We start from the raw sequence: 57671 nt of genomic DNA on the forward strand, positions 1-57671 counted from the left end.
AGTTTTTAAAAACTTAGGAGGAATTTTTTATGCCAGTAGTATCAGGAGCAGAATTCTTAAAAGCAGCACGTAAAGGCGGGTATGCAGTAGGTGGCTATAACACAAATAACTTAGAATGGACACAAGCGATTTTAGAAGCAGCAGAAGCTAAAAAAGCACCAGTTCTAATCCAAACATCAATGGGCGCTGCTAAATACATGGGCGGCTACAAAGTAGCTAAAGACATGATTACTAATTTAGTAGACTCAATGAATATCACAGTTCCAGTAGCAATTCACTTAGACCACGGTGACTACGAAGCTGCTTTAGAATGTATCGAAGTTGGCTATACTTCAATCATGTTTGATGGTTCTCACTTACCATTCGAAGAAAACTTAAAATTAGCGAAAGATGTAGTTGAAAAAGCGCACGCTAAAGGTATTTCTGTCGAATGTGAAGTTGGTTCAATCGGTGGTGAAGAAGACGGAATCATCGGTACTGGCGAATTAGCTGATATCGAAGAATGTAAACAAATGGTTGCTACAGGTATTGACTACTTAGCATGTGGTATCGGTAACATCCATGGTCAATATCCAGAAAACTGGAAAGGTTTAGCATTTGATCACTTACAAGCGATTGCTGAAGCTGTCGGTTCTGATGTACCTCTAGTATTACACGGAGGTTCTGGTATTCCTCAAGAACAAATTGAAAAAGCAATTTCAATGGGTATCTCAAAAGTTAACGTAAATACAGAATTCCAATTATCATTCGCTAAAGCAACGCGCGAATATATTGAAGCTGGTAAAGATTTAGAAGGTAAAGGATTTGACCCTCGTAAATTATTAGCACCAGGTAAAGCTGCAATCATCAAAGATGCAGAAGAACACATTGATTGGTTCGGTTCAGCTAACAAAGCTTAATCAACTAGTTACGTTAAAGACAGCCACAGCACGTGGCTGTCTTTTTTATTTTTTGTTATTTTTTCATTCTATTAAAATACCTGAGAAGTTTTCTTTTTTCTTAAGCTTGATTATGATAGAATGATTGGGTAGTTTATTTAGAAAACGTATATTACAGATAGGTGAGAATATAAATGAAAAAAATTGTAATCAATGGGAATCGTCCATTAAAAGGCGAAGTAACCATTAGCGGCGCTAAAAATAGTGTGGTCGCTTTAATTCCAGCTGCTATTTTAGCAGATTCGCCCGTGACTTTAGATGGCGTTCCTGACATTCAGGATGTTCACTCATTAATTGAAATTTTAGAAATTATGGGTGCTAAAATTACTTTTGAAAATAATACATTAATTATTGACCCAACAGAAGTTGTTTCTGTGCCAATGCCAAAAGGAAAAATCAATAGCTTACGTGCGTCCTATTATTTTATGGGCTCACTTCTTGGTCGATTTGGGGAAGGCGTTGTCGGCTTACCTGGCGGTTGTTACTTAGGCCCTCGTCCAATTGATTTACATATCAAAGGATTTGAAGCATTAGGCGCTCATGTAACCAACGAACATGGGGCGATGTACTTGAGAACAGACGAAGCTGGCTTACAAGGAACACGAATTTTTATGGATATGGTATCTATTGGCGCTACAATCAATGTCATGTTAGCCGCAGTTAAAGCCAAAGGCAAAACGATTATTGAAAATGCTGCGCGTGAGCCAGAAATTATTGATATTGCTACATTATTAAATAACATGGGTGCAAAAGTTCGAGGAGCTGGAACGGATGTTATTCGGATTGAAGGAGTCGAAGAATTACATGGCTGTCGTCACTCGATTATTCCAGATCGAATTGAAGCTGGGACTTATTTAGCTATGGCAGCAGCTATGGGTGAAGGAATCAAGGTTCGAAATGTTATTTATGAGCATTTAGAAAGCTTCATTGCGAAATTGCAAGAAATGGGCGTTAAGATGACAATTGAAGAAGACATGATTGAAGTTCATCCGTCACATGATCTGAAAATGACGACGGTGAAAACCTATCCGTATCCTGGTTTTGCCACAGACTTGCAACAACCGTTAACGCCATTACTTTTAAAAGCGCAAGGAACTGGTGAAATTATTGATACGATATATGCTCAACGAAATAAGCATATCCCTGAGTTAGTGCGGATGGGGGCTGATGCTTCGGTTGAAGGCAATATGATTATCTTAAATGGCCCAAATCAATTGCACGGTGCAGAAGTAGTCGCCTCTGATTTACGGGCAGGCGCTTGCCTAGTCACTGCCGGCTTGATGGCTGAAGGTACGACCACGATTTATAATGTAGAATATATTTTACGTGGGTACGACCACATTATCGAAAAGTTAACTGCTTTGGGTGCTGATATTCAAATGCTAGAAACCGAAGAACAAGAAGGTCCGTTTGAGGTGGATCAATGAGCGACTATTTAACAATGGCTGAATTGGAAAACAGTACGTTAAAAGATATTTATGCGTACGCGAAAGAGTTTAAAATTCCTTATTATAGCCAAATGAACAAAAAAGAATTGTCTTTAGCTGTGATTCGTGCACAAGCTGAGAAGCAAGGGTTTTTCTTCATGGAAGGAATTTTAGATATTGTTTCTCAGGATGGTTATGGCTTTTTGCGGCCAATTAATTATGGACCAAGTGCAGAAGACATTTATATTTCTTCTTCTCAAATTCGTCGTTTCGGATTGAGAAATGGGGACAAAGTAGCTGGCAAGGCGCGTCCGCCAAAGGAATCAGAACGTTACTATGGACTCATGCATGTTGAAAGTGTCAATGGGAAAGATCCTGAAGAAGCGAAAGAGCGGCCACATTTTCCAGCGCTAACACCGTTGTATCCTGAAAAACAATTAACGTTAGAAACAACGGCTGGCAGATTATCAACACGAATGATTGATGTATTTGCCCCAATTGGTTTTGGGCAACGTGGTTTAATTGTAGCGCCGCCAAAAGCGGGGAAAACAAGTGTTTTAAAGGAAATTGCTAATGGGATTACAGAAAATCATCCTGATGTGGAATTGATTCTGTTGTTAATTGACGAGCGTCCTGAAGAAGTGACTGATTTAGAGCGAAGCGTTAAAGGCGATGTAGTTTCTTCAACTTTTGATCAACAACCACAAAATCATACGCGAGTTGCTGAATTGGTTCTGGATCGAGCAATGCGCTTAGTTGAAGACAAACGGGACGTAGTTATTTTAATGGACAGCATCACTCGTTTAGCAAGGGCCTATAATTTAGTGGTCCCGCCTAGTGGTCGAACCTTAAGTGGCGGAATAGATCCAGCTGCGTTTTTCAAACCTAAACGATTTTTTGGTGCTGCCAGAAATATCGAAGAAGGGGGCAGTCTGACTATTTTAGCCACGGCATTGGTGGATACAGGTAGCCGAATGGATGATGTCATCTATGAAGAATTCAAAGGCACAGGCAACATGGAGCTCCATTTATCTCGTGAATTAGCAGAGCGCCGTATTTTCCCAGCAATTGATATTAAAAAATCAAGTACACGAAAAGAAGAGTTGCTAATGACACCAGAACAACTAGAAGAAACGTGGAAATTGAGAAATAATATGTCAGGAGACTCGCTGGAATATACGGATCAATTCATAAAAATGTTGAAACGGACCCAAAATAATCAACAATTATTTGAAGTTTTCCATGATGTTTCGTTTGGCAAACAAATTAAAAGAAATCCAAAAAGATAATTGCATACCAACTGAAAACATGGTAAGATAGCATTGTTGTATACCGACAAAATAACTCTGATACAGCAAATGGATCAGGGCAAAGGAGCGAAAAAACGTATGAAACAAGATATCCATCCAAATTACCAACCAGTAGTATTCATGGATTCAACAACAGGTTTCAAATTCCTTTCAGGTTCAACTAAAGGATCTTCAGAAACTGTTGAATGGGAAGATGGCAACACTTATCCATTATTACGTGTTGAGGTTACTTCAGACTCACACCCATTCTACACTGGTCGTCAAAAATTCACACAAGCCGACGGACGTGTGGACCGTTTCAACAAAAAATACGGTCTCAAAGACGAAAACGCAAATCCAGACGCATAGTCTTTCAAAACATTGTTATGACAAGGTTTATAGAGGTTTTCCACTGTGGTGGGAAACCTCTTTTTTTTGCGTTAAATATGTAGTTTTAATTCAGAGAAAAGAAATAAAGCAACTTACCAATCTTTTCCTCTTTCTTTTCAAGATTATCCTTCCCAAAAGTCAAAGATTGATCAGCTTTGTTTCGCTGATTTGTTAGACTAGTAGGTACATTCAGCTTTATAAAGGAGATCTTGAAGAAATGAGTAGAAAAAAAGTCGGTGTTTTCTGTCTATTTCTGTTTTTCACATTTTTTATTATTGTTCCAAAAGTAGAAGCTACAGAAGAAATGAAGACTAAATTTACAGTAACGCCTGTTTTACCAGAAAATCAAGTGTCAGGAACATCTAGTTATTATGATTTAATTCTGGCACCAAAGCAATCTTCCACTATTGTCTTAGACATAAAAAATAAGACAGACGAAAAATTGTCCATCGTATTGACTCTAGCAAATGCATCAACAAATGATAATGGGTTGATTGTGTACAATGATTTTGATAAACCACTTGATTCATCGTTAAAGGTTCCGCTGACAGACTTGGTTACTTTAGAAAATGAGGAAGTGAGTGTGCCGCCTCATCAAACAGTATCAGCAAAGATGAAGGTGAAGGGACTTGATCAGCCTATCAAAGGAGTTGTGTTAGGCGGGGTTTATGCGCATCTCAAAGATGAAAAAACAGAGGAAGAGAACCAAACAACGGGATTAACCAGTCGCTACGGGTTTAATGTTGCGATTGCCATGAGGAGTGCTGAGAATGCTCCTTTAACAGAGGTGAACCAACTGAAATTAGCGAAAGTAACACCTACAATTGCTTTAGGGGCCAAATCACTAAAGGCGGTCATTCAAAATCCATATGCTGCTATTTTTCCAGAAGTTCGTTTAGAAGGTCAAGTGATAAAAAAAGGATCCTCTAAAAAAATTGCACAACGGACACTAAAAAATGTTCGCTTTGCCCCAAATAGTTCCATGAATTTTCATCTTGATTTGGGCAAACAACCGCTAGATGCTGGGACTTATATATTTACAGGACGTGCTATTTTACAACAAGATGAACAACAGTCTTGGCCTTTTCAACAAGAATTTACGATTAACACTCGTGAAGCAAAAAAATTGAATCAAGAAGCTACGGTCAAATGGGTCCTACCCACATGGTGGTTACCGACTTTCTACACGTTGTTAGTAATCACAATTGGGGCAATTTATAGTGTCATTTGGCGCAATAATTATCAAAAAACAAGCGAAAAGGAGAGTGAGAATAATGGCTAGTTGGTTTTGGTTGTCTGGCGGTTTAGCGGTCATTTGTTTTATGTTTTTCCTCTTTTCTTTGCTGACTAGTATGAGTTTTATTCAGCATGCAAAAGAACCCAGAAGTATTCTAAAAGAAACGCTTTTAAGTTGGTTAATGCTTTTACTTAGTGGTGGATGGATTACAATCGGACTATTGTTATATTTTTCGCTAAAGAATCAATAAACAAAAAACGAGCATTCATTGTTAGATAACCATGAATGCTCGTTTTTTTGTTTTAGAAAAATGCTCTTTAGCAACTTGCCAGATTTCATTGGGCAACCTGACTGAAATTGTTAAATTGTTCTGTCGAAACGACAAAAAAGTGGTAAACTAAACGTGTATGTTAGTTATTTAATCAAAAGTAATGTATCCGCTTACTTATAAAATGGAAACGAAGGAGCATATTGCAATGACAGAAAAACTTTTAGGAAGTATCGAAGCCGGTGGCACAAAATTTGTATGTGGCGTTGGGACAGATGATTTGACCATTGTGGAACGTGTCAGTTTTCCCACAACAACCCCAGAAGAAACAATGAAAAAAGTAATAGAATTTTTCCAACAATATCCTTTAAAAGCGATTGGGATTGGTTCGTTTGGTCCGATTGATATTCACGTTGATTCTCCTACGTATGGTTATATCACTTCTACACCAAAATTAGCTTGGCGTAACTTTGACTTGTTAGGGACTATGAAACAACATTTTGATGTGCCAATGGCTTGGACAACGGATGTGAATGCTGCGGCATATGGTGAGTATGTTGCTGGAAATGGGCAACATACATCTAGTTGTGTATATTATACAATTGGAACTGGTGTTGGCGCTGGAGCGATTCAAAACGGTGAGTTTATTGAAGGCTTTAGCCACCCAGAAATGGGGCATGCGTTAGTCCGTCGTCATCCTGAAGATACGTATGCAGGAAATTGTCCTTATCATGGAGATTGTTTAGAAGGGATTGCAGCAGGACCAGCAGTTGAAGGTCGTTCTGGTAAAAAAGGACATTTATTGGAAGAGGATCATAAAACTTGGGAACTAGAAGCTTATTATTTAGCGCAAGCGGCGTACAATACGACTTTATTATTAGCGCCAGAAGTGATCATTTTAGGCGGCGGCGTCATGAAACAACGTCATTTGATGCCGAAAGTTCGTGAAAAATTTGCTGAATTAGTCAATGGATATGTGGAAACACCGCCTTTAGAAAAATACTTGGTGACGCCTCTTTTAGAAGATAATCCAGGAACAATTGGTTGCTTTGCCTTGGCAAAAAAAGCTTTAATAGCTCAAAAATAACCGTTTATTCGTAGTTCATGCATTATATTTGAAGGAAATGGCTAAGAATGATACTCTTATTATGTAATTAATTATTTAGGAGGGATTAGCATGGCAGATTTAAAAGGACGTTTTGACGATGCAAAAGATAAAGTAGAAGGTACTGCAAAAGAAGCGCAAGGCAAAGTTACGGATGATAAAGGCAAAGAACTTGAAGGAAAAGCTCAATCAACCTTTGCTGACGTAAAAGACAAAGCACGTGATGCCGGCGACGACCTTAAAGAAGGCGCTGAAAAATTAACTGATAAAGTTAAAGAAGGCTTTGAAGACTTAAAAGACAAATTTAGTAAAGATAAATAAAAATTAACAAAAGAGCGTGGGCTTACGTTATTTCAACGTAGGCCCACGCTCTTTTGTTTAGACATCAAATCCTTGTTTTTGCAAGAAAATTTTTACTTCTGGGCGACGATTATAAGAAAAATAGGACAAAGATTTCTGTGACCAATCCGCTGTTTGGGCGTTACTTGAGCGGCTGGCATAATAATCTTTTAATAATTCATCATACGCGTGCATATCTGTCAATTTGTCTGGTTGATAGTGATTTTCGCTTAAAATATTTTCAAAAGGCATCCGTGGTTTTACACCATTTAACGTTTCTGGTACACCGATTGTTAATCCAAAAAGTGGTACAGTTAATTCAGGCAAAGATAAGCGTTTGGCTACTGTGTCTAAGTCATTTCGAATGCCGCCAATATAACAAATCCCTAAATCCATAGATTCAGCCGCAATGGCCATGTTTTGCGCAGCAATCGTTGTATCAACGGCAGCTACTAATAATGATTCTGGTGTTTTTAAGGGTTCCAATGATTGCCCCTCTTTTGACAAAATCGTTGCATGACGATACAAATCAGCAACAAAAACATAGAACACACCAGTGTTAACGACATAGTCTTCACAATTCGCTAAACGTCCCAATTCTCTGCGTAGCTCAGGATCTTTGATTTCTATAATTGTATAAGCTTGTAAAAAATTGGAGCTTGATCCTGCTTGAGCTGCAGTAATTAACTGTTGTTTCTGCTTGTCCGTTAACGCTTGCTTTTTAAAATGACGAACGGAACGGTGACTTAGTAATTGTTCGATTGTTTGATTCATAAAAAACCTCCGTTTAAATTAAGAAAGAGAACAGAAAAACCCACAGCTTAATAGTGGGTTTCTCTGTCGTTAATTGCTAAAGATTACAGAATACGTTCAAATGGATCTAAACTAATTCCTTGGTCTAAGACGATTTTTGCGTATTCTTTCGCTGCAAATAAAGAATGATCTTTGTAGTTTCCGCACTCTTTTGCAGAGACTGCTGGAACAACTTCTGTATTGATTACTTTGTTTAAAACGTTGACTAATGCATCACGGATTTCTTGTGGTGAATGTTGATCCCACATAATCATATAAAAACCAGTGCGGCAACCCATTGGCGAAATGTCAATGATTCCTTTTAATTCATCACGCATGTTAACTGCTAACAAATGTTCCAACGTGTGTAATGCGCCTGTTGGTAGGGCATCTTTGTTTGGTTGTAAGAAACGTAAGTCATATTTTTCGACTAACGCATCACCATTTTGTTCTGTGCCAGCAAGGCGAACATATGGTGCTTTTACTGTGTTGTGATCTAATTCAAAACTTTCTACGCGTGCCATGAAATTTCGCTCCCTTTATAATTAAATTCGTTTTAACTATAACAAATTTAAGTCAAAAGTCAATGGATAGTCCTTTGATGGGTAATAGTTTTAAAATATCATGGGAAAATAAAAAAATCATTTTTTTGACTATGTAGGTTTTTTCAATACTATGGTAAAATAGGACAAGTAGCTTTTACAAGAAGGTAAGAGGGGAGTATGAAAATATGGGAAAAGAATATCATGTTGCCGTGGTAGGAGCAACAGGTGCTGTCGGGACAAGAATGATTGAATTGTTAGCAGAGACAAGTTTGCCAATTGCCAGTGTGAGGTTATTGGCGTCTAAGCGTTCTGCTGGACAAGAGATTCAGTTTAAAGGACAACCTCTTATCGTGGAAGAATTAGTCCCGGAATCATTTGAAGGAATCGATTTAGCATTATTTAGTGCTGGTGGGAGTATTTCCGAAAAGTTTGCACCAGAAGCAGTTAAGCGCGGAGCTGTCGTTGTTGACAACACTAGCCATTTTAGAATGGCAAAAGATGTTCCTTTAGTTGTTCCAGAAGTGAACCCGGAAGCCTTGAAAAATCATCAGGGAATCATCGCAAATCCCAATTGTTCTACGATTCAAATGATGGTGGCCTTAGAACCAATTCGGCAAGCGTTTGGCTTAGAACGAATCATCGTTTCAACGTATCAAGCTGTGAGTGGCGCAGGTATCCGTGCAATTAATGAGCTAAAAGAACAAGCCGAAGATTTTTTAGAGGGAAAATCTGTCAGTGAATGGTCAGCTGAAATTTTACCAGCTGGCAGTGACGAAAAACATTATCCAATTGCTTTTAATGCGTTGCCTCAAATTGATGTTTTTTCAGAAGCAGGGTATACCTACGAAGAATGGAAAATGATGAATGAAACAAAAAAAATCATGGGAGACAACAAGCTAAAAGTTGTTGCCACCTGTGTCCGTATTCCGGTAATTTCAGGACATTCTGAATCTGTTTATATAGAAGTGAAACAAGCAGATGCATCGGTCTCAGCCATCCAAGAATTAATGGCGCAAGCTCCAGGTGTAATTTTGCAAGATGAGCCAAGTGAACAACTATATCCACAAGCGCTAAATAGCGTCAACCAGAAAGAAACATTTGTCGGCCGTATTCGTCAAGACGTTGACGTGAAGAACGGTTTCCATTTATGGATTGTGTCAGACAACCTATTAAAAGGAGCTGCTTGGAACTCGGTCCAAATTGCTGAAACGCTACACGAAATGAATTTGCTTCGTGTACCTGAAAACGACTAGAAGGTTTGTATTGTATACTCGGGAGGGAATAGGATGGATTTAACGAATGCAAAAATTATTACGGCAATGGTTACGCCGTTTCAAGAATCGGGAGAAATAGATTTTGATAAACTACCGCAATTGGTAGACTATTTATTGGCCAATCATACAGAAGGCGTTATTTTAGCAGGAACAACTGGTGAATCACCCACGTTAACTCATGAAGAAGAATTACAATTATTCCAGCGAATGATTGAACTGATTGATGGACGTATTCCGATTATTTGTGGTGTGGGTACGAATGATACACGTGACTCAGTCGCTTTTGTGAAAGAGTTAGCGACAATCGCTGGTATCGATGCTGTTTTGGCGGTTGTTCCTTATTATAATAAACCAAATCAAGAAGGTATGTATCAACATTTTAAAACCATCGCAGAAGCAAGTGAACTACCAATTATTTTGTACAATGTTCCTGGTAGAACGGCTGCATGTCTAGAAGTGGAAACTACTTTGCGCTTAGCACAATTGGAAAAAATTGTGGCGATTAAAGAATGTGCAGGGTTAGATGCAATTACTGAGTTGATTGAAAGAGCGCCAAAAGACTTTCTAGTGTATACTGGAGAAGACGGGTTGGCTTTTGCCACCAAGGCACTTGGCGGACAAGGGGTTATTTCGGTAGCCAGTCATGTCTTCGGTTCGTCAATGTATGAGATGTATCAAGCGCTGGAGCAGGGGAACTTGCCGGAAGCGGCTAAAATTCAACGACAGTTATTACCAAAAATGAACGCATTGTTTTCAGTGCCTTCGCCGGCACCCGTGAAAGCGGCCTTAAATCATTTAGGTATTCCTGTTGGAAATTTACGTTTACCTCTAGTTGCTTGTACACCAGAAGAAGAGCAAAGAATTATTCGCGCGTTAGAGATTTAAAGAACGTGTAATCATAGAGAGGTGAAAAGAGTGAGTACAATAAAAATCGTTCCATTAGGCGGCGTTCGTGAAAATGGAAAAAATATGTACGTTGCTGAAGTGGAAGATGAAATTTTTGTACTGGATTGTGGATTACAATATCCAGAGAACGAACTTTTAGGAATTGACGTTGTCATTCCGGATTTTACGTATTTAGAAGAAAATAGTGAACGAATTGCAGGGGTCTTTTTGACACATGGCCATGCAGATGCAATTGGGGCCTTACCGTATTTGCTTTCAAAAATTCAAGTGCCTGTTTTTGGGACAGAATTAACGATTGAACTAGCAAAACTAAGTGTCAACAGTCATGCGGAAACGAAGAAATTTAAAGATTTCCATGTGATTGACCCGCATACAGAAATTGATTTTGGTCAAGCAACGGTGAGCTTCTTTAAAACAACGCACACCATTCCAGATTCGATTGGCGTTAGCATCAAAACAAAAGAAGGTAACATTGTTTATACTGGTGATTTTAAATTTGATCAAAGTGCGATTGAGATGTATCAGACCGATTATGGCCGCTTGGCTGAAATTGGGAAAGAAGGCGTCTTGGCGTTACTTAGTGATTCATCAAATGCTGAAAACCCAGTCCAAGTTGCTTCCGAAGCCCAAATCGCTGATGAAGTGTTCGACACGATTCGCTATTGGGAAGGACGAATCATCGTGGCATGTGTGGCAAGTAATTTGCAACGGGTCCAACAAGTATTGAATGCAGCGGATCGTTCTGGTCGTAAAGTCGTTTTGACAGGCCAAGATTTTGAACGGATTATTCGGACGGCGATGAAATTGGAAAAATTACAATTGCCAAGCGAAGATCTATTAGTGAAACCAAAAGAAATGAAAAAATATGCACCCGAACAGTTATTAATTTTAGAAACAGGCCGGATGGGAGAACCGATTAAGTCACTTCAAAAAATGGCTAATAATACACATGGTGTCGTTCGAATTGAAGAAGGCGATTTAGTTTATATTACGACAACGCCGACAACGGCCATGGAAACAACGGTTGCCAAAACAGAGGATATTGTCTATCGGGCCGGTGCTACGGTGAAGCAAATTTCCGACAATTTACGTGTGTCTGGTCACGCTAATCCGAATGACTTGCAATTGATGCTGAACTTAATGAAACCAAAATATTTCATTCCTGTCCAAGGTGAATACCGCCAGTTAGCTGCGCATGCGGACTTAGCACACGAAATTGGCATGCCTTATAAAGATATCTTTATTACAGGTCGTGGGGACATTCTAGAGTATACAAAAGGTAGAATGTCGGTAGCTGGCAGCACAACGGCCGAAAATATTATGATTGACGGGATTGGTGTCGGTGATATTGGTAATATCGTTTTACGGGATCGTCGTATTCTTTCCGAAGATGGTATTTTTGTGGCTGTTGTGACAATTAATCGTCGAGAAAAACGAATTGTTTCACCAGCTAAAATTACTTCTAGAGGTTTTGTTTACGTTAAAACAAGTAAAGACCTAATGAAAGAAAGTAGCAATATTGTTACAGAAATTGTTGAAAAGCATTTAGAAAGTGACGATTTTGAATGGAGCAAACTGAAACAAGAAATCCGTGAAAACTTAAGCCGTTATTTATTTGAACAAACCAAACGTCGTCCTGTGATCTTACCAGTTATCATGGAAGCGACGCAACGCAAGCGTCCCAAAAATAACGCATAGTTCGTCCTGATAAAAGCAGGTGATTTTAGGAGAAATTCTTCTAAAGTCATCTGTTCTTTTTTGTAACTTTCTTCTATAAATATGGTACTATTAATCAGAGCGCTGAATAAAGGAGGCGATTTTAATGGAAGAGATTGTGTTGTTCCATACCAATGATCTTCATTCTCACTTTGAAAATTGGCCCAAAATACGGCGTCTGGTTAAAGCCAAACGTTCGCTGCACCAAAAAGAGGGCAAAACAGTCGTAACCATTGATTTAGGTGACTTTTCAGATCGGTGTCATCCTTTGACCGAAGCAACAGATGGTCGAGCAAATGTAGCTATAATGAATACATTAGCGTATGATCTGGTTACAATTGGAAATAATGAAGGAATCGGCAATTCAAAGAAACAATTAGAGCATTTATATGATCAGGCAACATTTGAAGTGGTCTTAGCTAATTTAGAAGACCCAAAAACCCAAACGTTACCAGATTTTTGTCAAGCATATAAAATTATGACAACTAAAGAAGGCACGAAGTTAGGGTTTATTGGCTTAACCGCACCATTTCCTTTAACGTATAATCCCAATGGCTGGACAATCAAACAAGTGGAAGCAGTCCTTCCTCAACTGATTACAGAAGTTGCGCCTCAATGTGATGTTCTCATTTTGCTTAGTCACTTGGGGATAGATACTGATTTTATGATTGCGGCGAATTATCCTGAAATTCAAGTGATCTTAGGTTCCCATACACATCATTTATTTAAAGATGGGGAAAAAATTAATCATGTACAACTAGCAGCTGCTGGAAAATATGGACAGTATATTGGTGAAGTGCATCTGTTTGTGGATGCCGATACGAAGCAAGTCACAAGTTATGCGAAAACCATTGAAACAGCAAGTTTAGAAGAGCAAGCAACTGATGCCAAGGAAATTGCGGGTTACTTAACGGAAGGTCATCGACTATTGCAAGCGCAGCAAATTGCACAAATCTCTGAAACCTTATCAACGGACTTACGGCAACCGCACGCCTTTATAACTGTTGCCTTGAAGGCGTTAAAAGAAGCGGGGCAGACCGAAGCGGCTGTGTTAAACAACGGATTATTTTTAGCAGATTTACCAGAAGGAATAATCAATGCAGACCAATTACATGAGGCCTTGCCTCATCCAATGCATTTAATCAAGGTTACCTTGAAAGGGTCAGACATGAGCCGTTTGATTCGTGAAATGGAAAAAAGTCGTCAATTTCTGCGGAAATTTCCGATTCGCGGGATGGGCTTCCGCGGGAAAATTTTTGGCGAATTATGTTATGATGGGATTCGTTTTGAGCGAAATAGCCAGACCGTTTTTTGGCAAGGGAAACCTATTCAGCCAGAGCAGAAGTATACGCTGACAACAGTGGATCACTTTCAATTTGTTCCGTTTTTCCCAACGATTGAGTTAGTTGGAGAAGTCGAATTTTTATTTCCAGACGTTTTAAGAACTGTCGTGGCGAACTATCTGCATGCCCACTATCCAATCAAATAAAAACAAGGTATAATAAAAACTAGGTGGTGAAAAAATGACAGACAAAAAGACAACCGAAAAAAAAGAAACAGAAACTGCTGCAACCTTTACAGAAGAACTAACAGCAGTTCTTGAAGAAATAAAAGAAGAACCTGTAAAAGAAAAGAAAAAAGGGGAAATTGTCACCATTGTGAATGAAACAGATATTCAAATTGGTGAAAGAGAGTACCGAATTGTTAAAAATCATCGTGATGCCTTTGATCCTGAACGCTTAGGTGAACGGTTTAGTGAAGTATTAGCGCGTTATGATTATATCGTAGGAGACTGGGGCTATGAACAGTTACGCTTGCGTGGCTTTTTTGATACTTCTAATCGTCGGGCAGCGCCAGATCAACGCATTGATACACTAGAAGACTATTTGTATGAATATTGTAATTTTGGCTGTGCCTATTTTGTAATTGAACGAACAGGGGAACGTAAAGAAAAAACAACGCATCGTCGTCGTCGCCATAAAAAGAATAATCGTTCTAACGCGTTTGTCGAGGAAAAGAGTGCGCCCGCTAATAAAAATAGCAAGCCAGTGATTCGTACGCGAAAAGAAGAAAATAAAAAAACGACTACACCCAAACAGCCTAGTCCCAAAAAATCTGGCAAAGGCTTTACGATTCGTCAACGTGAGGAGTAAACAGAGTGAAAAAAGACTATCAAGGATATTTAATTGATTTAGATGGAACGATTTATTTAGGAAAAGAACCAATTCCAGCCGGAAAACGTTTTGTCGAGCAGTTACAGGAAAAAGATTTGCCTTTTTTATTTGTAACGAATAATACCACTAAATCTCCTGAAACAGTGGCACAACGTTTAGCAAATGAATTTGATATTCATGTCCCAGCATCCCTTGTTTATACAGCGACTTTAGCGACGATTGATTACATGAAAGAAACCAATCGAGGCAAGAAAGTCTTTGTCATCGGCGAGGCTGGTTTAATTGACTTAATTTTAGAAGCAGGTTTTGAATGGGATGAAACAAATCCTGATTATGTTGTCGTGGGACTTGATACAGAATTATCTTATGAAAAAGTGGTTTTAGCTACCTTAGCCATTCAAAAAGGGGCGTTGTTTATTGGGACCAATCCAGATAAGAACATTCCGACAGAAAGAGGCTTATTACCTGGTGCAGGTTCAGTTGTGATGTTTGTGGAGACAGCTACTCAAACAAAACCAGTTTATATTGGCAAACCAAAAGCGATTATCATGGAACGAGCGATTGCGCATTTAGGCGTGGAAAAAGAGCAAGTAATTATGGTTGGAGATAATTATGAAACCGATATTCAATCAGGGATTCAAAATGGTATTGATAGCTTGTTAGTTACATCAGGTTTTACCCCTAAGTCAGCTGTTCCAACTTTGCCAACGCCACCAACCTATGTTGTTGATTCCTTAGATGAATGGACTTTTTGAGTATGATGAGGTCGAAATTGCGTTTAAGGGAAACACTTGGACTCATTTGTTTGTTTTTAACGATTGTGGCTTTAAGTATCACGATCACGATTAATTTTCGTCCATTGTATCTTTTTGATATCCAACACTTAAATATTTTAAAAGACGTAGAGGTTGATCGTGTGACCTTGATTAAAAATTACGATCATTTAATGATGTACTTAAACAATCCTTTTGAAAAAACATTAGTATTTCCTGATTTTCCAATGTCTGATAGCGCGGCTTTTCATTTTTATGAAGTGAAAAAATTGTTTTTATTGTGCTATGGCGTATTACTAGTTACGTTGATGCCTAGTGTCCTTTATTTAAAATATTTGGTAAAAAATCAGCGTTTATGGACATTGATACGGCCATTTCAGTGGGGCATGTTTTTGCCTGTGCTTTTTGGCTTTTTCATGCTGATTGGCTTTGATCAATTTTTTATTGCGTTTCATGGATTATTTTTTAACAACGATGCTTGGTTATTTAATCCGCTGACTGATCCGATTATCAATGCCTTACCTGAAGCCTACTTTATGCATTGTTTTATCTTGTTTTTTGTTTTATTAGAAGGCCTGTTTTTGATAGGTGTTTTAATCGGAAAACGTTCTTTAAAAAAATAAAGAGAGAAAAGTGAACAATTCCAAAATTGCTCGCTTTTCTTTTTTATTCAATCTAGTTTTAAAAACTAGATTGAATAATTGTCAAAAGTATGATATTCTTTTTTAGAAATGGTTAGGAGGGTTTTTATGGACGAGATAGAAAAATCACTACAAAATTGGGGCCAACAATTGGAAAATGTTCATTTGCCAAGATGGCATGAGTTACCAGACATTGAATTATATATGGATCAAGTGATTACTCTGATAGAAAAATACTTATCCCCATTGATTACACTGGAAAAACATACTTTGTTAACGTCCTCAATGGTTAATAATTATGTCAAACACGGGTTAATCCCGGCCCCAGTGAAAAAGCGCTACAATCAAAAGCATTTAGCGTTTTTAATTGCGATTACGTTGTTGAAACAAGTGTTAACATTGCCAGAAATTAAGCAAGGCATTTTATTCCAAGGAGCCACGGTTGGTATTCGTGAAGCGTACAATTTATTTTGTCAAGAACAGGAACGAGCGATTTATGTGATTGCTGCTCAAGCGCAAGAAAAAGAAGTTCAGGCCAAATCACAAGAACCTATGGGGATTGAATATTTGGCTGTAAAAGCAGCGACAATGTCTTTTGCTACTAAAATGTTTAGTGAAAAAGTGATTGAATTGGAACAAGAATACTTAAAAGAAATGGATGAGATGACACATGAATAAAGAAAAGATCGCACTACTGGTTGATTCTGGGACAGATGTTCCAGAGGCATTAGTCAAACAATACGGCATGTATGTCTTGCCTTTACAGATTATTTATCCTGAAAAAACCTATACAGATAAGGTAGATATTACACCAGAAGAAGTGTATCAACGTTTAGAGAAAGAAATCCCGAGTACTTCATTGCCAGATGGCGCAACAATCCAAGCTATTTTTGACAAAATTAAAGAAGCGGGTTACGAAAAAGTCTTAGCGGTGACCATTTCTAGTGGTTTAAGTGGAACCTATAATGTGGTTCGCTTGCTTGGAGAACAAACCGAAGGACTAGATGTATTTGTTTTAGATACAAAGAACATTGGTATCGGGGCTGGCATTCAGGCGATACGAGCAGCAGAATTAATTGAAACAGGATTAGGCTGGCAAGAATTACAACAAAAATTAACAGAAGAAGTAGCCAACGCAAAAGTATTTTTTAATGTAGCCACTTTAGAATATTTACAAAAAGGTGGACGAATTGGTTTAGTCACTTCTATTTTAGGGAATGCGCTAAAATTAAACCCCATTATTTCTTGTAATGAAGAAGGCATTTACTATACGGTGGCTAAGTCTCGCGGCCGTAAAAAAAGTCTTGATAAAACGTTTGAGTTGGTGACGAACTTTATAGGTGAGGCACCCCGTTTTCGTTTGGCAGTCGCTCACGGTGCGGCAGAGGAAGAAGCAAAAGCAATGATGGAACGCTTGAAAGCGGCTTTTCCACAAGCAGAAGAAATTTACTTTGGAACGATTAGTCCGGCATTAGTTGTTCATACAGGACCAGGACTTTTAGGTGTTGGTATACAGTTATTAAATGATTAATTAAATGAAAAATCCCCTCAAATTTTTTTGAGGGGATTTTTCATTTAAGATTTCTCTTTTTCATAGAAATATCATTTTGCTGGAAAAACAACGAAAATTATATTGAAAATTTCACGAATGTGTTACAATTTGTCTGCAAAGGGGGAATTTTTTGTGAAAAAAGCAATAGCAGAATGTTTAGGAACATTTATTCTTGTCTTTTTTGGGACAGGAACAGCCGTTCTAGGAAATGGTATGGAAGGGATTGGAACAACGGGGATTGCCTTAGCATTTGGCTTAACAATCGTTGCTGCTGCCTATAGTATTGGCACAATTTCAGGTGCACATCTAAATCCAGCTGTTTCTTTAGGAATGTGGCTTAATAAACGAATAACAACAATGGAACTAATCTACTATGTAGTGGGACAAATTGTTGGTGGCTTGATTGCCTCATTTGCATTATTAAGCATTCTAAAAGGTGCTGGTAAAAGTATTGAGAACTTAGGTCAAAATGGCGTAGGGGAATTAAGTGTTGCTGGTGCATTGACAGTCGAAATTATTTTAACATTTATTTTTGTTTTAGTTGTCATGACAGTTACAAGTGCTAAGAAAGGCAATGCTTCATTAGCAGGAATCGTAATTGGGTTAACACTAACAATGATTCACTTAGTCGGCATTCCTTTGACAGGAACTTCTGTCAACCCAGCTCGTAGCATCGCGCCAGCCGTTTTTGCGGGTGGTTCAGCGTTATCTGAGTTGTGGATTTTTATCGTTGCGCCATTAATTGGTGGATTATTAGCCGCTCTTGTAGCAAAATTCGTCTTAGATACGGAAGAATAGATTAGCAGAAGAAGAATCTTTGATAACAAGCGTCAATTGTTGTCAGAGATTCTTTTTTTGTTATACTAGGAGAACCTAAAGGCGCATTTTTAACCAAAGATGAAAACATCATCAAAATAAGGTATAATAGGAAAGTATCAAATAAGATTAGAAGGAAAAAGAGGTGTCTCTTTGTGAAGAAAATTTTAGTAGTTGATGACGAGAAGCCAATTTCAGAGATCGTTAAATATAATTTGGTTAAAGAAGGATATGAAGTATTTACTGCTTATGATGGAGAAGAAGCACTTGAAAAAGTGGAAGAAGTGGAACCAGACTTAATTATTTTAGACTTAATGCTCCCTAAAATGGATGGCTTAGAAGTCGCGCGAGAAGTGCGCAAAACACATGATATGCCAATCATTATGGTGACTGCCAAAGATTCTGAAATTGATAAGGTTTTAGGATTAGAATTAGGAGCCGATGACTATGTAACGAAACCATTTTCAAATCGTGAATTAGTTGCTCGTGTAAAAGCCAATTTACGGCGAGGTGCAACCAATGCGAAAGAAGCCGAGGTGACAACACAATCTGAATTAACGATTGGTGATTTAACCATTCATCCTGATGCATACATGGTCTCAAAACGAGGTGAAAAAATTGAATTAACCCACCGTGAATTTGAGTTACTTTATTACTTAGCAAAACATATCGGACAAGTGATGACTCGTGAACATTTGTTACAAACCGTTTGGGGTTATGATTATTTTGGTGATGTGCGGACAGTGGACGTAACCGTGCGTCGTTTAAGAGAAAAAATTGAAGATAGTCCAAGTCATCCAACGTATTTGGTTACTCGTCGTGGGGTTGGTTATTATCTAAGAAATCCTGAACAGGAGTAATCAGGTATGAAGAAAAAAGTTCACTTTTTTCAATCTGTTAATTTTAAGATTGCGTTATCATTTATTCTGCTGTTACTGATTGCGATTCAAATCATTGGTGGCTATTTCATTCGTGAATTGGAAGCCACTACAATTTCCGATTTTAAAAAAAATATGGATTCCCAAGTTGTCCAATTGTCAAACACGTTAAGTACGCAGATGAGCAACAAAGATCTCGAACGTAGTGACGTTGATGCAAATTTAAAAAAAGCGTTATCTGATTTTTCAAATGCAGATATTTCTGAAGCGAGAATTGTCGATGATAAAGGGATTATTCGGGCAACCAATGATTTAAATCAACAAAATATTATTGGGAAAAAGAATGATTATCGTGATTTAAATGACTTTACGAGTAAAAAATATCAAGCTTTAGATAATGATAAACGCGTGTATGTGAATGTCCAGCCGATTCAATCGCCTACTGGAGAAACAGTGATTGGCGTCCTTTATGTGAAAAGTAATTTAGAAAATAAATACCAAGAAATTACCAACACAGCAAGTATCTTTTTCACTGCTTCTATTATTGCCGCAGCAATCTCGATTATTGTGACTTTACTGATTGCACGATCAATCACGAAGCCGATTGGTGAAATGCGCGAGCAAGCCATTCGAATCGCTCGTGGTGATTACGCTGGAAAAGTAGAAGTCCATGGAAAAGATGAATTAGGCCAATTAGCAGAAACATTTAATCAATTATCAGAACGGATTGAAGAAGCACAAGAAACAATGGAAGCAGAAAGAAATCGTTTAGATAGTGTCTTAACGCATATGACAGATGGTGTCATTGCGACGGATCGCCGCGGAAAGGTGATTACGATTAATGAAATGGCCCTTTCATTATTAAATGTAAAAAATGAAAATGTGATTGGGACCTCGTTATTAGAGTTGTTAGATATTGAAGAAGATTACACATTGCGGAAGCTGTTAGAAGAGCCAGATGAACTGCTGATTGATCGCTCAACGTCTGATCGTGAAGAAGACCAAATGATTATCCGGGTAGACTTTACAATGATTCGTCGGGAATCAGGATTTATTACTGGCTTAGTTTGCGTACTTCATGACGTCACAGAACAGGAAAAAAACGAACGGGAAAGACGGGAATTTGTTTCCAATGTTTCTCATGAGTTGCGAACGCCTTTAACAAGTATGCGTAGTTATATAGAGGCTTTGAGTGAAGGAGCTTGGGAAAACCCTGAGATTGCGCCGAATTTCTTAAAAGTCACGTTAGAAGAAACCGACCGGATGATTCGTATGATTAATGATTTGTTAAATTTATCTCGGATGGACTCTGGGAATACACATCTTCAATTAGAGTATGTGAATTTTAACGAATTGATTAATTTTGTCTTGGATCGCTTTGATATGATGATTGAAAATGAGCAAAAAAATTACAAAATTTGCCGTGAATTTACTAAACGCGATTTATGGGTAGAATTAGATACAGACAAAGTAATTCAGGTTTTAGACAACATTTTGAACAATGCGATTAAGTATTCGCCAGATGGCGGCGTCATTACCTGCCGACTAGTTGAAACACATAATAATGTCGTCTTTAGTATCTCGGACCAAGGTTTGGGCATCCCTAAAAAAGATCTCGGGAAAGTCTTCGAGCGTTTTTATCGTGTGGATAAAGCACGTGCGCGAGCACAAGGTGGGACTGGTTTAGGTTTAGCAATTTCTAAAGAAGTAATTCGGGCCCATAACGGGAGTATTTGGGTGGAAAGTACAGAAGGTGAAGGATCGACTTTCTATATTTCACTACCATATGAACCTTATGAAGAGGATTGGTGGGAATGATGAAATTATCAGAATGGATTACAAGAATTGGCTTGATTTTGATGGTCATTTTAAGTATATATTTTTCAGTCAATATCTGGCTGAATTCTGCCAAAAAAATACCAGAAATGAAGTCGGGAAGCCAAGTCACAACAGCTGTAAATGAAAAAGTCATTGGCGATGTCTATTTACCTTTGCAATTGATTCGAATAACTGATGGAAAAGCGATGCAAAGTAATCGTGAAACATTAATTAGTAATGTTCAAAATGATATTAAAATGGCTACGTTTGGTAAATTGACACAAGTTGTGACAAAAAATGCAGAGCAACTTAAGCGCTACAACCAAATGGAACAAGGCATTGAACTTCTTTATCAAGGTCCCTTTTTAATCTCGGACTATGCTTCGATTTATAATCTATCCATTAATTTTACTAACTTTAATGAGTTGACGGACCAGTATTTTACGAAAATTCAATTGGATTTTAACGAAAATAAGATACGTTTTTTAGATTATGATCAATCCAACGTCTATGAAGCGCCCATGACTGTTAATAAGGCGCGCTTAATGGGAATTATCAATAAAGAGGGATTGCAATATCAAGACGTTTCCGAAAATACGCTAACCAAACAAGGACAATGTTATTTAACCAATGATATGAAGTTGAAAAAGTACAGTTATATCTTAGCTTCGCAACCAGTTACTCGTTTTAGGAATGCTTTTTTCAATGAAACGGAAGATATCCAAACCAATGAAGACAGTCAAGACTTAACCTACACGAGTAAAGAAGAACGATTGTTTGCAGAAGAAAAACTGGGGAAAATCGATTTTAAAGGGACCTTGCCAGAAGAGAATAAACGGGACTCAATCTATAATCAAAGCTTTTCTTATGTAAAACGTTTAGGAACCAATATGGGGAATTTACGTTACTTTGATCGAACGAAAGATAGTGTCAATTATCGGACTTTTGTGGAAGGTTTCCCAGTGTTCAGTAATGATTTAAAAGGCCAAGTGGATATTCGCATCACGAACAACGATGGTGCTGCACCAAGCGTAACCATTAACACAAGTGTGAATACGATCCAAGTGCCGATTCCTTCAGAAGAAGAAGTGACGCTGGAAAGCACGGAAAAATTGATTAAGCGTTTAGAAACGGCTGGTGCTAAAAAGGAAAAAATTCAATCGGCTGTTATCGGTTATACGTGGCAGACAATTGAAGAAGTCAAACAAGTCGTTGATTTAAGTCCGGAATGGTATGTCCTTTATAACAACAATTGGTACACTGCAACGGACTTGGTAAAACAATTACCAAGCTTGGAGGTGGGCTAATGGATTTTAAACGAATTGAGTGGATTTTCTTCTTAGCGTTTTTAGGATTAAATATCTTTTTATTTGGAATTTATCGGGAAGGTCAACAAGAGGAGAGCAACGTCTCTTCTTCCAGCCAAACAGAATCGATTGAAAGTCGGTTGGAAAAAGATAACATCTCGTATAAAGGGACACTTTCTTCAGAACGATTGGAAGGCTATTATTTAAGTGGCGAACAAACCAATTTTTCTGCTGCTTTAAAAATCCAACGTGAAAAGAATAAAAATTTTTTGAGAAATGGGCTGCAAATTGCGGATAATACTTTAACGAGTGTACCTAGTAAAAACTATTTTATTGATCCTAAGAAAATTGATAAAGATTTAAGTACCTTTTTAAATGAAAAAAATGCTTTATTATTCGGAGACGAATATCAATACTTACCAGAATTTTCTCATTTAAAAGAGCCGACGGCAGAAATTGTAGCTGCACAATCGTATAAAGGAATTCCTTTTAGAGACGACACGGCAAAATTAAGTATTTTAGCAGATACGTCAGGTGAATTATGGAAAATTAGTAAATATTCGCAAACGCACATTGAAAATATTGAAGAGTTACGGGACAAAACGGATTTATATTCCAATCGTGATGCGATAGACACGCTCTATATGAATAACCGGATTCCTAGTAATTCCAAAATAACATTCATTAAATTGGCCTATTCAAGAATTTATAAAATTCGTGAGAAAAATGTATACGTTCCAGTCTGGTTTGTAGGAATTTCTACTGGTGAAGATTCAGTTGAAATTGAACAGGTGAATGCCGTAAGTAATACCATCATCACAAATAATACTGTGCCAAAGGTGGAAAAACATTAAGGTCCGTTGTATAATGAAACACGTTAATGTTGTAATGTAGAAGGGAAGAGTTTTAAATGGATTCAGAGTTTGCTTTTAATATCAGTGTTCTTGCCAGTGGCAGTACAGGCAATTCCCTTTTTATTGAAACCAACCAAAAGAAAGTATTAGTAGATGCGGGTTTAAGTGGCAAAAAAATCACTTCACTGTTAGCAGAAGTCAATCGCAAACCAGAAGATTTAGATGCGATTTTAGTTACACATGAACATCGGGATCACATTCACGGCGTTGGCGTGTTAGCGCGAAAATATAAGTTAGATGTCTATGCCAATGAAAAAACGTGGCAAGCGATGGATCCCATGATTGGCAAAGTCGATGTCGCTCAAAAACATATTTTTGAAATGGGCAAAGTTTTGACCTTGGGAGATATGGACATTGAAAGTTTTGGTGTCTCACATGATGCGATTGCGCCTCAATTTTATCGTTTTCATCGCAATAATCGTTCCTTTGTTGTTCTAACGGATACAGGTTATTGTAGCGATCATATTCGTGGCACGATTGAAAACGCAGATGCTTATTTAGTCGAAAGCAATCATGAAATTGAAATTTTGCGAGCAGGACCTTATCCATGGAGTCTTAAACAACGGATTTTAGGAGATAAAGGCCATCTATCCAATGATGATGGTGCTCTTGTGATGGCGGATGTGTTAGGTGATAAAACAAAACGCATTTATTTAGGTCATCTTAGCAAAGAAAATAATACGAAACTTCATGCGCGAATGGCAATGGAGTCTACTTTGAAGCAAAAGGATTTAGGCGTCGGTGAAGCATTTAAGGTATATGATACAGACCCCGATTCAGCCTCAGAGTTATTTCAAATTTAGAATAATGGTGGTTTATCAGTTTTTGAGCGTGGAGCAAAAATCCAAAGTGATTTTTGTCCCATGCTCATTTTTTGTTCTTTTATCTAGCTGGTTTGACAGAGACATCGGTGATAATACTTTTAAACTCTTAGTTAATTTTTTGACAAATACTTGTGTTTGTCTGATGTTAGGAGTATAGTTAACTAGATTTTTACTAGTGGGAGGTCTATAATGTTTCAATTTTTACCAAACTCTGTTTTACAGATGAGCACTATTTTTCTTTCGATTATTATCGAAGCATTGCCTTTTGTCATGTTAGGTTGCTTGATTTCAGGCGCTTTACATGTTTTTTTAACACCAGAACGAGTAAAAAAAGTGTTACCTAAAAATAAATTTTTATCAATTTGTGTAGGGAGTTTCCTAGGGTTTTTCTTCCCTTCTTGTGAATGCGGGATCGTCCCAATTGTGCATCAATTTGTTAAAAAAGATGTACCAACACATACCGCTTTTGCTTTTATGTTAACGGCACCAATCATTAATCCAATTGTGCTATTCTCAACATACGTAGCCTTTAGTGGCGCAACAAAATTTGTGATTTGGCGAGTTTTAGGCAGTATGATTGTCGCGTGGGTTATCGGCATTTGGTTAGCTTATTTTCGAAAAGAATCAATTTTAACAGAAAAAGAGTTGGCGCAGATTAAAGAAGAGCAGGTTGCTCATACGCATGAACACGTTGATGAAGCTCGTTCATTTTGGAAAAACGGCTGGTCAGCGTTAACCCATAGTATTGATGAATTTTTTGATACGGGTCGTTATTTAATTTTTGGTTCTTTGTTAGCAGCAATCATGCAAACCTATATCCCAACTGGTGCGCTTATGCAATTGGGCCATTCAAAGATTTTAGCGATTCTAGTCATGTTAGTCATCGCTGCCACTCTATCACTTTGTTCAGAAGCAGATGCATTTATTGGTTCTTCTCTTTTGAGTTTATTTGGCACAGGACCAATTGTCGCCTTCTTAGTTTTTGGTCCAATGGTAGATATTAAAAATTTATTGATGATGAAACGTTATTTTAAGATGTCATTCATTGTACAATTTGTTTTGATAGTGGCGCTTGTCGTAACTATTTATGCGGCAGTAGTTTAGAAAGGAGGCCTACAATCGATGATACGATTTATTATTTTAATTGGATATATGGGGTTGATGATGTATCTTCAAATTTCAGGTGAACTGAACCAATATATCAATATTCATTATAATTACTTAGCTGTTTTATCAATGGTTTTAGCTTTTATTATGGCGATTGTCCAATTGATTTTGTGGAACCAAGCAGATCCATCAATGCAAAAAAAACATGAAGACATGCACCAACATGGGGGACATGAACATCATGGCCATCAGCATAATTTGGAAAAACCCAGCCAAAGAGGGCTTGCCTATTTACTACTTTCTTTACCGTTGATTGTTGGCTTATTATTTCCGACAGTTAGTTTAGACACAACAATTGTTGAAGCAAAAGGATTTAACTTTCCAGTAAGTAAAGAATCAGTAGGGGATCCTGATATGCAAACGCAATATTTGAAACCTGATACAAGTATGTATTTCAATAAGACGGATTATGACAAGCAGATGGCAAAAGCCATGAAACAATATGATGGCCAATCTGTGATTTCAATTACGGATGAAAACTATTTGGAAATTATGGAACTAATCTATAATTATCCAAGTCAATTTGCAGGGAAAAGGATTTCTTATAAAGGCTTTGTCTATAATTCAAAACGAGAAGAAAGTGTTGACCAGTTTGTCTTCCGTTTTGGGATTATTCATTGTGTCGCTGATTCTGGCGTTTTTGGCTTGTTGGTTCATTTTCCTGAACATACTCAATTTCAAAACAATGATTGGGTAACGATTACCGGAACGGTTGAGTTATCCTATTATCCACCGTTTAAACGGCAAATACCAACTGTGCAAGTGGAGAAAGTCAAAGCAGATCAAGCACCAAAAAATCAATATGTCTATCGTTCCTTTTAAAAAAAAGTTGGTTGCTTCCTTATCAAATGGAAGCAACCAACTTTTTTGCTGTCTATTTTTTAATTTTGTTGCGCTTACGACGAATAAAACCCAAAGATTCTCTTTTTTCCCGAAAGCTGCGGATATTCTGATTGAAAACCTCAGAAGCGACTAAGCCTAACGCAATTGCCCCAGCAATCATTACAGCTTGCACGGTAAAATAGGCACCTTTTTCATAATTGCCAATTACGATATTCCGAACAGCTTGATAAGCTAAGCCACCAGGTACCAATGGAACAATACCAGGAATATTAAAAATCGTGACAGGCATTTTCAATATTTTTGAGAATAGGTAGCTTACTGCCGCAACACCGACAGCACCGATGAGGGAACCTAATGCTGCATTTCCACTAAAAACTTCAACGATTACCCAATAAAGCATCCAGCTCACACTACCAGTTAGACCACAAGCCACCAGTGATCGTCGAGGAACATTAATAATAATCGCAAACGCCGCAGAAGCTAAAAAACTAAAGATAAATTGTACCAAAACGATTCCTAGCAAGTAAGTCACTCCTTTTAATAGAAAAGTTGAAAGACAAAAGCAATGCCAAAACCAATCATTCCTGAAGTCATTAATGCTTCAGTCCCACGAGAAACACCCGATAAGTAGTGTCCAGCTAGCAAATCGCGAAGAGCATTGGTAATTTGCACACCAGGCACTAAAGGCATGACACAACCAATGATGATTAAATCTTGTGATTGTCCGAGTCCCAATTTGACTGAAAGAATAGCGGCTGCACCAATGAACAGCGAAGCTAAAAATTCAGATAAAAATTTAATCTTGAGAAACTTTAAACTAAAATAATAAAGACTATAGCCGCAACCACCAATCAGAAAAGTCAAGAATAAATCGGACCAGACACCACCAAAAAGAATCATAATTGTAGCGCTGACAACAGCCGCACTAACAATGCGTGCGCTAATTGGAAAATGTCGGTGTTCACTATCAATCACTTTTAGTTTATTCAGTAATTCCTCTAAAGAAAAATCACCAGCCACATAAGCACGAGACAGCTGATTCACACGAGAGATTTTTTCTAAATCAATGCCACGTTTCATTACTTGAACCATACGAATCGTGGAGGTTCCATCTATGCCAACAAATAACCCGGTTTGTGTCACATAGCTAACCATTCGATAGTTGCCAGAAGCAAGCGCAATTCGGCTCATTGTATCTTCAACACGGTACATTTCTGCATCGCTTTCTATCATAATTTTACCAGCTAACAAACAGGTTTCTAAAAGTAAATCCAAATGAGCAGGAGTCATTGAGCAAGCCTCACTTTATGTATTTTCTTCTAGTGTACTACAAACGAACCAAAAAGAGGAAATAAATAACAGCTGCAATCGAAAATTTACATCGTAAACAGATTGTTAGCGAATTGTAACATTAAAAGGCTGATATTATTTAATCATAGATATTTAAAAGTTTTTAAAAGAAAAACGTCGATTTTTTCGCAAAATGAATTGGAGGGAAAGGTGATATTCTGGCGATTTAGCAGAGTTTTATTCTTGTTTTATAAAGTTGTGTATTTGTTTTTATAATTTTAAAATTATCGATGGCTGTCATTTTTTTACGAAGCCTTTATTAATAAAAGACTAAGAAATAACAAAAAAGAGAGAAGGAGAAGAAATTTTGTTTGTAGTTTCGGTTCTTTTCTAGTAAAATGAAATTGTATAAAAGTAGAAGTGAGGTGTAGTAAAATGGGTTTTACAGACGAAACAGTACGCTTTGATTTTGATGATAATCGAAAAAAAGCAATCAGTGAAACGTTAGAAACCGTATATCGGGCATTAGAAGAAAAGGGATACAATCCTATTAACCAAATAGTAGGGTATTTACTTTCTGGGGACCCGGCTTACATTCCTCGTTATCAAGATGCTCGAAACTTAATTCGTCGTCATGAACGTGATGAAATCATGGAAGAATTAACCAAATATTACTTAGCGAACCACGGAATCGATATCAAATGAGGATCATGGGGCTAGATGTAGGTTCACGGACAGTCGGTGTGGCTGTTAGTGATTTATTAGGTTGGACAGCACAAGGCATCGAAATTATTCGCATCAATGAAGAGGAAGAGAACTTCGGTTTTGAGCGATTAGGTGAATTGGTGAAAGAATACGAAGTCACAAAATTTGTCGTAGGTTTACCGAAAAACATGAATAATTCCATCGGTCCTAGAGCTGAAGCATCCATGGCATATGGTGATAAGATTCAAGAATTATTTCAATTACCTGTTGACTATCAAGATGAACGATTAACAACTGTCCAAGCAGAGCGTTTCTTGGTGGAGCAAGCAGATGCTTCAAGAGCCAAAAGAAAAAAAGTCATTGATAAACTAGCGGCAGTAATGATTCTACAAAATTATTTAGATGCACATAGCCGATAATTATCGAGCTTTGAATACATCAAGGGAGAGAAGAAGAATGACAGAACATAACCACGATCATGATCACGAAGGACATGAACACATTACTTTAGTAGACGAACAAGGAAATGAAACATTATACGAGATCTTACTAACTGTTGACGGTCAAGAAGAATTCGGTAAAAATTATGTTTTATTATATCCAGCAGGAATTCCTGAGGATGAAGATGTTGAATTGCAAGCTTACTCATATGTGGAAAACGCAGAAGGTACAGAAGGCGATTTACAGCAAATCGAAACAGACGCTGAATGGGATATGATTGAAGAAGTTTTCAATACATTCATTGCTGAAGAAGAAGAGTAAAACTGTAACGAGAGAAGCGCTACTTCTCCTATTGAGAAGTAGCTTTCTTAATAATAATTGTTATAATGTACATGTTGTTTCTATCATAAGATACTATCACTATCATTGAGTGTGGTGGATAAAGAAGGACAGCATTGTCTAGTTTTACAAGATGTTGTAAAAACGTAACATCCTTGTAATGACGTTAATTTGGTAACTATCTAGCATAATTTATAATTTGTGTTATACTAAGTATGAGGTTTTGGAAATACTGTTAATTTTATAATATTAAATAAAAAATGGCTCCACCTACTGGCATAGGTAGAGCCGTCAGAAATTCAGTTAAACAAACACGTAATTATTGGTGTGGTGCATTGCCACGAACTGAAATTCCAGTTAATAAAGCAAGTAAATCAAACATATATTTCACCTCCTTTATTATGATAGCTTCATTATAACATTATCTGTAAAATGATGGTATGTTTAATACAAAAAAATAGAAAGATTGGAGTTTTGACTGTGAGAGTAGCGGGAGAAAAAATCAAAACAGCGCGTAAAAAGAAAAAATTATCGCAAGCTGAATTGGCAAAAGGAATTTGTACACAAGCAACAATTAGTAACATTGAAAACAAAAATGTGTGTGACAGTTTAGACATTTTCTCATCTGTATGTCTACGTTTAGACTTACAAGTAGAAGAATGTATCGAAGGTTCTAGTGAGAAAAAACTCGAAAGCTTATTAAATAAAGTAGAAGAATTATGCTTTTACTTTAAGCACGATGAAGCCTATGATTTGTTGAAAGACTATCCAGATGATATCGAAAGTTCAAACAGAATTTTAGAAACAAAATTTTTCTATTATAAAGGAATTACGAGTTTATTAGGTAAGAAAAATAATAGCGAAGCATTGTTCTATTTACATCGTGGTTCTGAAATTAGTCGTGATATTAATATTTATAATATTTTGAGTATGAATGCGATCGGTATTTTATATGAATTAGAAGATGATATTGAAAAAGCAAAAGTTTATTACGATAAATCTTTACAATTGCTAAGCGAATTCAAATTAGATTATCCATTAGAGCAATGCCGTATTTATTATAATACCGCAAAATTCTATTCATTAATTAAAGACTATGCAAAGAGTATTGAATTAAGTGATAAAGGAATCGAAATTAATCGGACGCACAGTTCTATTTACTCTTTAGATTGCTTATTATACGAAAAAGCGTTTAATAAACAAATGCTAGGACTAGATGCTGTTGAAGATTATCGTATTGCGTACTACTTTACACGTTTCTTTGAAAATAAAAAATTACTTACTTATATTGAAAAAGATATGCAAGAGTTTAATATCAGTTTTAAATAATAAATTATTGTTTCAGATTTTAAAAAGGAACAACCTAACTCCTCTTGAGTTAGGTTGTTCCTTTTTTCTCTTTTTAATTTGTTTCTTTGACAGCGTTACGGACGCTTTCGGCGACGACTTTTGCGACTCCTTCTTGGAATGGATCGGGAATAATATTAGTCGGCGTGAGTTCATTATCGGGAATCAATTTTGCAATACCTTTGGCAGCGGCAATTTGCATTTCAATCGTAATCTTTTTCGCCCGAGCATCTAAGGCACCACGGAAGATACCAGGGAAGGCTAACACATTATTAATTTGATTCGGAAAGTCACTACGACCAGTTCCGACAATATAAGCGCCTGCCGCTAAAGCTTCATCAGGAAAAATTTCAGGAACTGGGTTAGCCATTGCAAAAATAACTGGCTGCTCATTCATCTGTTGAATCCACTCAGGTTTTAAAACACCTGGTGCCGAAACACCAATAAAGACATCAGCGCCTTCAAGAGCAGTAGCTAAATCACCGGTACGGTGTTCCCGATTGGTTAGCTTCGCAATTTCTGCGTGGTGTGGTGGCAGAGCTGTATCTGTTTCGCTCAGAATCCCTGCACGGTCAACAATGATAATATGTTTTACACCAGCAGCTAAAAATTTTCTTGTGATCGAAAGACCAGCGGAGCCACCGCCGTTGATTACCACATGAATGTCCTCTATTTTCTTGTTGATTAATTTTAAGCTGTTGTACAAAGCCGCTAGAACAACAATCGCTGTCCCGTGTTGATCATCATGGAAAACGGGAATATCTAGTTCATCGATTAAACGCTGTTCAATTTCAAAACAACGAGGAGCGCTGATATCTTCCAAGTTAATTCCCCCAAAGGTTGGAGCCAAAAACTTCACTGTTTGAATAATTTCTTCGGTATCTTGTGTATCTAAAACAAGGGGAATCGAATCCACACCAGCAAAGCGTTTAAACAATGCAGCTTTTCCTTCCATGACAGGCATCGCTGCTTCAGGACCAATGTTACCTAAACCTAAAACTGCTGAACCATCACTGATAACGGCGACGGTGTTTTTCTTTGTTGTTAATTCGTAAGCGCGTTCTTTTTTTTCATGTATGGCAGAAGAAACAGCCGCAACACCTGGTGTGTAGGCAATTCCTAAATCTGCTTTTGTTTCAATCGGAACTTTAGGGCAGACTTCTAATTTTCCCCCAAATTTTTTTGCTTGCTCAATCGCTAATTCTTTTACATCTTTTGTTGACATATCATTTTCCTCCTAAATAATTCACTTATAGTTAAAAAAGCATTCTAAAAATAGCAGTCATTGTTATTACTGTAATGGCACCGCCTAAACGTGTCGCAACTTGTGCAAACGGCATTAAGTTCATTCGATTGGCTGTACTTAAAATAGCCACATCGCCAGTCCCACCCATACCACTCTGACAAGCGGAGACAATGGCAGCCTCAACGGGATTCATATTCATGAAGCGTGAAACGAAAAATCCTGTAGCAATAACAGTGAAAACGACACTAATTACCACAACAAAATATTGCCAGCTAAGCATTCCTACGACATCTTTTAAAGGAATATATAACATACCTAAGCCGACCATTAACGGGAACGTAAAATTGCCAGAGATAAATTTATAAAGCTGTTTTGATCCGCGTTGGGTTTCTTTCGGTACTACGTTTAAGTATTTTAAAAAGGCTGCGACAACAATCATCAAAACAGGACCAGGAAAGCCTGTTAAGTGTTGCAATAAACCGCCTGTAATAAATAAGGTACACGCAATTAAAACACCAGCGCCCATTAATTTTACATCAATTGGTACTTTGTCTTCTTCTAAAGCATCACTTAAATCATCTGAATTGGTAATTTTAATCAACTGACCTTGTCCAGAAAGTTCAGGGCGTTTTTCTCCTAAACGACTAAGTAAACCAGAACACATAATAGCAAAAAAATTACCAATAATGGTTGCGGGAATTAATTGCCCCACTAATTGTTCACTTGGCAATCCAGTAATGGCACTATAACCAAGGGATAAAGGAAGAATGCCTTCACCGATTCCACCAGCTAAAACAGGAGTGACGATATAGAAAAGGCTATGTTTCCAACCGAGACCTAACAGTGTTCCAACAAGGGTTCCAACGCCCATTGCTAAAATCATTCCTAATGCCATCGGGACAATCATGCGCATTAAACCTTGGACTAAAATTTTGCGGTTCATTCCAAGGATACTTCCACAAACTAAACAAGCAATATAGAAATAGAGAAAGTTTGCTTGTTTCATTAAAATATCTGTTGAGTCTAAGACATTCTGGTTGAGTAAATTGAAAAAGACCATAATTGATGGTACTAATAAAGATAAAATTGCAGGACCGCCAAAATGTTTCAAAATAGGAATATTTCCACCAATTGTTCCAAGTAACCAACCCATTGTTAAAATTACGGCAAAACCACCTAACATATTGACTGGTAGTTGTTCTAATAGAGCCGTAACAAGAATAATGCTAGCTGTTACAAGATAAACAGGTAACGTAACCGAACCAATCCTCGTTTTGGTTAATTTGTTGCGCCAATCTGTTTCATTAGCAGCTGTTGCGTGCAATTTCTTTTCCATGCTATTTCCTCCTATAACTTTAATCTATATTCATCATAATGTAAACGTTTTCTGTAGAGTAGATTATTTAATTAATTTAACTAAAGAAAAGTTTTTTAACCAAATCTTCCTATGCTATACTTTATTTGAAGAGAAAAGAGGGATGGAATGAAGCGTGGCGGGAAATTATGGTGCTTCTTATCAGTGATTTTTATTGCAACATTAATTATTATGATTACTTTCTTTTACGGAGTAACGACGGTCCAAACAATTAAAGAAGTTCGTAAAAACCAAGAGCAAGCACTTTTAGCCGTCGGGGAACAGTTGGCTATTGAACCGAATGTTATTGAAGCCTTAAAGAATGATCACTATTCAGATGAATTGGAAGCGTATACGGTTCGTTTAGGTGAAATCCATCAGTTGGATTTTATCGTGATTATGAATATGCAGGGGATTCGTTTAACACATCCTGATCGCCAAAAAATAGGTAAGCATTTTGAAGGTGGCGATGAAGTGCGAGCATTAAAAGGGGAGGAACATTTATCTGTTAGTCAAGGGAGTTTAGGAGAATCATTACGAGGTTTTGTCCCAGTCTATGATCAAGGAAAACAAATTGGGGTTGTGGCAATGGGCATTAAAATGACCTCGCTTTCACAATTGATTGAACGAACAAAAAATGATTACACAGTGAGTGTCCTTTTAAGTGTTGGTTTTGGCTTTATATTAGCCATCGTAGTTTCTTATTATTTAAAAAAACAACTTCACGATTTAGAGCCAAGAGAAATTGCTCGTCTATTAGAAGAGCGAAACGCCATGCTTGAGGAAACGAAAGACGCAATCCTTGTGATTGATACCGATCAAAATATTTTATTAGCAAATATTGAAGCAACTAAAATGTATCATAATATAACAAATAGTGAAGAAAATTTACTAGGAAAGAAACTTTCAGCATTGGTTTTATCTCCTGAAAAATTAATCGTACATTCAAAAACAGAGCAATTCTATCGTCAAAATGGCCAGGATTATTTCGTCTCAATCGCCCCGATTAATGTCCGTAAAAAAACAATTGGGCATGTTATCTTTCTGAAAAATGCGACGGAAACGTTTATTGTCGCAGAACAGCTTGTCAGCACAACAACATATGCTTCGGCATTACAAAGTCAATCACACGAATTTATGAATAAGATGCATGTCATTTATGGCTTAGTCGATTTAGAAGATTATGAGGCGCTAAAACATTATCTAGCCGATTTATTGAAACCAGAAAAGGAATTTGCACAGCGCTTAGCTATTTTGGTTAGGAATCCTATTCTAGCAGGTTTTTTAAGTGGGGAAAGAATCAAGTTTGCAGAAATTAAAACACAATTAGCTATTGAAATTTATCCAGAAATTCCACCAAATAAACGAGATGAAGATACGCAAAATTTGATTGCTATCTACCGTTATATTCATCGTTTCCTGATGGAGCAAACGTTGCCAGAAGAGATCATTGAAACCATTGATTATCAGCCAGGAAGTTTGACGACGACTTATTCGTTTGCTTATCCAAAAGAACAACTGGAACGCTTTGAACAAGAGTTTTTCACTTCTTATTTGGCAAGATTATTAGAGAATGCGGAAGCGACATTGGCTTGGGAAAACCAACAAAACAATTGGCTTGTCATTCGCATAAATGTTCATTACGAAGGAGCAGAGGAAAATGAACCTATTGATTATTGAAGACGATCCTATGGTTGCATATATACATCAAAAATATCTTGAAAAATTAATTCACCAACCGACTATTTTTACGGCGGCAACAATTGCTGAAGGTCTACAACTAACGATAGAAAAACAACCAGCACTTGTTTTATTAGATGTTCATTTAAAAGATGGCAATGGCTTGACCTATCTGGCAACAATTAGAGATGAAAAAATTGATACAGAAGTTATCCTGATTACGGCTGCCAATGAGTTGGAAAACGTTAAACGAAGCTTACATTTAGGCGTTTTAGACTATTTAGTTAAACCCTTTTCTTTTGAGCGATTTCAACAAAGTATCGAAAACTATCAGAAAAAAGCTGCTCAATTCACGCTGGAAACGAAGGAGCTTTCGCAAACAAAAGTGGACCAATTGTTTCATTCTTCACAGACAAACGCACGTAAAAATGAACAAGATCTTCAAAACCTGTCCTTAGAAAAAGGACTAACACAAGCAACATTACAATTATTGTTAAAAAAAATAGACGAATTTACCGACTATTTTACGATTCAAGAATTATCAGAAGCGAGTCAGCTTTCACATGTTTCTGTTCGCAAATATGTGTTGTTTCTAGAAAAAAATAACCTTTTAGAAAGTAAAAATAGCTATTTAAAAGTGGGGCGTCCCTATCAATCGTATCGGAGAATTTAGTATTTTTTATTTTTTAGTAAATAAAAAAAGTAATTGAAAAGTGGCGAAATACAGAGGATACTCCTTTTTATTCTCATTTAAAGAACTTAATTGAGAATGGAAAAGAGGATATTATTTGTTATTTTTTGAGAATATATGATATTCTTTATTATGTAAGAAATAATATTATATGGGAGGAACGAGCGATGAAAGTTATTGTTTTAGGATCATCACATGGAGGTTATGAAGCGGTAGAGGAATTACTAAATCTTCATCCTGATGCAGAAATTCAATGGTATGAGAAAGGTGATTTTATCTCATTCTTGTCTTGTGGCATGCAGTTGTACCTAGAAGGAAAAGTGAAAGATGTTAATTCTGTTCGCTATATGACTGGCGAAAAAATGGAGAGCCGTGGTGTAAATGTCTTTTCTAATACTGAAATTACAGCGATTCAACCAAAAGAACATCAAGTGACAGTGAAAGATTTAGTGTCAGGTGAAGAACGTGTTGAAAATTATGATAAATTAATCATCAGTCCCGGAGCTGTCCCATTTGAATTAGATATTCCAGGTAAAGATTTGGATAATATTTACTTGATGCGTGGTCGTCAATGGGCCATTAAATTAAAACAAAAAACAGTAGATCCAGAAGTCAATAATGTGGTTGTGATTGGTAGTGGTTATATTGGGATTGAAGCTGCCGAAGCATTTGCAAAAGCCGGTAAAAAGGTTACCGTTATTGACATTTTAGATCGTCCATTAGGGGTGTATCTAGATAAAGAATTTACAGATGTTTTAACAGAAGAGATGGAAGTTAATAATATTACCATTGCAACTGGTGAAACAGTTGAACGTTACGAAGGCGAAGGTCGTGTGCAAAAAGTCGTTACAGATAAAAATGCGTACGATGCTGATTTGGTCGTTGTAGCGGTTGGTGTCCGTCCAAACACTGCTTGGTTAAAAGGTACCTTAGAATTACATCCGAATGGCCTAATCAAGACGGATGAATACATGCGGACAAGTGAGCCAGATGTATTTGCAGTAGGGGATGCTACGTTAATTAAATACAATCCTGCAGACACAGAAGTAAATATTGCCTTAGCAACGAATGCTCGTAAACAAGGTCGCTTTGCTGTGAAAAACCTAGAGGAACCAGTTAAACCTTTCCCTGGTGTTCAAGGATCTTCTGGCTTGGCCGTCTTTGATTATAAATTTGCTTCAACAGGGATTAACGAAGTCATGGCTCAAAAATTAGGAAAAGAAACAAAAGCGGTGACAGTAGTAGAAGACTACTTGATGGACTTTAATCCAGACAAACAAAAAGCTTGGTTTAAATTAGTGTATGATCCTGAAACAACACAAATTTTAGGCGCTCAATTAATGTCGAAAGCAGATTTAACTGCAAACATTAATGCTATTTCATTAGCGATTCAAGCCAAAATGACGATTGAAGACTTAGCCTATGCGGACTTCTTCTTCCAACCAGCGTTTGACAAACCTTGGAATATTATTAATACAGCGGCTTTAGAAGCGGTGAAACAAGAACGTTAATAGAAGAGAAAATAAAACCCATGAGTATTTATAGTACTCGTGGGTTTTATTTTTATTTTGTATTCAATTGATTTTTCAACTCTTGTTGGACACGAGTTAATTCTTGTTCATCCACACGTTGATAGGAAACACCATCTTGCATAAAACCAGTACCTTGAAGTTGGTCTTGTTTCACTTTACCAAAGGCACTGCGATAATCTAAGGCAATTTTTTTCATGTCATCAAAACTTAAATCTGTCTTCATATTATCAGAAACAGCTGTTAAAATTTCTTGATAGTTGCTCACGCTATTAAGACTTAAGACTTTTTGGACGATGCCTTCAATCACTTTTCTTTGACGTTCTTGGCGGCCGTAGTCACCATTAGGATCTTCGTAACGCATTCTTGAATAGGAGAGTGCTTGTTCACCATCCAATGAAATTTTACCAATCGTAAAATCATATCCGTCTTGAGAAAAAGTCAAATTATTGTTCACTTCGATTCCGCCAACCGCGTTGACTAATTCTTTTAAACCAGCCATATTAATTGAAACATAATGATTAATAGGTATATTTAAATAGTTTTCAACTGTATCCATTGCTAAAGATGCGCCACCAAAAGCATAGGCGTGATTCAATTTATCTTGTTTTCCTTGACCTGGAATATCAACATAGGTATCGCGAGCAAGACTGACTAAGGTTGTTTGCTTGTCACGAGGATTAACTGTTGCAACAATTGTTGTATCCGAACGACCTTGCTCGACACGCCCATCATCGCCTGTATCGATCCCTAATAATAAAACAGAAAAAGGTTCCTTATTGTTTAAATTGACCTGACTTTTTTTAGATCGTTCTACTGTTTCATAGGTTTTATCCATTGATTTAGAAACATCCCAATAAAGTTTTGCTCCCATTCCAACAACTGCAAGAAATAGAACCAAGATAATCCCAAAGATAATGGCAAAAATTTTCTTCCCTTTTGACATATTTTTCCTCCAATAATTTATCACAGGTTGTGATTTTTTTCTTATAGGTTAATCTTACTAATTTTTAGTGAAGAAGTATATAATAATTGTTGAAAGACTATAAAACTTTAAGGTATTTTGCATTATTTTTGCTTAATCTTTTGAAATATCTCAATTCTATTAAAATATGCGAATTAGTATATTACACGTTTTCAAGGTGTTTCATTGTTGATTAATTAGAATTTTAGTGGTATTTTTGTATTTGTAATTAGTACAGATTTTAATCGGAGGTATAACAGTGAGTAAAAAAGGATCAGATATCATAGTAGAAAGTTTAATCAATCACGAAGTGCCCTATATTTTTGGGATTCCCGGTGCAAAAATTGATGGGGTTTTTGATGCATTAGTTGATAAAGGCCCAGAATTAATTTTAGCTCGACATGAACAAAACGCTGCCTTTATGGCACAAGGGATTGGTCGTTTGACGGGAGAGCCTGGCTTAGTTATTGCAACTAGTGGACCTGGTGCCAGCAATTTAGCAACTGGGTTAGTAACTGCGACTGCAGAAGGGGACCCTGTTTTAGCATTGGCTGGACAGGTGAAACGGTCCGATTTGTCAAAATTAACTCACCAAAGCATGAATAATGCTGCATTATTTAGTCCAATAACAAAATTCAGTACAGAAATTCAAGATCCAGAAACATTATCTGAAAATATTGCCAATGCTTACCGTATCGCCAAAACAGCGAAAAAAGGCGCAACATTCTTATCGATCCCACAAGATGTCACAGATAGTCCGGTGACAGGCGAAGCGATTAAGCCTTTGTCGGCTCCGAAACTGGGCCATGCATCAGCAGAAACAATCGCAGCTTTAGCTGAACGAATCAAGCAAGCGAAATTACCTGTTTTACTTTTAGGAATGCGGGCCTCTGCACGAAAAGTTACCGCAGCCATTCGTGAATTGGTTGCTATAACTGGTTTGCCAGTCGTGGAAACGTTCCAAGGAGCAGGAATTATTTCAAAAGAATTAGAAGAACATTTCTTTGGGCGTGTTGGTTTATTTCGAAACCAACCTGGGGATCGTTTGTTAAAAAGAAGTGATTTAGTGATTGCGATTGGTTATGACCCAATTGAATATGAGGCACGTAATTGGAACGCAGAAAAAGATGCGCGCGTTATTGTTATTGATGAAGTTCAAATGGAAATTGATCAATATATGCAACCGGAAGAAGAGCTAATTGGTGATATGTCTAAAAATATTTTGAAATTATCAGAAGCATTTAGTGAACCAATATTAACAGAAGATGCGCAAGATTATTTAGAAACGCTTCAAGAAAAATTAACGATTAAAGAAGTAAAAACAAGTACAATTGAAAATCGATTACATCCATTAGAAATTGTTCAAACGCTTCAAGAAAAAACCACGAATGAAATGACAGTTACTGTTGACGTAGGGAGTCACTACATTTGGATGGCTCGCCACTTTAGAAGTTATGAACCGCGTCATTTATTATTTAGTAACGGTATGCAAACATTAGGTGTCGCTTTGCCTTGGGCAATCTCAGCTGCACTAGTTCGTCCAAATACACAAATTATCTCTGTTTCTGGGGACGGCGGTTTCCTATTTTCGGCGCAAGAATTAGAAACAGCGGTTCGTTTAAAGCAAAATATCGTGCATATTATTTGGAATGATGGTAGTTATGATATGGTTAAATTCCAAGAAGAAATGAAATATAATCGATCCTCTGGCGTAGATTTTGGTCCAGTTGATTTTGTGAAGTATGCTGAAGCTTTTGGTGCCAAAGGGGTTCGAGTTCATTCACAAGCAGAATTTGCCGCAGCTTTAGAAGAAGGAATGCAAACAGAAGGCCCAGTGATTATTGATGTTCCTGTGGATTATTCAGATAATCAAGAATTAGGTAAAACATTGTTACCAGATCAACTTTATTAGGAGATGGAAAAATGAGCGAACAATATGTTTATCAACATGGTACGCTAGGCGGTTTAATGGAAAGTTTGATGGCAGGAACGGCAGAAATTGGTACGTTACTCACGCAAGGTGATTTTGGAATTGGGACATTAGAAGGCTCAAATGGCGAAATTATTTTATTGGACGGTACATTGTATCATGCAAATCAAACTGGCGAAATTACTATTCTAGAAGGCGAAGAATTAACGCCATATGCCGCAGTTACTCGTTTTCAAGAAGATGGCGCATTCCCTGTATCAACGGAAACCGATGAAAATATTAAAGCACAAATTTTAGAAAAAATTAGTCCTAATTTTTTTGCGGCAATTAAAATTAGCGGTCTTTTTGCGAAGATGCATGTCCGTGTGGCACCTAAACAAGAAAAACCGTATCCACCATTTGTAGAAGCAGCACGCAATCAACCTGAATTTACAGCGGAGAATATTCAGGGAACAGTTGTAGGGTTCTTTACACCTAAATTATTTCATGGTGCCTCTGCCGCAGGGTTTCATTTGCACTTTATCAGTGAGGATCACCAATTTGGTGGGCACATTCTTGATTTTGGCATTAAACAAGGGACTGTTTCGTGGATGGAAACAGCAGAATTGCGACAGCATTTTCCAGTTCATGATGCTGATTATCGGAATAAAGAAATTGATATTGCAAAAGCTTTGTCCGCAATTGAAGAAGCGGAATAACTGAATAACAAGGCACATTTCTCCACGCCCATTCAAGTTGACTAACTAGGTCAACTTGAATGGGCTTATTGCTGTTCGTCGCTTTTTGTTGTTATTTTTCAAAAAAAAATAGTATCCTTTTTATAATAAGCAAATAACAATTGGAAAGGATGGCGTAATGGACACACTTTATAGAAGTTGGCAATTGTCTGGTTGGCTCTATCATGATATTTTTGTTATCATTGTAGCAATTATTTTTATAGTAATTAGTGGTATTTTGGTTATTTCCTTAATAAGAAGGCGGAGTACAAGGAGACTGGTTCCCTATGCGTTAATTTTATTGGTTTATCTTGCAGTGGTACATTTTGCTGGTTTAATCTTTTTCGGAATGTTTCGTTCAGTAACGATTGAAGAGAAAAGTGCGACGTTTTATTCTGAAAAAACAAAAGGCTTAACTTCAATCGAGCGAATGATTATTCCAAATGGACGAACGAATGGCATTAGCACCAGTAACTCATTGTTCCAAGTGATTTCTGTTAATAGTCAGACGGGCGAACGAATGTGGAGTAAACGTTTAGGTTGGCGTGATTATTTAATTGGTCAAACAGATCAATATGTGGTTTTGAATAATGCTGATAACGAGGCCATTTACTTACTAGATACAAAAACAGGGAAAAAACAGTTTTCTGAAGCAGATTTAGTGAAGAAATTCTCTGAATTAAAAGACTATTTAAGCTCTGATTTCGTTGATTATCGTTTTATGGATAATCGCTATCTCTATATTTATGGATTAAACAATCGATATTATCAATTAGATTTGAAAAATTGGCAGTTAAAACAAGACCCAACTTTCAAAGAAGTCTTTCAAACACAAGAAGCGCCTAAATGGACGGTAGATTCAAATGAGAGTCAAATTGGTCAAGTGCTGTCATCGGAAGAGCGTACAACAGTGCAAGGAAAACTAGAAGAGCAACTAATAGCACCAGTTTTACTAGGCAAGAAAGATGAAGCAAATTATTATGTTCTGTCATACAAGAAAAGACAAAGTAATCAAGCGATAGTTGGCTTATACAATTGGCAGAAAAAAACATACGAGTGGCAAACACCGTTGCTTTTAACTAAAGAAAATGTACCTATTGATGCTTTTCAAGTAGAGGATGCGTTATTCATTAAAGTCCCGCGTTATTTATACAAAATTAACCTGAATAATGGTAATCAAGAGTATCAGTTTGATTACCGTTGGGGCCAAGTGATTCGTTAAACGAAAAGTGGTAAAGCATGCTTAGACAAATAGAAGGAGCAAATAGTCCTTATGATATAAAAAAACGCTTAGAAGAGTAGTGATTCCGCTAGTTTTCTAAGCGCTTTTTTATTTTATGCAGGTCCAGAGATTAAATTCCAGATAATCGAACCTGTATATGCGCCAGGAAATAATTGTGAAACAGGGGTTTGGATTGCAAGAGAAATATCGGTCATGCGGCCGCTCCACATTCCTTGTCCTTTTCTATCACCAGCGTTACTCATTAAAGTCGCACCGTTACCGATAATAATTGGGTTGGTCGGGAAGTCGGGTGCAGCAGGATCTTCTGAAAAATCCAGTCCATACATTGTATTTGTCATAAAGAAACGCCTTAACGTTTTGTCATAGCGAGCATAGCCGCCTGTTAATTGAAACGTAATGATGCCTAGTAAAGAATGAGCTTCGTTTCGCATGTGTGGGATTTCAGCAGTGACATGCCAACCAGTTAAGGCTCCGCGAACATCCCCCATCCCGAAGTGTCTCATTGTATGAGTATTGCCTTCAGAAGGTCGTATAGGAACTGCCGTTAAATCACCAGAAATCGCTTGGGTTTCAAAAGTAAATTCTTTCGGAATAAAGAGCAAGTCAAAACTAGTGTTAGGATTTTCTAAATCAGGATCAATGGCATCGTCAACCGATTCATCACCAGGCAGCCCTCCAATTTCTAGTTCAACTGAAACGGGCGTTTTTCCAGAACGGGTGGCAAAAGAAACCGATGGGTCAAAACTAAAGAGACTGAATACTAGCAACAAGGCTGCAAGTGATTGATAAGTGAGTAGATTTTTTTGCTTCAAGAAAGTTCCTCCTTTAGGTGCTGATAATATAAGTATACGCAAAAGGAGCTGTTTTTATTTATCAGTAATTTACAGGGAATTCGAAAATATTGAGACAGATAGTGTTTAATATTAGTAGAGAAAGATGAGTCGACAATTTTTACTTGTTGATTCTGTCTTTTTTGAGCACAATTCGTTATATCAAGCATGCTAAAATATAAAAGAAATCATCAAGTATCACTAATCAAAATGGAGAGGAGGAGAAAACTTTGAGTAAGTGTTTCGGGTTGTTGATGATTTTATTTGTATTATCTGGCTGTTCAGGAAGTAGGAATTCGCAACAGGAAGTCGTTATAGAAAAGTCTGCTAATAATGACAAAGCAAGACAATTTGTTGATCAAAAAAATCCGCATTTAGGAACGCAATTAGAAGCAGAATCTTATACTAAACAGGAAGCGATTGAATTTTTACAAAATGGTTTAGGGATACCAACGAATGACTCGGCGTTTCATTATACGTTTAAGCAGTCAAATAAAGGAAGTTATGTTGTTCAAATTATATCTGAAAAGAATAGTGTCTCAAAAGAGAATGAATTGTTCGGATATTATCAGGTGTATCAAGATGGTATTATAGTGAAAATGATGGAAAAGGATCAAACATTCCAAGAAAATTAAGTGATAAATAAAAAAGTTGACAAAAAACACAAACAGTCTTGTTTGTGTTTTTTTGTTTAATGTTCGTGTTTTATTTTTTAATAACCTTTTTCGAAAAAATATACGAACGTTCGGGTTTAAAAACGAACAAAAAGATGAAAATGTGTTGAAATATACGTTTTCCTTGCGTATACTGATGAAGTGAAAAAACGAACGAGGAGTGTACGAATGAACAAGAAAGTTCCTTATTTAATTGTGGCACCGGGGCTAGTACTATTATTATTTTTCTTAATGATTCCATTAATTACTAGCATTTTGCCAACCATTTTTACTGATCATGGCTTGACACTAAATCAGTATGTTACTTTTTTTAAAGATGACTATAATGTTTCAATTTTCTGGCGAACGATAAGAGTTTCGTTAATTGTGACGGGTATTTCAATCGTGTTGGGCATTCCAACGGCATACTTTATTGCTGGAGTTTCCAAAAAATGGCGTGGCTTTTTAATGGCTATGACCTTGTTTCCATTATTAACCAATTCAGTTATTCGAAGTTTTGCTTGGATTAACATTTTAGGAAAAAACGGTGTAGTGAATACGTTGTTATTAAAAACAGGCTTAATTGAGCAACCGCTGAATTTATTGTATACAGAATTTGCAATTATTATCGGTTCAGTGTATTTATTTTTACCAACAATGATTATGACCTTAGTTGGGGTTATGGAAAACATTGAAGGAGAAATGCTAGAAGCGGCTGAGACGCTAGGCGCCAATCCAATGACGGCTTTTCGGAAAATTGTTTTACCTTTATCAATTCCAGGCACCATTGTAGGAAGTATATTAGTGTTTACAGGAACTTTAACGGCTTATACGACGCCACAGCTGTTAGGTGGTAACCAAAAAATGATGATGTCGACCTTCTTATATCAAAAGGCTAATACTTTAGGTGATTGGCAATCGGCGAGTGTTCTTGCATTTATTATGATTTTAACAACATTAATTGTGATGAAAGGCCTAGACATGGTAGCTAAGAAAGTAGATCGGAGAGAAGCAAATCATGCGTAAGCAAAAAGGACTATCTGTTATTGCAATTCTAGTTTTTCTGTTTTTATTTTTACCATTATGTTTGATTGTGGTGACTTCTTTTGGAACAGCCGCAGCGATTCAATTTCCGATTAAAGGATTTACTTTAGATTGGTACGCCAAAGCCTTACAATCGGAAACGTTTATGGACAGTTTTAAGTTAAGCTTGTTGATTGGGGTATTAGCGACTGTTTTAGCATTAATAGTAGGGATTCCGGCTTCCTATGCGCTGGCACGTTATTCCGTTCGTGGGCGCAACTTTATTAAAAGCTTTTTCTTATCCCCAACTGTGATTCCAGGAATTGTGGTCGGGTATACGTTATTTCAATATATTGTTATTAAATTAGGTTTGCCTGTCTTTCAAGGATTGTTAATGGGGCATTTTTTAATTAGTTTGCCTTATATTATTCGAGTGGTTGGATCAAGTATGGAACAACTAGATTATTCAATGGAAGAAGTAGCTTGGACATTAGGTTGTACAAGATTGCGAGCTTTTATTCAAATTGTTTTACCCAATGTGTCTTCAGGAATTTTTGCAGCCTTTATGTTAGCATTTGTCAATTCGTTTAACAATGTTCCTGTATCGATGTTTTTATCAGGTCCCGGTGTGACGATGCTGCCTACTTCTTTATTAAGTTATATGGAATACAATTATGATCCAACTGTTTCAGCAATTTCTGTATTGTTGATGCTACTAACAATGGGCTTAATGTTTTTAATTGAAAAAACGTTGGGACTAGCTTCCATTGCCTAAAACATGGAAGAAGCACGAGATAGAAAGAGGAGAAAATTTTGACTTTTGTGGATTTAAAAGATATTCGCGTCAGCTATGACGGAAAACAAGATATTTTAAAAGATTTAAATATTTCAATGGAAAAAGGAGAGTTAGTTTCTTTATTAGGACCGAGTGGTTGTGGTAAAACGACTACGCTAAGAGTGATTGCTGGATTAATTAAGCCAAACGACGGACAGTTTTTCGTTGACCAAGAAGAACTAACAAAGGTTCCTGTCCATAAAAGAAACTTCGGGATGGTTTTTCAAAGCTATGCGTTATTTCCCCATTTAACGATTGCAGAAAATGTCGCTTTTGGGCTGAAATTACGCAAAGAAAACAAACAAACCATGGACCAAAAAGTCACGGAAATGCTAAAAGTATGTGGTTTAGAAAGCTTGGGCGACCGTTATCCAAAACAATTATCTGGTGGTCAAAGACAGCGGGTTGCGCTAGCACGTGCTCTGATTATTGAACCTAAACTATTACTACTAGATGAACCGTTGAGTAATTTAGATGCAAAATTGCGAGTGGCAATGCGGATTGAAATCAAACGGATTCAACAACAATTAGGCATTACGACAGTTTTTGTCACACATGACCAAGAAGAATGTTTTTCTATTTCAGATAAAGTGGCCATTATGAATAATGGCGTGATTGAACAATATGATTCACCAGAAACGATTTATCGTTTGCCTCGTACTAAGTTTGTTGCAGAATTTATCGGTTTTGAAAACTTTTTCTCTGTCGAAAAAATGGAAGCCGGTCATTATCGGACACAAACAAATCAAATAGTGAAAACGACTAATCCTGAACCAAATGTTACAACGACGGTGGCAACGATTCGTCCAGAGGACATTGAGATTGTTTCAGAAGCTGCTACTAATACTGTCGCAGGTATTGTCGCTGTCCGAACATTTTTAGGGAAAAGCTATCAATATGAAGTGGAAACAGCGTTAGGTACATTGCTGGTTAATGGAACAAGTGAACAGTTATATGAAACAAACGAAACCATTCACTTGGCTTTTCCAGCTGAGAAATTAGTTATTTTAGAAAAATAAAAACCATTTTGGAGGAAGATTTAAAAATGAAAAAACGCGTAATTTTAGGGACATTAGTCGCTGCAACGTTATTAATGACTGCTTGTGGAAACAGCGAAGCAACTACGAAAAGTGAGAGCAAAGGTGGAAGTAATGCTTTAGTCGTTTCAACTTTCGGATTAAGTGAAGATATTGTCAAAAAAGACATTATCGCTCCGTTTGAAAAAGAGAATGAAGCGAAAGTTACCTTAGAAGTAGGCAATAGCGCAGACCGCTTTACGAAATTAAAAAATAATCCCAATGCGGGAATTGATGTCATTGAATTAGCACAAGCAAATGCAGCACAAGGTGGAAAAGAAGGGTTATTTGAAAAAATTACAGAAAAAGAAGTACCTAATTTAAGTCAGTTAACACCAGGAGCAAAAGAGGTTTTTGAAAGTGGTGCTGGCGTACCAATCGCTGTAAACAGTATCGGGATTGTTTACAACAAAGAAAAATTAGGCAAAGAAATTAAAAACTGGGATGACTTATGGTCAGCTGATTTGAAAGGTAAAATTTCTGTTCCAGACGTTGCCACGACGGCAGGTCCTTTAATGTTATACGTTGCCAGTGAACATGCTGGTCAAGATATTACAAAAGATAACGGGAAGGCCGCTTTTGAAGCGATGAAAGAATTAAAACCAAACGTTGTTAAAACGTATTCAAAATCGTCAGACTTAGCTAATATGTTCCAATCTGGTGAAATTGAAGCAGCTGTGGTTGCTGATTTTGCGGTTGATATTATTCAAGGCGCAGCAGAAAACGTGACGTATATCGTTCCAGAAAGCGGCACGTATGCCAACTATAATACAGTCAATATTCCTAAAAAAGCACAAAACAAAGAAACCGCCTTTAAATTTGTTAACGCACGGATTAGTGAAGAATCACAAAAGGCCAAAGCGATTTCATTAAATGAAGGACCTACAAATCAACAAGTAACGCTAAGCGAAAAAGAAGCGAAAAATAAAACATATGGTGCCATTGCCGAACGTGCCAAAACAGTCGATTTTAATTTTATTAATAGTCAACTAGCGGATTGGATTGATCAATGGAACCGGACGATGAATCAATAGTTTTAGAAAAGAGGGACAAAATGAACGTCGATGTATTACTAAAAAATGTGTGGCTGTATCAAACAGTCACTCAAACATTCGTTCAACGAAATGTTGCGATTAAAAATGATAAATTTTATTACATTTATGAAGAAGAGAACGTCAATTTGCAGCCCAAAAAAACAATTAATGCCGAGAATCAATGGATGATTCCCGGCTTAATTGATGCACACATGCATATTGAAAGTTCCATGACGACACCTACTATTTTTTCCAAAGCAGTAGTGCGTTACGGTGTGACAACGGTGATTGCCGATGCCCATGAAATGGCTAACGTATTTGGCTTAGAAGGCTTAAAAGCTTTTATGGCCGCTGAAACAGAACTAGATATCTTTCACGCAATTCCTTCCTCGGTTCCTTCGACCACTCCCGAATTAGAAACAACTGGTGGGATTATCGGCTTAGCAGAAGTAGCAGAATTACTCAAAGAGCCAAAAGTGATTTGTTTAGGGGAAGCCATGAATTTTAAAGGGATTTCCTATGAGCCAGATTCTTTAATTCGTCAAATTATCGATTTGTGCCAAAAACAACGACCAACTATGCCTTTAGAAGGCCACTGCCCTAAAATCGAAGATCAAGAGTTAGCAGATTTTCTATATAGTGGTATCACTTCAGATCATACCCATCAATTTCCTAAAACGTTAAAAGAAAAAATTGAAGCGGGCGTCTTTATTCAATTTCAAAATAAATCAATCACTCCTGAAAACATTCAGGTGATAGTAGACAATGACTTCTACAATTATGCAAGTATTATCACGGATGACGTGATGGCTGATGATTTGCTAAAAGGTCATCTAAATGAAAATGTCAAAAAAGCCGTTCAAGCAGGGTTGCCTATCGAAAAAGCCATTTATATGACAACTTATACGCCGGCCAAACGAATGGGTCTCCATGATCGTGGCGAAATTGCACCTGGTAAAAAAGCTGACTTTTTGTTATTAAATGACTTAGAAAGTTTTGATATTAATACGGTTTATAAATCTGGAAAGGTCGTTTTTGAAAAAGGCGAGCCCTTCCATTATCCAGAAAAAATCGAAGAGTTTCCAGCCGCTTACCAACAAACCATCCAATGTAAAAAGTTAACAGAAGAAGATTTACTTTTAAAGGTGGCTACAACAAAAGAAACAGTTCGTTGTAATGTGATTCAAAAACAAGAAATTGGCACATTTACAGAACGAATTACAAAAGAAATTCCTGTTGAAAATGGATTGTTGCAATGGAAAAAAGCCAACTGCGCCTTATTAATTGTGATGGAACGTTACGGAAAAAATGGTAATATTTCTTTTTCTTTAATGGATCAACCCCTTTCCGAGAAAGGAGCCATTGCGACAACCTGGGCCCATGATCATCATAATTTAATGGTGATGGGTAATACGATTGAGGATATTCTGTTAGCGCAGAATGAATTATTAGCGATGCAAGGCGGCTATTTGGTTGCTTCGGATCAGCAAGTGATGGCAACTTGTCCTTTACCAATTGGTGGGATTTTATCGCAAGCACCGATTGAACAATTAGGCGCTTCTTTACAAAAAGTTCGACAAGCTATGCAAGCGTTAGGCTATCAAAATATGAATGAAATCATGTCCTTTTCCACACTATCATTGCCTGTCTCGCCAGCCATTAAAGTGACAGATTTTGGGATGATGGATACGAAGTCACAACGTTTCTATCCATTAGTTTTTCCAGAGGATGGAGTCTTTTTGTATGAAAACACTCATTAAAAATGTGCATATACTAACAATGGATGAGCAATTTTCAGAAATCAAAGCCGGCTATTTAGTGATTGAAGAAGACACAATTGTGGAATTAGCGCCAATGACCACACTTGATGAAAAGCGAATGGCTGCAAATCAAGTAATCGATGGTCAAAATGGAATTTTAATGCCTGGGATGATTAACACCCATACCCATGTAGGCATGATTCCGTTTCGTTCGTTAGGAGACGATGTGCCAGATCGACTCCGGCGTTTTCTTTTTCCATTAGAACAATTCATGACAAAAGAATTAGTAGGATGCAGTAGTGATTATGCAATTGCCGAAATGTTACTGAGTGGTATTACGAGCTTTTGTGATATGTATTATTTTGAAGATGAAATTGCTAAAAGTTGTGAAAAAATGAGTGTTCGTGCTTTGCTCGGAGAGACGATCATTGATATGCCCACTTGTGATAGTCCGGAGCCTTCAGGCGGTCTTTTTTACGCGGAAACCTTTATTCGCAAGTGGCAAGGCCATCCGTTGATTACGCCTATACTTGCGCCACATGCACCGAATACCAACTCACCAGAAGTGTTGGCAAAAATTATTGAACTTAGTCGGCGATACCAAGTTCCTGTGACCATGCACGTTGCTGAAATGACTTATGAAATGGCTGAGTTTGAAAAAGCCTATCAAAAAACACCAATTGCTTTCTTAGAAGAACTGGGTTATTTGAGCGAGCCGTTTATTTTAGCGCATTGTATTTTGGCAACAGATGAAGATCTTGCGAGTTTAGCTGCGACTAATGGAAAAGCGCGTGTCGCTCATTGTATCGGTGCGAATACTAAATCAGCCAAAGGCGTAGCGCCGATTAAGCAAATGCTTGATCAAGGGATTATTGTCGGTTTAGGCACGGATGGACCTAGTAGTGGGAATACATTAGATTTATTCACCCAAATGCGCATGGTTGCGAATTTTCATAAGACAGCACACCAAGATCGCTCTTTGTTTCCTGCTAAAGAAATTGTTTATCTGGCAACGATGGGGGGCGCTAAAACGTTAGGCTTGGCGGAGCAAGTCGGCTCATTGGAAGTGGGCAAAAAAGCGGATATAACATTAATTGAAACGCAATCAGTTAATATGTTTCCGATTTTTGATGCCTATTCAGCGTTGGTCTATTCAGCAAATGCTAGCAATGTTGAAGCCGTTTGGGTGAACGGTCAACAGTTAGTTGCCAATAAAGAATTACAACAAGCTAATCTCAAAGAAATCAAGGAAAAATTATATCAGGCCATGAATACGTTTGTGAAAGAAGCTAAAAAAAGAGCTGCTCTCTAAACAGAACAAGTAGGACGTATCGGATTGATTAAATAACGCTGGATTGACGTTTAGTGATTCAGGTTCTAATAGAGCGCAGACAAACTTTTAATGAAAGAGTTGTCTGTGTTCTTTTTTGTTATAAACATTTTTCTTTTTCTATATATATTTTTAAGGTAAGTTGTATTATAGTAAGTTTGAGAAGATGAGAATGAGAGGAAAAGCAATGAATATACAACGGTTTATAGAAAAACGCAAAGCACGTGGTTTGTCGCAAAGTGAATTGGCTAAAGGGATTTGTACGCAAGTTACGGTTAGTCGCTTTGAAAAGAATGGTCAAGTCCCAACTTTAAAAATATTGATCCAACTATGTAATCGTTTAGAGCTACCTTTGGGGGAACTCTTCCCGCGCGTAGGGATTAAACAACCTGAAATTCTTGAAAAAATGGAAGAAGCAGAATTCTTCTTGATTACCAGCGAACATGACCAATTGCAAACAATTTTAAAAAATATTCCTTTTGATGAAATCAAAGATTCCCAACTGTTATTAGAATATTATTATTTACAAGGCTTTGTCATGATTTTTCAAAATGCTTCGTTGATGGATTGCTTATTTACCTTTGAAAAACTTCTGTTTGAAGAGCAAAAATACACGAGCGATATTTACCGTTTGTTAGCTTTTACTGGAATTGGCATGGCCTATGCCAAAGAAGGCGAAATTGAGAAAGCCGAATTTTATTTCAATAAGGTCTTCAAGGAAATTTATCTCTATACTATTCAATCAATGGAAGATACTTGGCGAGTATTAAATGTTGTCTTTCACTGTGGTGTTTTTTATGCAGAAAAAGGCGATTTAGAAACAAGTGATGCTTTGTTAGAGTATGCGATTTCCATCTGTTCTGATAATCACGTCACGTATTACTTGGCAAGAGCAGCTTTCCAACTTGCGAAAAATGCCTTAGCTGAAGAAAAGCCGCAAGAGCAAATTTTAGAACTACTACAAGATGCCCGCGCGTATGCAAAAATCAATAAAAACCGCATCTTGTTGGAAGCAATTCAAACATTGAAAGAAACAATTTTATCTAAGGAGAATTAGTTTATATAGAAAATTATATATTTATTTTAAAAATATAATAAAAAAAGCGTTTTTTAAAAGAGTTAAAGACACGTTACGACCTTAAATGAAAATTTTAAGGTCGTTATTTTATATAAAAAAATATATAAACGACTTGACTGGCATCAAATAAAGGCGTATGATTCATTTGTGAATAAATGTGAAATAAAACACAATCTTTCGTGGAGAGGAAGTCTTGAGGTGCAACAAAGTCAAACTATTTATTTGATGGGCACAGTAATAGATGTATTTGTAGACCATGAAGAACCTGAAAAAATTCTAGAAGAAGTGCATCAACGATTGATCACTTATGAACAACGCTTTAGTGCAAATGATTCAACTTCGGAACTGATGGCTGTCAATCAACAAGCTGGGCAAAAACCAGTCAGCGTTCATCCAGAGTTGTATCAATTAATTGCATTAGGGAAAAAGCATAGTTGTGATCCAGCTAGTCATTTGAATGTTACCATTGGCCCACTAGTTCAAACGTGGCGAATCGGTTTTAAAGATGCCCGTGTCCCGTCAGAAAAGGAGATTAAAGCCTGTTTGAAAAAAATTAATCCAGAAAAGATTCACTTAAATCCATTAAAACAAACGGTTTTTTTGGAAGAAGAAGGAATGAAATTAGATCTGGGGGCTTTAGCAAAAGGCTATATCGCTGATTTACTAATTGCCTATTTGAAAGAAGTCCATGTGACGTCTGCTTTGATTAATCTGGGCGGCAATATTGTGACGTTGGGGCCCTCTACGCATCAAAACAAAAAATGGCGAATTGGTATTCGCAATCCGCAAGAATCCAGAGAAACAATCAGCTTACTTGTCGAAGTGGCTAATCAATCGGTTGTGACGTCGGGCATTTATGAAAGAAGTTTAACCGAAGCTGGGCGAGTCTATCACCATCTGTTGGATCCGACAACCGGTTACCCATTGGAAACTGAAATGGCCAGCATCACAATTATCTCGGATGCTTCAGTGGATGGTGAGATTTGGACAACGCGTTTATTTGGTTATCCAATTCCAGAAGCGCTTGAAATCCTCAATCAACTAGATGGGATTGAAGGAGTCATCATTACACAAGACCAGCAAATTTTATATAGCAGTGGGTTAGCAGATACTCTTCACATTATCCATTCATAGAACCGAAAAAGAAAGGACAGCTCATTATGAAAAAAATTATCGGCTTAGTAGGAACGAACTCAGAGCAATCAACCAATCGTCAACTTTTGCAATTTATGCAACACTATTTTGCGCAGGAGGCTGACATTGAACTAGTTGAAATTGTTGACTTTCCTATGTTTAACAAGTCAGAAGACAAAGTTTTACCAGAAATAGTTAAAACGGTTGCTGAGAAAATTGAAGCAGCAGATGGCGTCATTATCAGTACGCCTGAATATGACCATGCGGTGCCGGCTTCTTTGATGAATGCCCTAAGTTGGTTATCTTACGGGATTTTTCCGTTTGTTGATAAACCAGTTATGATTACTGGTGCATCCTATGGTACGTTAGGTTCCTCTAGAGCACAAGCGCATCTGCGTCAAATTTTAGATGCTCCTGAATTGAAAGCACGAATTATGCCAAGCTCTGAATTTCTATTAGCGCATTCCTTACAAGCTTTTGATGAAAACAATGCGTTAAAAGATTCAGAACAAATAGATAAACTAGCTGGTTTGTTTGCAGATTTTTGTGTATTTATTGAAATTACAGAACAGCTGAAACATGCGCATGCGCAAAATAAAAAAGAAGCAGAAAATTTCTCATGGGAAACGATTTAACGAAATGGAGTGAATAAAATGAAATTAATTGGGATCGTCGGATCAAACGCTGATTCTTCTTATAATCGGTTACTACTGCAATATATTGGCAAAGAGTTTTATAAAATGTTCGACTTGGAAATTTTAGAAATTAAAGATATTCCAATGTTTAATCAAAGTAAGGATCAAACGAACAGTGTCTTAATTCAGAATATGAATCGCAAAATTTTACAAGCAGACGGCGTAATTATTGCGACGCCCGAACATAACCATACCATTCCTGCCGGTTTGAAAAGTGTGTTAGAATGGTTATCTTTCAAAATTCATCCGCTGGAAAATAAACCAGTAATGATTGTTGGTTGCTCTTATTATGATCAAGGAACCTCGCGTGCGCAATTACATCTCCGTCAAATTCTTGATGCACCTGGTGTCAATGCAATCGTGATGCCTGGAAACGAGTTTTTATTAGGAAAAGCGAAAGAAGCATTTGATGAAAACGGCAACTTAATTGCGGAGGGAACACGTCAATTTTTAGAAAGCACATTACAAAAATTCGTGGAATTCATTGATGTGATTTCAAAATTAGAAGGGGCTAAGCCAAAAGACTTACCTGAAGATTTACATGCAAAAGGAACCATTGAAACAACGATCGAAGGGGTTGATATGGCAGCAGATGATTGGGTAGAACAAGCAGCAGAAGCGGTTCAGGCTGTGGAAGGCGACACATATGTAAAATTAGATCGAGGCATTTTAACCGTAGATCAGCTAAATTATTTCTTAAAATCAATGCCAATGGAATTGACTTATGCAGACAGTAACAATCAATTTTTATATTACAATAAAAAAATGGCTGCTGAAGAAATGTTTGCTAAACGGCAACCAGGACAAGTTGGTAATCCATTAGCGAATTGCCATCCGCCAAAAGCATTGAAAAATGTAGAATGGGTGATTCAACAATTACGGTCAGGAAAAACAGATGCTATTCGCGTTCATGTTCCAATGCACGGACCAGATACCTATGTAGTGCATAACTATCAAGCGATGTATGATGATAATGGAAATTACGCGGGAATTAATGAGTATATTTTAGACTTTAAACCAATTGTTGATTGGTATTTAAAACAAACTGGGCAAGAATTAGTCGGTGGAAAAAACGTCGATGCAGTCAGTGGTGCCTCCAAAAAAGAAGCGCCAGAAACGGCAGATAGTGTCTCAAGTGCATCAGTCCATGAAGAAGAGTCAGCGACCGAAAAGCCAACAGTTGACAGCGTTTCTAGCGCTTCAATTAAAGAGTAAAATAACAGCAAAAAATAGCGGCAACAAGTAGTCATACTGTATTCAGATTAGCAATGCCAAATGAGGACTTTTATTGACAGAAGCTGATACTTAAAAGAGTAAGAACTTTATAGGAAGATAGTATAGAAGACGAACCAAAAGTTTCAATCATTTTTGACGAATAGGCTAGAAAAGAAACAGAAAATTAGTCAAACAAATCAGCTTTTCTTTAAATTTAAAGTAAAAAAATAACAAAAAAAGCCTCCTTGGTGACGCAAGGGGGCTTTTTTTGGTTAAAATAATACTTTTCTATGAAGATTCCTAAATATTGAAAGAATCATTTTTAAATTTGTGGAAAAACTAAGCAAGATTGACACTCACGTCTTGTCAAAAAAATAGATACTTAAGGCGTGATAGTTTGGAGTTGAAAATGTGACTACTTTGTTAGATGAATTATTAGACCAAGAATTCCGAGATAAATTACTTATTTATCAAACTTTTATGAATAGTGAAGGTCCATTATTAAAAGAAGAATTTTATGGATATTTTGATTTATCCACTCAAAAGTTAGAATCGTTGTGCCGTCAAATAAATTATGAATGTACACAGATTTCTTCAAGGAGTCAAATTCTTTTTCCAGCTAAAGGACTGATTAGTGCGCAAAAATTATCGCAAATTGATTATCAAGCCTTAAGAAAATATTATTTTGATCAATCACTAATGGCCAAGTTGCTTCTTGATGTGGGTCTCTATCAAAAGCATACGATTCAAGAGTTTTCTCAAATTCATTTTATGAGCAAAAGCAAAATTTATGCCTTCTCGTATAAGCTAAATCTGATTTTAGCTAATTGGCGTATTAAATTAAAGTCAACAGGCTTGGTTGGAGAAGAGAAAAATATCCGAAGTTTTTGTTTTCAATGCTTGTATTATTTTTATGGAAGTAATCAAGAAAGGCTGCCTAACATTTTGCTGGAAAATAGTCCTGGCATTAAACGATTTATAAACGATTTACAACTGATGTATCAAAGAACGTTTAGTCTTAATCAAAGCGCACAACTATTTATTCTTTTAACGATCCAACGTTTTCGTGTATTTTCTGATCATGTAGTGGACTCTTTTACGGAAGTTCATGTGCCTAGCTGTTTACAGCATGCGTTTGAAAAAATTTATACAAGCGAAACCCCTCTTTTTAAAGAGGATTTTGGCAAAGAGACTTCATATATTTTTCTTTTTTTAAGTTTAAATGAATACATTGATAGTCCGATTGTTTTTCCAGATAAGTTAACCATGTTAGACGAATTTATTGATCATATGAATAGTGTTATTCCTTTCTTTGAAAAGCGAATTACGGTGGAAACAAAAGAAAAATTAAAGTTGATTTGTTATCGCTGGGACCGCCTATACTTTTCAGTGGCTGCATTTATTCCCGCCAAGCAGAGCAGTTTCTTTGAAGAGAGGTTTCCTCAAATTCATCGCGCCTTAGATGGTTTTATACAAAAGACAGAGTCGCTGCATCAAAAACGATTTTTAATGTATGAACGCGTGCATCTATATTATGATTTTATGTTTTGTTTGTTAAATGACCGGTCTTTTTGCGCAATTGAAAAAACGATTCATGTATTTGTTGATTTTTCTGGTGGGGAGGATTATAACCGCTTTATTGCAAAAATTATTGCTTCTTTCAATTATATGGATGTCATGATTGATCACAAATTAACCTTAGAAACCGATTTGTATTTGTCCGATTTTTATAGTTCGAAAGTACGGTGTCGTCAATTGACATGGCGTCATTTGCCGGAAACAAAAGATTGGCAAGTATTTGCTGAGGTGGTCAGAGAACTAAGAAAGGGAGAGACTCAGAAAAATGAGCACTATGAGAGAGACCCAATCAAGATGTGGCGAGAACAAGAATACGAAGGATAGTCAATTGAGACAAGCAGTTAACTATAATGACTTAACTGGTCAAAAGTTTGGTGAGTTGACAGTAGTAGCACCAACAGCAAAAAGAAAAGAAGGGCTGATTGTTTGGGCCTGTCGCTGTTCTTGTGGGAGCTATGCAGAAGCTTCAAGAAGACAACTAATTCGTGGGTATCGAACCAAATGTGCGCACCATCGCTATCAAACAATGTTGAAAAAAAACTATCATGAATTAGTCGTGGTACGGATCGAAAGTATTCAACAGACAATGAAAGCGTATTGTCTGTGTTCGTGCGGACAATCTTGCTGGGTTCGCTGTGAAAATTTGTTGAATGGCCATACCAAAAGTTGCGGTCATCGTAAAAAGAAGGATTACCGACAAAGAGTTGCTGGCGTAATTCCAGGGAAGTTACAAAGTAAACGCCCCAAAAATAATAGCAGTGGACACAAAGGGGTGAGCCAGACCGCTTCTGGGAAATGGCTGGCTTATATCTCTTTGAAAGGCAAGCGCCATAACTTAGGTATCTTTACGAAAAAAAGTGAAGCAATTTTAGCAAGAAAATTAGCAGAACGTCGTCTATTTCAACCAATTTTACAACAAGAAATAGTGACTATAAATAAGGAAGATTAGCAACAGAGAGGATGCGAAAGATGTTAGCAGGCTTATTTTCAGTAACTGGAATGATTTTATTGGGGATTTTATTTTGCTTAATTGGTTATCAAACGTTTCGAAAACATCATCATTAAGAGAAGAATGTTCTAGCTAGATAATTTCATCGACAGATGAAATTATCTAGCTTTTTTTATAAAAAAGCTAAGAAAAGGATAAGAGATTGTGGAAATTCTTTAGGTTGTTTAACAAAGCCTTAATTTCCTTTGTTTTAGATTGTGGTTAAGAAGATTTTTCTCTATACTAAGTCTTCGGAAATCAAAGAAAAGAAAGGAGCGAGTGATGTGGTTAAAAAAATTGGTTTAAGTATAATGCTCTTATTTTTTTTCTTAATTATCGCACTCCCAATCTATGCGTGGAAGATTGAGCCGAATTTAGTTCACGTTAATCAGGTGACTTTGGGAAAGAAAAATCAACGAGAACCATTGAATGTTGTGCAACTTTCGGATATACAAGTTTCAGAATTTTATGAGACGAAGCGGTTAGATAAAGTCATAAAAAAAGTCAATCGTGAAAAACCAGATATTATCGTTTTTACAGGTGATTTATTTGACAATTATGCCAAAAATCCGCAACAAAAAGAACCGATGATTGAAAAATTAAAACAGTTGCAAGCGACAATTGGGAAATATGCAGTTTGGGGAAATCATGATTACGGTGGCGGTGCTTCTGCGGTGTATGATGAAGTCATGGAGGCCAGTGGCTTTACCGTTATGAAAAACCAAGGAGAAACAGTAACCTTAGCAGATGGACGCCGTCTTTTTATTGGTGGTTTAGATGACTCGTTATTAGGAAATCCTTCCGTTTCAGAAACATTGTCCTATCGAGAAACGTATGACTATGCGTTATTAATGACCCATGAACCAGATGTCGCGGATGCATTTGTTGGTACGGGTACACAGTTAGTTTTAGCAGGACATAGCCATGGCGGACAAATTTGGATTCCTTTTTATCCAATCACAAATGTTTTAGCAGAAAAATATACCAGAGGATTGTATCAGTTGGACCAAGAAACGCAACTATATGTTAATACA

The 57671-nt window shown here is 37.1% G+C and carries 57 protein-coding genes (1 of these 57 cut by a window edge); 49 read left to right on the plus strand and 8 right to left on the minus strand.

From position 1 onward, the window contains the following. Positions 1-29: 29 nt before the first annotated feature. The 8 genes from IGJ37_RS04720 (at position 30) to IGJ37_RS04755 (ending at position 6975) form a co-directional block, all read left to right on the plus strand. A complete protein-coding gene (locus IGJ37_RS04720) occupies positions 30-899 on the plus strand; it encodes a class II fructose-bisphosphate aldolase (protein ID WP_002357972.1) in 870 nt (289 codons plus the stop codon). Between the two features lie 173 nt (positions 900-1072). Continuing rightward, positions 1073-2365: a UDP-N-acetylglucosamine 1-carboxyvinyltransferase gene (locus IGJ37_RS04725; RefSeq protein ID WP_002357969.1), complete on the plus strand. Its 1293-nt coding sequence runs from the start codon at positions 1073-1075 to the stop codon at positions 2363-2365. Then, positions 2362-3654 (plus strand): transcription termination factor Rho, encoded by a 1293-nt coding sequence (gene rho, locus IGJ37_RS04730; RefSeq protein WP_002357968.1) that lies wholly within the window; start codon positions 2362-2364, stop codon positions 3652-3654. Before IGJ37_RS04725 ends, rho begins: the two co-directional genes overlap by 4 nt. A 99-nt stretch (positions 3655-3753) precedes the next feature. After that, the gene (locus IGJ37_RS04735) at positions 3754-4023 is read left to right on the plus strand and encodes a type B 50S ribosomal protein L31 (RefSeq protein WP_002357967.1); all 270 of its coding nucleotides are present in this window, start codon (positions 3754-3756) and stop codon (positions 4021-4023) included. A gap of 238 nt (positions 4024-4261) precedes the next feature. Beyond that, positions 4262-5326: a DUF916 and DUF3324 domain-containing protein gene (locus IGJ37_RS04740; protein WP_104891058.1), complete on the plus strand. Its 1065-nt coding sequence runs from the start codon at positions 4262-4264 to the stop codon at positions 5324-5326. Further along, positions 5319-5531, plus strand: a complete 213-nt coding sequence (locus tag IGJ37_RS04745) for a hypothetical protein (protein WP_002357965.1) — start codon at positions 5319-5321, stop codon at positions 5529-5531. Before IGJ37_RS04740 ends, IGJ37_RS04745 begins: the two co-directional genes overlap by 8 nt. Before the next feature lie 226 nt (positions 5532-5757). Further along, positions 5758-6636, plus strand: coding sequence for a fructokinase ScrK (gene scrK / locus IGJ37_RS04750; protein WP_002357964.1), 879 nt, complete (start codon positions 5758-5760; stop codon positions 6634-6636). Between the two features lie 90 nt (positions 6637-6726). Continuing rightward, the gene (locus IGJ37_RS04755) at positions 6727-6975 is read left to right on the plus strand and encodes a YtxH domain-containing protein (RefSeq protein ID WP_002357962.1); all 249 of its coding nucleotides are present in this window, start codon (positions 6727-6729) and stop codon (positions 6973-6975) included. Positions 6976-7032: 57 nt separating this feature from the next. On the opposite strand, the gene nfsA is transcribed toward IGJ37_RS04755, so the two are convergent. Both nfsA and IGJ37_RS04765 read right to left on the minus strand, forming a co-directional pair. After that, the gene (gene nfsA, locus IGJ37_RS04760) at positions 7033-7767 is read right to left on the minus strand and encodes an oxygen-insensitive NADPH nitroreductase (protein ID WP_142958266.1); all 735 of its coding nucleotides are present in this window, start codon (positions 7765-7767) and stop codon (positions 7033-7035) included. A gap of 83 nt (positions 7768-7850) precedes the next feature. Beyond that, positions 7851-8309 (minus strand): S-ribosylhomocysteine lyase, encoded by a 459-nt coding sequence (locus IGJ37_RS04765; RefSeq protein ID WP_002357960.1) that lies wholly within the window; start codon positions 8307-8309, stop codon positions 7851-7853. Positions 8310-8515: 206 nt separating this feature from the next. Here IGJ37_RS04765 and IGJ37_RS04770 point away from each other — a divergent pair, with 206 nt between their 5' ends. The 17 genes from IGJ37_RS04770 to IGJ37_RS04850 all read left to right on the plus strand — a co-directional run bounded on the left by IGJ37_RS04770 (position 8516) and on the right by IGJ37_RS04850 (position 25912). Then, complete coding sequence (locus IGJ37_RS04770; RefSeq protein ID WP_002397179.1) at positions 8516-9583, plus strand: aspartate-semialdehyde dehydrogenase; 1068 nt, start codon at positions 8516-8518, stop codon at positions 9581-9583. Positions 9584-9616: 33 nt separating this feature from the next. After that, the gene (gene dapA, locus IGJ37_RS04775) at positions 9617-10489 is read left to right on the plus strand and encodes a 4-hydroxy-tetrahydrodipicolinate synthase (protein ID WP_430598977.1); all 873 of its coding nucleotides are present in this window, start codon (positions 9617-9619) and stop codon (positions 10487-10489) included. Between the two features lie 30 nt (positions 10490-10519). After that, positions 10520-12208, plus strand: coding sequence for a ribonuclease J (locus tag IGJ37_RS04780; RefSeq protein ID WP_002375145.1), 1689 nt, complete (start codon positions 10520-10522; stop codon positions 12206-12208). A gap of 124 nt (positions 12209-12332) precedes the next feature. Continuing rightward, positions 12333-13715, plus strand: a complete 1383-nt coding sequence (locus tag IGJ37_RS04785; protein WP_083578683.1) for a bifunctional metallophosphatase/5'-nucleotidase — start codon at positions 12333-12335, stop codon at positions 13713-13715. 34 nt (positions 13716-13749) lie between these two features. After that, positions 13750-14379: a YutD family protein gene (locus IGJ37_RS04790; protein ID WP_002357954.1), complete on the plus strand. Its 630-nt coding sequence runs from the start codon at positions 13750-13752 to the stop codon at positions 14377-14379. Between the two features lie 5 nt (positions 14380-14384). Beyond that, the gene (locus IGJ37_RS04795; protein ID WP_002410760.1) at positions 14385-15155 is read left to right on the plus strand and encodes a TIGR01457 family HAD-type hydrolase; all 771 of its coding nucleotides are present in this window, start codon (positions 14385-14387) and stop codon (positions 15153-15155) included. Further along, a complete protein-coding gene (locus tag IGJ37_RS04800; protein WP_002381967.1) occupies positions 15143-15796 on the plus strand; it encodes a TIGR01906 family membrane protein in 654 nt (217 codons plus the stop codon). The genes IGJ37_RS04795 and IGJ37_RS04800 overlap by 13 nt, the downstream gene beginning before the upstream one ends. A 126-nt stretch (positions 15797-15922) precedes the next feature. Continuing rightward, positions 15923-16492, plus strand: a complete 570-nt coding sequence (locus tag IGJ37_RS04805; RefSeq protein ID WP_002357951.1) for a DUF1836 domain-containing protein — start codon at positions 15923-15925, stop codon at positions 16490-16492. Then, positions 16485-17345, plus strand: a complete 861-nt coding sequence (locus IGJ37_RS04810; RefSeq protein ID WP_002357950.1) for a DegV family protein — start codon at positions 16485-16487, stop codon at positions 17343-17345. The genes IGJ37_RS04805 and IGJ37_RS04810 overlap by 8 nt, the downstream gene beginning before the upstream one ends. A 117-nt stretch (positions 17346-17462) precedes the next feature. Then, on the plus strand, positions 17463-18164 hold the full coding sequence (locus IGJ37_RS04815) for an MIP/aquaporin family protein (RefSeq protein WP_325814736.1): 702 nt from the start codon (positions 17463-17465) through the stop codon (positions 18162-18164). Positions 18165-18337: 173 nt separating this feature from the next. Beyond that, complete coding sequence (yycF, locus tag IGJ37_RS04820; protein WP_002357947.1) at positions 18338-19042, plus strand: response regulator YycF; 705 nt, start codon at positions 18338-18340, stop codon at positions 19040-19042. A 6-nt stretch (positions 19043-19048) separates the two neighbouring features. Continuing rightward, on the plus strand, positions 19049-20878 hold the full coding sequence (walK, locus tag IGJ37_RS04825; RefSeq protein ID WP_002379340.1) for a cell wall metabolism sensor histidine kinase WalK: 1830 nt from the start codon (positions 19049-19051) through the stop codon (positions 20876-20878). Then, entirely contained in the window at positions 20875-22185 is a 1311-nt protein-coding gene (locus tag IGJ37_RS04830; protein ID WP_325814737.1) for a YycH family regulatory protein, read from the plus strand. The genes walK and IGJ37_RS04830 overlap by 4 nt, the downstream gene beginning before the upstream one ends. Beyond that, positions 22185-23039, plus strand: a complete 855-nt coding sequence (locus tag IGJ37_RS04835; protein WP_002365516.1) for a two-component system regulatory protein YycI — start codon at positions 22185-22187, stop codon at positions 23037-23039. Before IGJ37_RS04830 ends, IGJ37_RS04835 begins: the two co-directional genes overlap by 1 nt. Positions 23040-23095: 56 nt before the next feature. Continuing rightward, a complete protein-coding gene (locus tag IGJ37_RS04840) occupies positions 23096-23902 on the plus strand; it encodes an MBL fold metallo-hydrolase (RefSeq protein ID WP_002357943.1) in 807 nt (268 codons plus the stop codon). 210 nt (positions 23903-24112) lie between these two features. Further along, a complete protein-coding gene (locus IGJ37_RS04845; RefSeq protein WP_002357942.1) occupies positions 24113-25027 on the plus strand; it encodes a permease in 915 nt (304 codons plus the stop codon). Positions 25028-25045: 18 nt separating this feature from the next. After that, positions 25046-25912, plus strand: coding sequence for a TIGR03943 family putative permease subunit (locus tag IGJ37_RS04850; RefSeq protein WP_002357940.1), 867 nt, complete (start codon positions 25046-25048; stop codon positions 25910-25912). A gap of 52 nt (positions 25913-25964) precedes the next feature. Here the strand turns inward: IGJ37_RS04850 and IGJ37_RS04855 are convergent, their stop codons facing one another. Then, positions 25965-26465, minus strand: coding sequence for a threonine/serine exporter family protein (locus IGJ37_RS04855; protein ID WP_002382172.1), 501 nt, complete (start codon positions 26463-26465; stop codon positions 25965-25967). 5 nt (positions 26466-26470) lie between these two features. Beyond that, complete coding sequence (locus IGJ37_RS04860) at positions 26471-27223, minus strand: threonine/serine exporter family protein (protein ID WP_002357938.1); 753 nt, start codon at positions 27221-27223, stop codon at positions 26471-26473. Positions 27224-27658: 435 nt separating this feature from the next. On the opposite strand from IGJ37_RS04860, the gene ireB reads away from it, so the two are divergent. From ireB to IGJ37_RS04880, 4 genes are all read left to right on the plus strand, one after another. Next, positions 27659-27928, plus strand: coding sequence for a regulatory phosphoprotein IreB (ireB, locus tag IGJ37_RS04865; RefSeq protein WP_002357937.1), 270 nt, complete (start codon positions 27659-27661; stop codon positions 27926-27928). Then, on the plus strand, positions 27925-28347 hold the full coding sequence (gene ruvX, locus IGJ37_RS04870; RefSeq protein WP_002357936.1) for a Holliday junction resolvase RuvX: 423 nt from the start codon (positions 27925-27927) through the stop codon (positions 28345-28347). Before ireB ends, ruvX begins: the two co-directional genes overlap by 4 nt. 37 nt (positions 28348-28384) lie before the next feature. After that, a complete protein-coding gene (locus tag IGJ37_RS04875; protein ID WP_073438159.1) occupies positions 28385-28690 on the plus strand; it encodes a DUF1292 domain-containing protein in 306 nt (101 codons plus the stop codon). A gap of 498 nt (positions 28691-29188) precedes the next feature. Then, positions 29189-30037, plus strand: a complete 849-nt coding sequence (locus IGJ37_RS04880) for a helix-turn-helix domain-containing protein (RefSeq protein ID WP_002385984.1) — start codon at positions 29189-29191, stop codon at positions 30035-30037. Positions 30038-30110: 73 nt separating this feature from the next. Here IGJ37_RS04880 and IGJ37_RS04885 read toward each other — a convergent pair whose 3' ends face one another. Both IGJ37_RS04885 and IGJ37_RS04890 read right to left on the minus strand, forming a co-directional pair. Next, positions 30111-31280: an NAD(P)-dependent malic enzyme gene (locus tag IGJ37_RS04885; protein ID WP_033918050.1), complete on the minus strand. Its 1170-nt coding sequence runs from the start codon at positions 31278-31280 to the stop codon at positions 30111-30113. 31 nt (positions 31281-31311) lie between these two features. After that, entirely contained in the window at positions 31312-32637 is a 1326-nt protein-coding gene (locus IGJ37_RS04890) for a 2-hydroxycarboxylate transporter family protein (protein WP_265611308.1), read from the minus strand. A gap of 147 nt (positions 32638-32784) precedes the next feature. Between IGJ37_RS04890 and IGJ37_RS04895 the strand changes: the two genes are divergently transcribed. The 3 genes from IGJ37_RS04895 (at position 32785) to IGJ37_RS04905 (ending at position 36537) form a co-directional block, all read left to right on the plus strand. Continuing rightward, positions 32785-34335 (plus strand): Spo0B domain-containing protein, encoded by a 1551-nt coding sequence (locus IGJ37_RS04895; RefSeq protein ID WP_192177233.1) that lies wholly within the window; start codon positions 32785-32787, stop codon positions 34333-34335. Further along, positions 34316-35008: a response regulator gene (locus IGJ37_RS04900; protein WP_325814739.1), complete on the plus strand. Its 693-nt coding sequence runs from the start codon at positions 34316-34318 to the stop codon at positions 35006-35008. The genes IGJ37_RS04895 and IGJ37_RS04900 overlap by 20 nt, the downstream gene beginning before the upstream one ends. A 185-nt stretch (positions 35009-35193) precedes the next feature. Further along, positions 35194-36537, plus strand: a complete 1344-nt coding sequence (locus IGJ37_RS04905; RefSeq protein WP_169063068.1) for an NADH peroxidase — start codon at positions 35194-35196, stop codon at positions 36535-36537. Positions 36538-36589: 52 nt separating this feature from the next. On the opposite strand, the gene IGJ37_RS04910 is transcribed toward IGJ37_RS04905, so the two are convergent. Beyond that, complete coding sequence (locus IGJ37_RS04910; protein ID WP_002385983.1) at positions 36590-37501, minus strand: LCP family protein; 912 nt, start codon at positions 37499-37501, stop codon at positions 36590-36592. A 277-nt stretch (positions 37502-37778) separates the two neighbouring features. On the opposite strand from IGJ37_RS04910, the gene alsS reads away from it, so the two are divergent. From alsS to IGJ37_RS04925, 3 genes are all read left to right on the plus strand, one after another. Continuing rightward, on the plus strand, positions 37779-39431 hold the full coding sequence (gene alsS, locus IGJ37_RS04915; RefSeq protein ID WP_002357923.1) for an acetolactate synthase AlsS: 1653 nt from the start codon (positions 37779-37781) through the stop codon (positions 39429-39431). Positions 39432-39442: 11 nt separating this feature from the next. Continuing rightward, positions 39443-40147: an acetolactate decarboxylase gene (gene budA, locus IGJ37_RS04920; protein WP_002357922.1), complete on the plus strand. Its 705-nt coding sequence runs from the start codon at positions 39443-39445 to the stop codon at positions 40145-40147. A gap of 157 nt (positions 40148-40304) precedes the next feature. Then, the gene (locus IGJ37_RS04925; protein WP_325814741.1) at positions 40305-41387 is read left to right on the plus strand and encodes a PA2928 family protein; all 1083 of its coding nucleotides are present in this window, start codon (positions 40305-40307) and stop codon (positions 41385-41387) included. 113 nt (positions 41388-41500) lie between these two features. Here IGJ37_RS04925 and IGJ37_RS04930 read toward each other — a convergent pair whose 3' ends face one another. Continuing rightward, positions 41501-42262 carry a WxL domain-containing protein gene (locus tag IGJ37_RS04930; RefSeq protein WP_002380188.1) on the minus strand — a complete coding sequence of 254 codons (762 nt, stop codon included), beginning with the start codon at positions 42260-42262 and terminating at the stop codon, positions 41501-41503. Positions 42263-42492: 230 nt separating this feature from the next. On the opposite strand from IGJ37_RS04930, the gene IGJ37_RS04935 reads away from it, so the two are divergent. The 14 genes from IGJ37_RS04935 to IGJ37_RS05000 form a co-directional block, all read left to right on the plus strand. Next, positions 42493-42873 (plus strand): hypothetical protein, encoded by a 381-nt coding sequence (locus IGJ37_RS04935; protein ID WP_002392180.1) that lies wholly within the window; start codon positions 42493-42495, stop codon positions 42871-42873. Between the two features lie 207 nt (positions 42874-43080). After that, entirely contained in the window at positions 43081-43917 is an 837-nt protein-coding gene (locus IGJ37_RS04940) for an ABC transporter permease (RefSeq protein WP_002382189.1), read from the plus strand. Beyond that, complete coding sequence (locus tag IGJ37_RS04945) at positions 43910-44689, plus strand: ABC transporter permease (protein WP_002357916.1); 780 nt, start codon at positions 43910-43912, stop codon at positions 44687-44689. Before IGJ37_RS04940 ends, IGJ37_RS04945 begins: the two co-directional genes overlap by 8 nt. A gap of 38 nt (positions 44690-44727) precedes the next feature. Then, complete coding sequence (locus IGJ37_RS04950; protein WP_325814742.1) at positions 44728-45768, plus strand: ABC transporter ATP-binding protein; 1041 nt, start codon at positions 44728-44730, stop codon at positions 45766-45768. 26 nt (positions 45769-45794) lie between these two features. Beyond that, positions 45795-46859 (plus strand): ABC transporter substrate-binding protein, encoded by a 1065-nt coding sequence (locus IGJ37_RS04955; RefSeq protein WP_010819336.1) that lies wholly within the window; start codon positions 45795-45797, stop codon positions 46857-46859. Beyond that, a complete protein-coding gene (locus IGJ37_RS04960) occupies positions 46835-48619 on the plus strand; it encodes an adenine deaminase (protein WP_325814743.1) in 1785 nt (594 codons plus the stop codon). Before IGJ37_RS04955 ends, IGJ37_RS04960 begins: the two co-directional genes overlap by 25 nt. Further along, the gene (locus IGJ37_RS04965) at positions 48603-49931 is read left to right on the plus strand and encodes an amidohydrolase (protein WP_002403222.1); all 1329 of its coding nucleotides are present in this window, start codon (positions 48603-48605) and stop codon (positions 49929-49931) included. The genes IGJ37_RS04960 and IGJ37_RS04965 overlap by 17 nt, the downstream gene beginning before the upstream one ends. 184 nt (positions 49932-50115) lie before the next feature. After that, positions 50116-51006 (plus strand): helix-turn-helix domain-containing protein, encoded by an 891-nt coding sequence (locus IGJ37_RS04970; RefSeq protein WP_002385979.1) that lies wholly within the window; start codon positions 50116-50118, stop codon positions 51004-51006. Positions 51007-51225: 219 nt separating this feature from the next. After that, positions 51226-52161 carry an FAD:protein FMN transferase gene (locus tag IGJ37_RS04975; protein WP_002413405.1) on the plus strand — a complete coding sequence of 312 codons (936 nt, stop codon included), beginning with the start codon at positions 51226-51228 and terminating at the stop codon, positions 52159-52161. A gap of 26 nt (positions 52162-52187) precedes the next feature. After that, entirely contained in the window at positions 52188-52796 is a 609-nt protein-coding gene (locus IGJ37_RS04980) for an NADPH-dependent FMN reductase (RefSeq protein ID WP_289853460.1), read from the plus strand. Between the two features lie 18 nt (positions 52797-52814). Beyond that, on the plus strand, positions 52815-54071 hold the full coding sequence (locus tag IGJ37_RS04985) for an NADPH-dependent oxidoreductase (RefSeq protein WP_002360528.1): 1257 nt from the start codon (positions 52815-52817) through the stop codon (positions 54069-54071). Between the two features lie 411 nt (positions 54072-54482). Next, positions 54483-55973 carry a helix-turn-helix domain-containing protein gene (locus IGJ37_RS04990; RefSeq protein ID WP_325814744.1) on the plus strand — a complete coding sequence of 497 codons (1491 nt, stop codon included), beginning with the start codon at positions 54483-54485 and terminating at the stop codon, positions 55971-55973. Further along, positions 55924-56598, plus strand: a complete 675-nt coding sequence (locus IGJ37_RS04995; RefSeq protein WP_161970470.1) for a hypothetical protein — start codon at positions 55924-55926, stop codon at positions 56596-56598. Before IGJ37_RS04990 ends, IGJ37_RS04995 begins: the two co-directional genes overlap by 50 nt. 257 nt (positions 56599-56855) lie before the next feature. Next, a protein-coding gene (locus IGJ37_RS05000) for a metallophosphoesterase (RefSeq protein WP_325814745.1) crosses the window boundary here: on the plus strand, positions 56856-57671 show its 5' portion. It continues 75 nt past the right edge of the window; only the first 816 of its 891 coding nucleotides appear in the window; its start codon is at positions 56856-56858; its stop codon lies beyond the right edge, outside the window.

Source organism: Enterococcus sp. AZ104 (genome assembly GCF_050546705.1).
Taxonomy (GTDB): domain Bacteria; phylum Bacillota; class Bacilli; order Lactobacillales; family Enterococcaceae; genus Enterococcus; species Enterococcus faecalis.

Coding starts and splice junctions, on each gene's coding strand:
- IGJ37_RS04720 (WP_002357972.1), top strand. CDS start 30: ATGCCAGTAGTATCAGGAGCAGAATTCTTAAAAGCAGCACGTAAAGGC.
- IGJ37_RS04725 (WP_002357969.1), top strand. CDS start 1,073: ATGAAAAAAATTGTAATCAATGGGAATCGTCCATTAAAAGGCGAAGTA.
- rho (WP_002357968.1), top strand. CDS start 2,362: ATGAGCGACTATTTAACAATGGCTGAATTGGAAAACAGTACGTTAAAA.
- IGJ37_RS04735 (WP_002357967.1), top strand. CDS start 3,754: ATGAAACAAGATATCCATCCAAATTACCAACCAGTAGTATTCATGGAT.
- IGJ37_RS04740 (WP_104891058.1), top strand. CDS start 4,262: ATGAGTAGAAAAAAAGTCGGTGTTTTCTGTCTATTTCTGTTTTTCACA.
- IGJ37_RS04745 (WP_002357965.1), top strand. CDS start 5,319: ATGGCTAGTTGGTTTTGGTTGTCTGGCGGTTTAGCGGTCATTTGTTTT.
- scrK (WP_002357964.1), top strand. CDS start 5,758: ATGACAGAAAAACTTTTAGGAAGTATCGAAGCCGGTGGCACAAAATTT.
- IGJ37_RS04755 (WP_002357962.1), top strand. CDS start 6,727: ATGGCAGATTTAAAAGGACGTTTTGACGATGCAAAAGATAAAGTAGAA.
- nfsA (WP_142958266.1), bottom strand. CDS start 7,767: ATGAATCAAACAATCGAACAATTACTAAGTCACCGTTCCGTTCGTCAT.
- IGJ37_RS04765 (WP_002357960.1), bottom strand. CDS start 8,309: ATGGCACGCGTAGAAAGTTTTGAATTAGATCACAACACAGTAAAAGCA.
- IGJ37_RS04770 (WP_002397179.1), top strand. CDS start 8,516: ATGGGAAAAGAATATCATGTTGCCGTGGTAGGAGCAACAGGTGCTGTC.
- dapA (WP_430598977.1), top strand. CDS start 9,617: ATGGATTTAACGAATGCAAAAATTATTACGGCAATGGTTACGCCGTTT.
- IGJ37_RS04785 (WP_083578683.1), top strand. CDS start 12,333: ATGGAAGAGATTGTGTTGTTCCATACCAATGATCTTCATTCTCACTTT.
- IGJ37_RS04790 (WP_002357954.1), top strand. CDS start 13,750: ATGACAGACAAAAAGACAACCGAAAAAAAAGAAACAGAAACTGCTGCA.
- IGJ37_RS04800 (WP_002381967.1), top strand. CDS start 15,143: ATGGACTTTTTGAGTATGATGAGGTCGAAATTGCGTTTAAGGGAAACA.
- IGJ37_RS04805 (WP_002357951.1), top strand. CDS start 15,923: ATGGACGAGATAGAAAAATCACTACAAAATTGGGGCCAACAATTGGAA.
- IGJ37_RS04810 (WP_002357950.1), top strand. CDS start 16,485: ATGAATAAAGAAAAGATCGCACTACTGGTTGATTCTGGGACAGATGTT.
- IGJ37_RS04815 (WP_325814736.1), top strand. CDS start 17,463: ATGTGTTACAATTTGTCTGCAAAGGGGGAATTTTTTGTGAAAAAAGCA.
- walK (WP_002379340.1), top strand. CDS start 19,049: ATGAAGAAAAAAGTTCACTTTTTTCAATCTGTTAATTTTAAGATTGCG.
- IGJ37_RS04830 (WP_325814737.1), top strand. CDS start 20,875: ATGATGAAATTATCAGAATGGATTACAAGAATTGGCTTGATTTTGATG.
- IGJ37_RS04835 (WP_002365516.1), top strand. CDS start 22,185: ATGGATTTTAAACGAATTGAGTGGATTTTCTTCTTAGCGTTTTTAGGA.
- IGJ37_RS04840 (WP_002357943.1), top strand. CDS start 23,096: ATGGATTCAGAGTTTGCTTTTAATATCAGTGTTCTTGCCAGTGGCAGT.
- IGJ37_RS04845 (WP_002357942.1), top strand. CDS start 24,113: ATGTTTCAATTTTTACCAAACTCTGTTTTACAGATGAGCACTATTTTT.
- IGJ37_RS04850 (WP_002357940.1), top strand. CDS start 25,046: ATGATACGATTTATTATTTTAATTGGATATATGGGGTTGATGATGTAT.
- IGJ37_RS04860 (WP_002357938.1), bottom strand. CDS start 27,223: ATGACTCCTGCTCATTTGGATTTACTTTTAGAAACCTGTTTGTTAGCT.
- ireB (WP_002357937.1), top strand. CDS start 27,659: ATGGGTTTTACAGACGAAACAGTACGCTTTGATTTTGATGATAATCGA.
- ruvX (WP_002357936.1), top strand. CDS start 27,925: ATGAGGATCATGGGGCTAGATGTAGGTTCACGGACAGTCGGTGTGGCT.
- IGJ37_RS04875 (WP_073438159.1), top strand. CDS start 28,385: ATGACAGAACATAACCACGATCATGATCACGAAGGACATGAACACATT.
- IGJ37_RS04885 (WP_033918050.1), bottom strand. CDS start 31,280: ATGTCAACAAAAGATGTAAAAGAATTAGCGATTGAGCAAGCAAAAAAA.
- IGJ37_RS04890 (WP_265611308.1), bottom strand. CDS start 32,637: ATGGAAAAGAAATTGCACGCAACAGCTGCTAATGAAACAGATTGGCGC.
- IGJ37_RS04895 (WP_192177233.1), top strand. CDS start 32,785: ATGAAGCGTGGCGGGAAATTATGGTGCTTCTTATCAGTGATTTTTATT.
- IGJ37_RS04900 (WP_325814739.1), top strand. CDS start 34,316: ATGAACCTATTGATTATTGAAGACGATCCTATGGTTGCATATATACAT.
- IGJ37_RS04905 (WP_169063068.1), top strand. CDS start 35,194: ATGAAAGTTATTGTTTTAGGATCATCACATGGAGGTTATGAAGCGGTA.
- IGJ37_RS04910 (WP_002385983.1), bottom strand. CDS start 37,501: ATGTCAAAAGGGAAGAAAATTTTTGCCATTATCTTTGGGATTATCTTG.
- budA (WP_002357922.1), top strand. CDS start 39,443: ATGAGCGAACAATATGTTTATCAACATGGTACGCTAGGCGGTTTAATG.
- IGJ37_RS04925 (WP_325814741.1), top strand. CDS start 40,305: ATGGACACACTTTATAGAAGTTGGCAATTGTCTGGTTGGCTCTATCAT.
- IGJ37_RS04935 (WP_002392180.1), top strand. CDS start 42,493: ATGATTTTATTTGTATTATCTGGCTGTTCAGGAAGTAGGAATTCGCAA.
- IGJ37_RS04940 (WP_002382189.1), top strand. CDS start 43,081: ATGAACAAGAAAGTTCCTTATTTAATTGTGGCACCGGGGCTAGTACTA.
- IGJ37_RS04945 (WP_002357916.1), top strand. CDS start 43,910: ATGCGTAAGCAAAAAGGACTATCTGTTATTGCAATTCTAGTTTTTCTG.
- IGJ37_RS04955 (WP_010819336.1), top strand. CDS start 45,795: ATGAAAAAACGCGTAATTTTAGGGACATTAGTCGCTGCAACGTTATTA.
- IGJ37_RS04960 (WP_325814743.1), top strand. CDS start 46,835: ATGGAACCGGACGATGAATCAATAGTTTTAGAAAAGAGGGACAAAATG.
- IGJ37_RS04965 (WP_002403222.1), top strand. CDS start 48,603: ATGAAAACACTCATTAAAAATGTGCATATACTAACAATGGATGAGCAA.
- IGJ37_RS04970 (WP_002385979.1), top strand. CDS start 50,116: ATGAGAATGAGAGGAAAAGCAATGAATATACAACGGTTTATAGAAAAA.
- IGJ37_RS04980 (WP_289853460.1), top strand. CDS start 52,188: ATGAAAAAAATTATCGGCTTAGTAGGAACGAACTCAGAGCAATCAACC.
- IGJ37_RS04985 (WP_002360528.1), top strand. CDS start 52,815: ATGAAATTAATTGGGATCGTCGGATCAAACGCTGATTCTTCTTATAAT.
- IGJ37_RS04995 (WP_161970470.1), top strand. CDS start 55,924: ATGAGAGAGACCCAATCAAGATGTGGCGAGAACAAGAATACGAAGGAT.